55 protein-coding genes (2 of these 55 running past the window's edge) are annotated in these 57,671 nt (G+C 39.8%); 26 read left to right on the plus strand and 29 right to left on the minus strand.

Annotated features, from left to right (window positions below; all coding sequences use genetic code 11):
• The 4 genes from OQX61_RS12550 to OQX61_RS12565 form a co-directional block, all read right to left on the minus strand.
• Positions 1-324, minus strand: the 5' portion of a protein-coding gene (locus OQX61_RS12550) for a hypothetical protein (RefSeq protein WP_265842052.1). Its footprint begins 702 nt before the window's first position; only the first 324 of its 1,026 coding nucleotides appear in the window; its start codon is at positions 322-324; its stop codon lies beyond the left edge, outside the window.
• Positions 325-528: 204 nt separating this feature from the next.
• Positions 529-1,197, minus strand: a complete 669-nt coding sequence (locus tag OQX61_RS12555) for a response regulator (RefSeq protein ID WP_265842053.1) — start codon at positions 1,195-1,197, stop codon at positions 529-531.
• Between the two features lie 10 nt (positions 1,198-1,207).
• Positions 1,208-2,758 (minus strand): ATP-binding protein, encoded by a 1,551-nt coding sequence (locus tag OQX61_RS12560; RefSeq protein WP_265842054.1) that lies wholly within the window; start codon positions 2,756-2,758, stop codon positions 1,208-1,210.
• Between the two features lie 800 nt (positions 2,759-3,558).
• The gene (locus OQX61_RS12565) at positions 3,559-3,714 is read right to left on the minus strand and encodes a hypothetical protein (protein ID WP_265842055.1); all 156 of its coding nucleotides are present in this window, start codon (positions 3,712-3,714) and stop codon (positions 3,559-3,561) included.
• A 364-nt stretch (positions 3,715-4,078) separates the two neighbouring features.
• Between OQX61_RS12565 and OQX61_RS12570 the strand changes: the two genes are divergently transcribed.
• Positions 4,079-4,972 carry a hypothetical protein gene (locus tag OQX61_RS12570; protein WP_265842056.1) on the plus strand — a complete coding sequence of 298 codons (894 nt, stop codon included), beginning with the start codon at positions 4,079-4,081 and terminating at the stop codon, positions 4,970-4,972.
• Positions 4,973-5,060: 88 nt separating this feature from the next.
• Here OQX61_RS12570 and OQX61_RS12575 read toward each other — a convergent pair whose 3' ends face one another.
• From OQX61_RS12575 to OQX61_RS12625, 11 genes are all read right to left on the minus strand, one after another.
• Positions 5,061-5,468 carry a Dabb family protein gene (locus OQX61_RS12575; RefSeq protein WP_265842057.1) on the minus strand — a complete coding sequence of 136 codons (408 nt, stop codon included), beginning with the start codon at positions 5,466-5,468 and terminating at the stop codon, positions 5,061-5,063.
• Positions 5,469-5,513: 45 nt separating this feature from the next.
• On the minus strand, positions 5,514-6,404 hold the full coding sequence (locus OQX61_RS12580) for a hypothetical protein (RefSeq protein ID WP_265842058.1): 891 nt from the start codon (positions 6,402-6,404) through the stop codon (positions 5,514-5,516).
• Positions 6,405-6,488: 84 nt separating this feature from the next.
• On the minus strand, positions 6,489-7,055 hold the full coding sequence (locus OQX61_RS12585; protein ID WP_265842059.1) for a GrpB family protein: 567 nt from the start codon (positions 7,053-7,055) through the stop codon (positions 6,489-6,491).
• Positions 7,056-7,174: 119 nt separating this feature from the next.
• The gene (locus OQX61_RS12590) at positions 7,175-7,891 is read right to left on the minus strand and encodes a hypothetical protein (protein ID WP_265842060.1); all 717 of its coding nucleotides are present in this window, start codon (positions 7,889-7,891) and stop codon (positions 7,175-7,177) included.
• A gap of 122 nt (positions 7,892-8,013) precedes the next feature.
• The gene (locus OQX61_RS12595; protein WP_265842061.1) at positions 8,014-8,274 is read right to left on the minus strand and encodes a hypothetical protein; all 261 of its coding nucleotides are present in this window, start codon (positions 8,272-8,274) and stop codon (positions 8,014-8,016) included.
• 4 nt (positions 8,275-8,278) lie between these two features.
• A complete protein-coding gene (locus OQX61_RS12600; RefSeq protein WP_265842062.1) occupies positions 8,279-9,022 on the minus strand; it encodes a ParA family protein in 744 nt (247 codons plus the stop codon).
• 188 nt (positions 9,023-9,210) lie between these two features.
• Complete coding sequence (locus tag OQX61_RS12605; protein ID WP_265842063.1) at positions 9,211-10,740, minus strand: ATP-binding protein; 1,530 nt, start codon at positions 10,738-10,740, stop codon at positions 9,211-9,213.
• Positions 10,741-10,784: 44 nt separating this feature from the next.
• Entirely contained in the window at positions 10,785-11,225 is a 441-nt protein-coding gene (locus tag OQX61_RS12610) for a response regulator (RefSeq protein ID WP_265842064.1), read from the minus strand.
• Between the two features lie 11 nt (positions 11,226-11,236).
• The gene (locus OQX61_RS12615) at positions 11,237-12,418 is read right to left on the minus strand and encodes an ATP-binding protein (RefSeq protein WP_265842065.1); all 1,182 of its coding nucleotides are present in this window, start codon (positions 12,416-12,418) and stop codon (positions 11,237-11,239) included.
• A 188-nt stretch (positions 12,419-12,606) separates the two neighbouring features.
• Complete coding sequence (locus tag OQX61_RS12620) at positions 12,607-12,957, minus strand: tetratricopeptide repeat protein (RefSeq protein WP_265842066.1); 351 nt, start codon at positions 12,955-12,957, stop codon at positions 12,607-12,609.
• Positions 12,958-13,113: 156 nt separating this feature from the next.
• Positions 13,114-13,461, minus strand: coding sequence for a hypothetical protein (locus OQX61_RS12625; RefSeq protein WP_265842067.1), 348 nt, complete (start codon positions 13,459-13,461; stop codon positions 13,114-13,116).
• Between the two features lie 210 nt (positions 13,462-13,671).
• On the opposite strand from OQX61_RS12625, the gene OQX61_RS12630 reads away from it, so the two are divergent.
• The 7 genes from OQX61_RS12630 to OQX61_RS12660 all read left to right on the plus strand — a co-directional run bounded on the left by OQX61_RS12630 (position 13,672) and on the right by OQX61_RS12660 (position 22,317).
• Positions 13,672-14,760 carry a c-type cytochrome gene (locus tag OQX61_RS12630; protein WP_265842068.1) on the plus strand — a complete coding sequence of 363 codons (1,089 nt, stop codon included), beginning with the start codon at positions 13,672-13,674 and terminating at the stop codon, positions 14,758-14,760.
• Between the two features lie 70 nt (positions 14,761-14,830).
• The gene (locus OQX61_RS12635; protein WP_265842069.1) at positions 14,831-15,751 is read left to right on the plus strand and encodes a substrate-binding domain-containing protein; all 921 of its coding nucleotides are present in this window, start codon (positions 14,831-14,833) and stop codon (positions 15,749-15,751) included.
• Positions 15,752-15,944: 193 nt separating this feature from the next.
• Positions 15,945-17,003, plus strand: coding sequence for a TlpA disulfide reductase family protein (locus OQX61_RS12640; protein WP_265842070.1), 1,059 nt, complete (start codon positions 15,945-15,947; stop codon positions 17,001-17,003).
• Positions 17,004-17,197: 194 nt separating this feature from the next.
• A complete protein-coding gene (locus tag OQX61_RS12645; protein WP_265842071.1) occupies positions 17,198-17,641 on the plus strand; it encodes an META domain-containing protein in 444 nt (147 codons plus the stop codon).
• A 154-nt stretch (positions 17,642-17,795) separates the two neighbouring features.
• Positions 17,796-19,241, plus strand: coding sequence for an amino acid permease (locus tag OQX61_RS12650; protein WP_265842072.1), 1,446 nt, complete (start codon positions 17,796-17,798; stop codon positions 19,239-19,241).
• A gap of 62 nt (positions 19,242-19,303) precedes the next feature.
• Positions 19,304-20,308, plus strand: coding sequence for an alpha/beta hydrolase (locus OQX61_RS12655; RefSeq protein WP_265842073.1), 1,005 nt, complete (start codon positions 19,304-19,306; stop codon positions 20,306-20,308).
• Positions 20,309-20,421: 113 nt separating this feature from the next.
• Entirely contained in the window at positions 20,422-22,317 is a 1,896-nt protein-coding gene (locus OQX61_RS12660; RefSeq protein ID WP_265842074.1) for an ATP-binding protein, read from the plus strand.
• A 23-nt stretch (positions 22,318-22,340) separates the two neighbouring features.
• Here the strand turns inward: OQX61_RS12660 and OQX61_RS12665 are convergent, their stop codons facing one another.
• A complete protein-coding gene (locus OQX61_RS12665) occupies positions 22,341-23,585 on the minus strand; it encodes a glycosyltransferase family 4 protein (RefSeq protein ID WP_265842075.1) in 1,245 nt (414 codons plus the stop codon).
• An 89-nt stretch (positions 23,586-23,674) separates the two neighbouring features.
• Here OQX61_RS12665 and OQX61_RS12670 point away from each other — a divergent pair, with 89 nt between their 5' ends.
• A complete protein-coding gene (locus OQX61_RS12670) occupies positions 23,675-24,256 on the plus strand; it encodes a tRNA-(ms[2]io[6]A)-hydroxylase (RefSeq protein ID WP_265842158.1) in 582 nt (193 codons plus the stop codon).
• Positions 24,257-24,464: 208 nt separating this feature from the next.
• Here the strand turns inward: OQX61_RS12670 and OQX61_RS12675 are convergent, their stop codons facing one another.
• Positions 24,465-24,986, minus strand: coding sequence for a CHRD domain-containing protein (locus OQX61_RS12675; protein ID WP_265842076.1), 522 nt, complete (start codon positions 24,984-24,986; stop codon positions 24,465-24,467).
• A gap of 156 nt (positions 24,987-25,142) precedes the next feature.
• Here OQX61_RS12675 and OQX61_RS12680 point away from each other — a divergent pair, with 156 nt between their 5' ends.
• Positions 25,143-25,721 (plus strand): sigma-70 family RNA polymerase sigma factor, encoded by a 579-nt coding sequence (locus OQX61_RS12680; RefSeq protein ID WP_265842077.1) that lies wholly within the window; start codon positions 25,143-25,145, stop codon positions 25,719-25,721.
• 73 nt (positions 25,722-25,794) lie between these two features.
• On the opposite strand, the gene OQX61_RS12685 is transcribed toward OQX61_RS12680, so the two are convergent.
• Positions 25,795-26,793 (minus strand): hypothetical protein, encoded by a 999-nt coding sequence (locus OQX61_RS12685; protein WP_265842078.1) that lies wholly within the window; start codon positions 26,791-26,793, stop codon positions 25,795-25,797.
• A 280-nt stretch (positions 26,794-27,073) separates the two neighbouring features.
• On the opposite strand from OQX61_RS12685, the gene OQX61_RS12690 reads away from it, so the two are divergent.
• The gene (locus tag OQX61_RS12690) at positions 27,074-28,426 is read left to right on the plus strand and encodes a hypothetical protein (protein ID WP_265842079.1); all 1,353 of its coding nucleotides are present in this window, start codon (positions 27,074-27,076) and stop codon (positions 28,424-28,426) included.
• On the opposite strand, the gene OQX61_RS12695 is transcribed toward OQX61_RS12690, so the two are convergent.
• Positions 28,410-30,308: a TonB-dependent receptor gene (locus OQX61_RS12695; RefSeq protein WP_265842080.1), complete on the minus strand. Its 1,899-nt coding sequence runs from the start codon at positions 30,306-30,308 to the stop codon at positions 28,410-28,412. The genes OQX61_RS12690 and OQX61_RS12695 overlap by 17 nt on opposite strands.
• Before the next feature lie 157 nt (positions 30,309-30,465).
• On the opposite strand from OQX61_RS12695, the gene OQX61_RS12700 reads away from it, so the two are divergent.
• Both OQX61_RS12700 and OQX61_RS12705 read left to right on the plus strand, forming a co-directional pair.
• A complete protein-coding gene (locus tag OQX61_RS12700; protein WP_265842081.1) occupies positions 30,466-32,808 on the plus strand; it encodes a TonB-dependent receptor in 2,343 nt (780 codons plus the stop codon).
• On the plus strand, positions 32,805-33,650 hold the full coding sequence (locus OQX61_RS12705) for a DUF4249 domain-containing protein (protein ID WP_265842082.1): 846 nt from the start codon (positions 32,805-32,807) through the stop codon (positions 33,648-33,650). The genes OQX61_RS12700 and OQX61_RS12705 overlap by 4 nt, the downstream gene beginning before the upstream one ends.
• 89 nt (positions 33,651-33,739) lie before the next feature.
• Here OQX61_RS12705 and OQX61_RS12710 read toward each other — a convergent pair whose 3' ends face one another.
• The gene (locus OQX61_RS12710) at positions 33,740-34,981 is read right to left on the minus strand and encodes a hypothetical protein (protein ID WP_265842083.1); all 1,242 of its coding nucleotides are present in this window, start codon (positions 34,979-34,981) and stop codon (positions 33,740-33,742) included.
• A 298-nt stretch (positions 34,982-35,279) separates the two neighbouring features.
• Between OQX61_RS12710 and fabV the strand changes: the two genes are divergently transcribed.
• Positions 35,280-36,470: an enoyl-ACP reductase FabV gene (fabV, locus tag OQX61_RS12715; RefSeq protein WP_265842084.1), complete on the plus strand. Its 1,191-nt coding sequence runs from the start codon at positions 35,280-35,282 to the stop codon at positions 36,468-36,470.
• A gap of 54 nt (positions 36,471-36,524) precedes the next feature.
• On the opposite strand, the gene OQX61_RS12720 is transcribed toward fabV, so the two are convergent.
• The 5 genes from OQX61_RS12720 to OQX61_RS12740 are packed head-to-tail and all read right to left on the minus strand — an operon-like array spanning position 36,525 to position 43,198.
• On the minus strand, positions 36,525-36,929 hold the full coding sequence (locus OQX61_RS12720; protein WP_265842085.1) for a response regulator: 405 nt from the start codon (positions 36,927-36,929) through the stop codon (positions 36,525-36,527).
• Positions 36,919-37,998, minus strand: coding sequence for a hybrid sensor histidine kinase/response regulator (locus tag OQX61_RS12725; RefSeq protein WP_265842086.1), 1,080 nt, complete (start codon positions 37,996-37,998; stop codon positions 36,919-36,921). The genes OQX61_RS12720 and OQX61_RS12725 overlap by 11 nt, the downstream gene beginning before the upstream one ends.
• An 11-nt stretch (positions 37,999-38,009) precedes the next feature.
• Entirely contained in the window at positions 38,010-40,172 is a 2,163-nt protein-coding gene (locus OQX61_RS12730) for a 7TM diverse intracellular signaling domain-containing protein (RefSeq protein WP_265842087.1), read from the minus strand.
• On the minus strand, positions 40,172-40,861 hold the full coding sequence (locus tag OQX61_RS12735; protein WP_265842088.1) for a hypothetical protein: 690 nt from the start codon (positions 40,859-40,861) through the stop codon (positions 40,172-40,174). Before OQX61_RS12735 ends, OQX61_RS12730 begins: the two co-directional genes overlap by 1 nt.
• Complete coding sequence (locus OQX61_RS12740; RefSeq protein ID WP_265842090.1) at positions 40,862-43,198, minus strand: Rv1355c family protein; 2,337 nt, start codon at positions 43,196-43,198, stop codon at positions 40,862-40,864.
• 265 nt (positions 43,199-43,463) lie between these two features.
• On the opposite strand from OQX61_RS12740, the gene OQX61_RS12745 reads away from it, so the two are divergent.
• Both OQX61_RS12745 and OQX61_RS12750 read left to right on the plus strand, forming a co-directional pair.
• Positions 43,464-43,931: a response regulator gene (locus OQX61_RS12745; protein ID WP_062549753.1), complete on the plus strand. Its 468-nt coding sequence runs from the start codon at positions 43,464-43,466 to the stop codon at positions 43,929-43,931.
• Positions 43,932-44,159: 228 nt separating this feature from the next.
• Positions 44,160-44,627: a response regulator gene (locus OQX61_RS12750; protein WP_265842091.1), complete on the plus strand. Its 468-nt coding sequence runs from the start codon at positions 44,160-44,162 to the stop codon at positions 44,625-44,627.
• 14 nt (positions 44,628-44,641) lie between these two features.
• On the opposite strand, the gene rpoN is transcribed toward OQX61_RS12750, so the two are convergent.
• Complete coding sequence (gene rpoN, locus OQX61_RS12755) at positions 44,642-46,111, minus strand: RNA polymerase factor sigma-54 (RefSeq protein ID WP_265842092.1); 1,470 nt, start codon at positions 46,109-46,111, stop codon at positions 44,642-44,644.
• Positions 46,112-46,428: 317 nt separating this feature from the next.
• Between rpoN and mscL the strand changes: the two genes are divergently transcribed.
• Positions 46,429-46,872 carry a large conductance mechanosensitive channel protein MscL gene (gene mscL, locus OQX61_RS12760; protein WP_265842093.1) on the plus strand — a complete coding sequence of 148 codons (444 nt, stop codon included), beginning with the start codon at positions 46,429-46,431 and terminating at the stop codon, positions 46,870-46,872.
• Positions 46,873-47,022: 150 nt separating this feature from the next.
• Here the strand turns inward: mscL and OQX61_RS12765 are convergent, their stop codons facing one another.
• Entirely contained in the window at positions 47,023-47,892 is an 870-nt protein-coding gene (locus OQX61_RS12765; RefSeq protein WP_265842094.1) for a ChaN family lipoprotein, read from the minus strand.
• A 179-nt stretch (positions 47,893-48,071) separates the two neighbouring features.
• Here OQX61_RS12765 and OQX61_RS12770 point away from each other — a divergent pair, with 179 nt between their 5' ends.
• The 7 genes from OQX61_RS12770 to tsaB all read left to right on the plus strand — a co-directional run bounded on the left by OQX61_RS12770 (position 48,072) and on the right by tsaB (position 52,347).
• On the plus strand, positions 48,072-48,884 hold the full coding sequence (locus OQX61_RS12770) for a DUF5668 domain-containing protein (RefSeq protein WP_265842095.1): 813 nt from the start codon (positions 48,072-48,074) through the stop codon (positions 48,882-48,884).
• A gap of 36 nt (positions 48,885-48,920) precedes the next feature.
• Positions 48,921-49,961 (plus strand): histidine kinase, encoded by a 1,041-nt coding sequence (locus tag OQX61_RS12775; RefSeq protein ID WP_265842096.1) that lies wholly within the window; start codon positions 48,921-48,923, stop codon positions 49,959-49,961.
• Positions 49,961-50,698 (plus strand): LytTR family transcriptional regulator DNA-binding domain-containing protein, encoded by a 738-nt coding sequence (locus tag OQX61_RS12780; RefSeq protein ID WP_265842097.1) that lies wholly within the window; start codon positions 49,961-49,963, stop codon positions 50,696-50,698. The genes OQX61_RS12775 and OQX61_RS12780 overlap by 1 nt, the downstream gene beginning before the upstream one ends.
• A gap of 109 nt (positions 50,699-50,807) precedes the next feature.
• Complete coding sequence (rpmH, locus tag OQX61_RS24335; protein WP_073232865.1) at positions 50,808-50,966, plus strand: 50S ribosomal protein L34; 159 nt, start codon at positions 50,808-50,810, stop codon at positions 50,964-50,966.
• 63 nt (positions 50,967-51,029) lie between these two features.
• Positions 51,030-51,425: a ribonuclease P protein component gene (locus OQX61_RS12790; RefSeq protein WP_265842098.1), complete on the plus strand. Its 396-nt coding sequence runs from the start codon at positions 51,030-51,032 to the stop codon at positions 51,423-51,425.
• Positions 51,409-51,642: a membrane protein insertion efficiency factor YidD gene (gene yidD, locus OQX61_RS24340; protein WP_182961045.1), complete on the plus strand. Its 234-nt coding sequence runs from the start codon at positions 51,409-51,411 to the stop codon at positions 51,640-51,642. Before OQX61_RS12790 ends, yidD begins: the two co-directional genes overlap by 17 nt.
• A gap of 21 nt (positions 51,643-51,663) precedes the next feature.
• Positions 51,664-52,347 carry a tRNA (adenosine(37)-N6)-threonylcarbamoyltransferase complex dimerization subunit type 1 TsaB gene (gene tsaB, locus OQX61_RS12800; RefSeq protein ID WP_265842099.1) on the plus strand — a complete coding sequence of 228 codons (684 nt, stop codon included), beginning with the start codon at positions 51,664-51,666 and terminating at the stop codon, positions 52,345-52,347.
• A 5-nt stretch (positions 52,348-52,352) separates the two neighbouring features.
• Here tsaB and OQX61_RS12805 read toward each other — a convergent pair whose 3' ends face one another.
• Positions 52,353-53,762 carry a DUF5723 family protein gene (locus tag OQX61_RS12805; protein WP_265842100.1) on the minus strand — a complete coding sequence of 470 codons (1,410 nt, stop codon included), beginning with the start codon at positions 53,760-53,762 and terminating at the stop codon, positions 52,353-52,355.
• A gap of 52 nt (positions 53,763-53,814) precedes the next feature.
• A complete protein-coding gene (locus OQX61_RS12810) occupies positions 53,815-55,380 on the minus strand; it encodes a hypothetical protein (protein WP_265842101.1) in 1,566 nt (521 codons plus the stop codon).
• Between the two features lie 92 nt (positions 55,381-55,472).
• On the opposite strand from OQX61_RS12810, the gene OQX61_RS12815 reads away from it, so the two are divergent.
• Both OQX61_RS12815 and priA read left to right on the plus strand, forming a co-directional pair.
• The gene (locus tag OQX61_RS12815; RefSeq protein ID WP_265842102.1) at positions 55,473-55,862 is read left to right on the plus strand and encodes a DUF423 domain-containing protein; all 390 of its coding nucleotides are present in this window, start codon (positions 55,473-55,475) and stop codon (positions 55,860-55,862) included.
• A 2-nt stretch (positions 55,863-55,864) separates the two neighbouring features.
• Positions 55,865-57,671, plus strand: the 5' portion of a protein-coding gene (gene priA, locus OQX61_RS12820; RefSeq protein ID WP_265842103.1) for a primosomal protein N'. It continues 671 nt past the right edge of the window; 1,807 of the gene's 2,478 nt are visible here — the first part of the coding sequence; the start codon lies at positions 55,865-55,867; the stop codon falls past the right edge of the window.

Raw genomic sequence — 57,671 nt, forward strand, 5'->3', positions numbered from 1 at the left:
ATTGATATCTCTGAGTTCCTGAGTATAGATGTCTGTTCTCATGAATCTGGTATATAGTGCATTGAAGTTTGAAATGAAGCAAAATGAAGCTATGAAAATATAGATCCAGATTAAACTGGTGATAGAACGTCCGTCAATTTTAGCGGCTCTTAACATCCAGCATAGGAAAAGTAATAGCAGGGAAAGCACCAATGCAATTACAAAAGAAGCCGGCCCGAATATTTGTTCCAGGCCGATCCATGTTTGGTAAAAGCTTACGCTAATTAATAGAATGGCGAGGACTCCCAGAAATAGATCTGTCGCGGTAATAGATTTTTTACTCATTTTTATGGTGCTTGGTTTTTATGAAAATGTTGCGACACAAATCTATATACCCTGAACAGACTTGTTTTACGGGAAACCGTAACAAAGAAATTTTTTTGATGGATTTAATTGCTTCTTACCAATGGATTCAGACATGGATAAATAGGAGGAACCTTCCATCCGAATATAGGGATACCTTAAGTTCAGGAATGATTATTCCTGAACTTAAATGATACCAAAGTCTTTACAATAAGCAACTAATTGCTCATTCTTAGAGAACTCTAAAGCCTCTTTCATGAGGTTAAGACGCTTCTCTACACTGCTCAAACCAGAAGGTTTGATTTTATTCTGCTGTAGGTAAAGGGGAATGTCTTTTTGAAGCGTTCCTTGTAAAAGCAGGGAAATGATGGTGATGTCGAAATCCGTAAATTCGTATGCATTTTTCTGTTTTACCGTCTGTTTAAGGTCGGCAGAAAGGTAGGTTTTGTTCTTATAGATCGCATCCAGTGCCAATTTAAGGTCTTTGGCGTCATGACGGGCTTTACGTACATAGCCTTTAATGCCTAGTTCCTTAAAAAGCTCATCAATAAGGGCAGCCTTATTTTCGGCGGAGAACACCAATACCTTTAGGTCTGGCTGCATTAGTTTAACGGCGCGGACAAGCTCCAATCCTCCGGAGATTTTTTGTGGGCGGTGATCCTCTTCAAAAGATAGATCGGTAATCAGTAAATCATAGGGCTGGTCGTTCTGAAGGCCTTTTTTCAGGAGCATCAAAGCATCATCGCAATAATAGGTGTATTCGGTATTGGTTATTCCAAGATCTGCCAGTGTTTTTTGTACGGAAATATTGGCGCTTTCGTGGTCTTCGGCAATTAATACTCTTTTGAACATCATTATTAAATTATTAAACGGGGAAAGAGAGTTGAATTTTCAGTCCCTTTTCTATCCTCGTATCAAAGGTAATTTCTCCATGAATACCATCCATACGGTTTCCCGTATTCCTTAATCCATTTTTAAAAGCAGTTTCTTCTGACATACCGATTCCATTGTCCGTGTAATAGATATTGATCTGATTTTCTTTGTGTTCGAACTTAACCAGCACATTGCTGGCTTCACTATGTTTCCTCATGTTGACCATCAACTCCTGAAGAATATGCTCCACCTCATACTTCACACTAATATTTACTTTCTCCCAGAGTTCAGCAGTGTTTCCTACAATCAGGATTTTGGTGTTTTCTGTGGCAAAAGACGTCAGCAGGGCTGATATTTTTTCATGAAAATTTTGGCCAGCAAGTTCCGGCTTCTCATAGGAGATATCGCGTGACTTTTCATACAGATCGTCTATTTTATCCAGGATATGGTCTTTATCAATATCGTCACGGTTTTCAATTTCAGTCATGATTCGGTACAATCCATTCGCCACCACATCGTGTACCTTTTTTGAAGTTTTGAGTTGACTATCCTGAATGGCATTTTGAGCTGCCGACTCTATCTTTAATTTTCTTTTTTTATACCAGAGAAAAGCAATGAATGAAACGGAAAATAGAAATAGGAGGGCACCTAAAAGTAAAAGCTCTCTTATCGTAATCTGATGCCTTTTTTCAGCATTTTCTTTTTGAAGATTCAGGTTGTCGGCCTTGTTTTTATCGCTTTCATAGCGGATCAGCGCAAACTGATTTTTTGCAGCATTGCGTGCGCTTTGTAAACTGTCGGCAAGAGCCTCATATGTATTGAAATAATTTCTGATTTCTGCCTGTGGACTTAGTTTGATCAGCTTATGGAGTGCTTCCAGCCGGTCATTAGGACTTTTTATCTTAGTGGCCACCTGGTACATCTTCTTTGCATAATCTAAAGCAAGAGCTGGTTGTTTGCCCTTGTAATAATCTGACAGGTGTGAATAACTCGAATTCCTGCCCCAATCGCTGTTTTCTTTTTCACGAATATGCAACGCTTCCAGTAGTTCTGGTTCTGCATTATAGCCAGGGCTTTGTAGCCATTTGGTAAAAGCAAAATTCGTTAATTTACGTGCATACTCTATTTTATTCTTTGGGTTCTTATGGAGGATCTCCTTGTAAATTTTAAGGGCCTTTGGATAGTCTTCTTTGTTGCGGTAGACCAATGCCTCATTATTTGAGATCAGGAGTTTGAGGTTCTTGTTTGTAGAAAATTTGATGGCCGCATCATAATAGGTAATTGCATCATTATAATTTTTTAAATACGAGCTGCTTCGTCCCAATCCATTGTAATTTGAGGATAGACAATCAAAATGTTTAGAATTATTTGGGTTTAAAAACCTAAGAGAAGTCAGTAAGCTTTCCTGACTGCCAAAATAATCACCGGCGTCAAATTGCATGACGTATAAGTAGTTGTAGGATATGGCTATTTGTAAACTATCTTTAGAATTTGCGACTAGCTTGCTGAAATAATAGAATGCTGAATCGTTATTCTTATACATAAATGATTCCGCCTTGTCAAAATCAAAATGTGGAAGGGGATTAGGGAACTGCTGTTTTTTTTTACAGGAAAAAATAACAAAAGTAATCATTAGAAGGAGTAGCGTTTTTTTCAAGAGTTATTTTTTATGCTCAAATATAAAAAAAGTAAAGCAGTAAAAATGAGCGCCTTGAAAAAGCACCTTTTTAATGAGTGAATTTAAAGCAATCAGGTGAAAAAATATCTTTCCTTAATCAGTTTTTTTACTGATTCAAAAGTTGGAAATGAGAACTATTGAGATATAGGTAAGGAGCTTTGGTTAATGTAATTAAACAAAAATAATTACTCTGAAAGTCATAGAAGTTTACTTACTTTATTGCTCACTTAATTTTTTAAATGATGTTAGAGTTATTACTTGCTATCTTTTTAGGCTTTGCAAGCCCAGCCCAGCCCACACATAATAATAATTCAGTAGCAACAACTGCTACTACTCCTGGACCTGGAGACGCAGTCGGTGGAGATGGTGGACTGATTCCGCCTAGAAAACCCTAGTAAAAAAGTAGGGGAATTAAAAGCGATCAGGTAAAAGTCATCTTTTACCTGATCGCTTTTAATTATTGATTAAAAAGCTGGCCTATTGATGGATTATTATACTAGTATTCGGAAGTATGGTTTGTATAGATATTTTTTGCTGTTGCTTTAACATCTTAAAGCATTTTTAAGAAAAAAAAAGGGTAGAAAACAAACGTTTTCTACCCTTTTTTATAGCCTGTGTTTCTAAAGACACATTTTCAATGCCCTTGTAAAACTGCCTTACTCTTTTTACTGTGGTCTTCCCGGTGGAATATGACTACCATCTCCACCTGTCTCTGGGCCAGGTTCGTCAATAGAAGCAGTTGTTGCTGCTGAATCGTTGTTAGTTGTTGTATGTGACGGGCTTGCGAATCCTAAAAAGATTGCTAGTAATAATTCAAACATGATCTAAAAATTAAAGAATGAAATACGGTGTAGTCCCCTGCGAAACCGATCGCAGGGACTGCTACAATTGCATTTCAGAAGCGCTTCTGAAATTTTTGGGAAGTGTGAGAATCATTCGCGGGAGCTACTAACTGCTTCCCAAACCGGATGGCAACCACCGCGTTTTCCTCTCATTATGAAATCTGTTTTGTACATTTAACCCGATAGCTAATCGAAGTAGTAGCTGATTTCTGAAACAAATGTATGGGGCTTTAATTGATTGTATATCAAGTGATTCCGGTAATTCCGATGATTCCGTTGGAATTCCGGTAAGGCTTTAGAGATTCCGAAAATTCCGGTTATTTGCAATTATTAATCATTAGAAATGTTTGAAGAGTATAAAAACGAAGTAATTGAAGCACACAATCGGAAGAGCGCAGCAGGTGTTCTTTCCAGTCATTTAGTGCAAGCAAGTCCCGCAGAATTGAGAAAGGAATGTCTTAAAGTTTATCGGGAGAGATACTCGCAGAAGGATGAACGGATTTTAAGAGCTTTTTTTGGTCCGGAAACGGAAGAAAATAATTTCGCCAAACTTATTGGAAAGACCGAGCTTGATAAGTTTAAACCCCTGGGGAATATGATGAGAGGTAAAATACAGGAACCAAGGCTGAGTAGTATTGACCTCCTCGCCTGGTTAATAGATTTTAATCCCAGACCTCATGCCCTGTGGATAAATAATGCTGTTGTGCTGAATGAAGAACCTGTGGTGTTGAAGGAAGAACCTGTGGTGTTGAAGGAAGAAGCTATTGTACCGGAGAAAGAGACTGTCGTTATAAATCCAGCGCTTCCCGGAGAAATCCCGGTTTCAAAAGTGGGTAGATGGGCGAAATTCAAGAATAAAGAAACCTTGATTTCTTATATGATACTGTTGGTTTTGGGGATCGGCGTTTTTATGGCCTGGAGGGATAGTCCTTTGATTGGGGATTCTAAACAATGTATGTACTGGAATGTTGACCATTACGAGCCTGTTTCCTGTTCGGAAAAGAAAGATGATGCGGATGTGATCGCTTTAGATGAAGATAGAATAGCTCATTTTAAGAAAATCACCCAACCGGATACGCTGACGGTAAATTCATTGGGTAAGGTTTGGTATATTACTAACAGAGGTGAAACGGAATTCTTTACTGCTCCCGGAGAGTATCCTGTGGATCGTAATAAAAGGGTATTGCCAATGTCAAAAGGCATCTTGCAGAAATATGTCTTATATAAAGACCTTTAAAGATTAGACAAAGGACAAAAGCAATAACCAATGAACAACAACAGTATTCATGCAAGCTGTTCTAATATCAGTAGGTATTTATGGTGTTTTAAGCGTCAACTACATCATAAACGACCACTTTCTCCCATAAATGACTATGGTTCTTAATGAATTCCAGGTGTATCGGGTGTGTCTGATACGCTTCCTGTCCGGCAAGATCATTGAAGAACATCAGCTCTGATACGCCCCAGCTATTGTCTACCACATCGCGTTTTTCGGTGCTGGCTACAATACCGACATGTATTTCTTTTACCGTTGGTATTTTTGAAAGTGTTTTTACACCTGCAACCAACTGATCACGATCTGCTTTAGAGTTTGGGTTTTTCAGCCAGAAAAACACATGGTGTACCACCGGATAATTCTTGTTCATACTTGTTAATGGCATGGCACTGGCAACTGTCCCAACTGAAAGGACAGCTGCAGTTCCAATAAATTTTCTTCTGTTAGACTTATTCATAGTGCTTAAATCTAAGAAAAAATAAACAACCTTCGGCGCAATGGTCTATGAATCTGGGGCTAATACCGGAAGATGTGCTAATAAAGCCTGATAATAATTTTCCAAAGACTCCTCATGAGTATTCAGGAAAAGGTAGGGTTCAATAAGTTCCAGCTCCATCAGGTTTAACTTGCCGTTCACAACAAGTCCATCTACTCTGGCATAAAGACATCCTTCAGCAAACTGCTTCACATAGGCACTGGCCTCCTGAATATATTGATCAGCGGTTTCCCGGACATTGACGCTACCTCCATAATAATGTTGTACTCTAAATTCTCCATCTTTAGGGACCTTCAGCAGACAATGACTATAGACACCATTAAAGAATAAAAATGACCATTCCCCTTCAAAGATTTCCTTCATAAAAGGTTGAACAATAAAAGCGTTTTCTTTTAGTAATGCATTGATTTGTTCCTGATGAGCGGCAAAGTTTTCCGCAGTAAGGATATACGTATCCCTGGCACCTGCACTAATACAAGGCTTGATGATTAGTTTATCTACCTTAAAGGAAGTCATTAAGCTACCTAAATCAAGAACACTACCTTTTTCAAGGAATATAGAACTGATCACCGGTAACCCTGCATCAGCAATTTCCTGTAGATAATGCTTGTCCATATTCCATCTTACCTTGTCATAAGGATTCAGTAATTGAATACTTAAAGATTCCAGGTGATTCAGCCATTGCTTAAAATCGGCAAGGTGATCCGTGTAATCCCATGGTGATTTCAAAATGGCGAGGTTATAATTGCCCCAATCTACTAAAGGATCATTCCAAATCACACGTTCTATGGAAAGACCTTTATTTAAAAGGAAATTAAGGAGCGTTAATTCTTCGTCTTCTGTGGTTGATGTATATATTTCCTGAATATGGTAGGAAACGTAGGCGATTTTAATCATAATAATTAGTTTGATGGTAAACTTACCACTAAAAAGTAATGCAGTAATATAAGATGACTGAGAATATTAAGGAAGTAAAATTCATTACTTTTTTCGGTTTTGCTCAACAACCGCTTTAATCAGGTCTGAAGAAAGACCAGCTTTGTTCAGATCACCTGCGATAAAGGAACTTTTTGAACTGACGTAGGTATCTATGTCGCTGGTCTCTGTGGCAAGTCTCTTTTTTAACTGTCCATATTCGCGGGCCAGTTCCGGAGCATCTCTTAATGCATCCCGAAATAATAAGTGATTATTCAGGGCAAGACTTCCTGCTATACAACAATACAAATGATGTGCTGGCCACAAAGTCCCGGTCCTGTTGTCCGGATTAAGATTAGAAACCGCATTAAAGGCATATCTGTCTTTAATACCCATCTCACCGGCGAATTGATAACCCAGGGAGGTCATAACTGGAATGACTTTATGGAGCTGAGTCTCACCTTTGACTATAATATCAATATCCAAAATTGGTTTGGCCGCCAATCCGGGTACAGAGGTGCTGCCTACATGCTCAATAGCATCGGTTACATCCCCCAAAGCATTACTGAACACTGTTTTTAGTGCTTCAAATTCCTGTGGCCAGTTTGGATTGTAATCGACAACTTTGATCATAGCTGATTTTTTTTATAGGGAGGAGTAATTTATCCTAAAATTTAGGAATTCTCTTCAAATCTGTGAATAATGAAGCTCCCCGTATCCTGAAATCAGCATAGAGGAGCTTTTATAATCGCTTATCTGTTGTAATTGTCTACCGCTCTTTCAATATTTTTGGTTCCGGATAACTGTATCATATATCCGCTTACACTAAGACCGGTGCCAACTCCCATTAATATAGCACCAGTGGTGAAATTGGAACCCTTGGAGAAACTTGTACCTGAGCTAAGAATGGAAACAAAACCTGCAATGATGGATGCTCCTGCCGTAACGTACATGATTTTGCTGAGCGATGTGCTTTTCTTGTAATCGTTTAAGAATTGCATGCTCTCCGGGTGATCAGCCATGTCCTCTGCCAGGTTTTTGTATCGTACTCTTTTGAGATCACCATAACCTTTGTTGTAATACATGGACAGATTAGCCGGATATTGTCTGTTGGGCCCGTAGCTGCTGTAGCCCCTGCGGTACATGTATGGATCGTATGGCCGCTCCTGGTAAAGGTTGATTTTTCCCTCCAGAACCCTTTCTGAAAACGAAGTTTCCCCTATAAAAGATAGTTTTCGGGTATTCGCAAAGAACCCATCTTCATTATTGAAGAATTTTACCTGATCAACCGGGACACGTCTGGAATCGGCTTTAAACTGCCAGTAACCTGAGAAATCCGGTCGCAGCTGGATCTTTTTAGCATAGATCACAGAATCAGAAAAGAGGTACAAATAGTTTTTACTATCCTGCGCCCGGGCAGGAATAGTCAGCGCATAGCAAGCCATAGCGCTTAAGAGTAATTTTTTCATAACGGTTTACATTTGTGTGTGCCAGGACAACACAAATTATAACCCAAAAAATGCTTTGTAAGCAATAAAATACATTCAGCTCATTGTATCAGGATATCTTGATACAATGAGCTGAATAATCACTATAAATCATACTCTTTTTCAATCACCTTCATGATCAGGTCTTTAACAGTTACTCCTTGTTGTGCACCAAGAATTTTTAGCGCTTTTAAAGCACTCTTTTTAAGTCTCAATGGATAAGTAACAGTTTCGTCTTCCGATAACGGAGCTGATTTTTCTCCTTTTGTGGCCGTAGTTTCTTTTGAAGGAGAATTGAACAAAGCGGATACACCACCTAAGTTTTTATTGTTGTCCTCTATACCACCCAGATTTTTCTTTGCCATAATCTTATAATTTAACTAAAATTTCTTGTGTAAGGTTTTCGTAATCTACAGCACCATTAGATAATGGTGCATATTCGAATACATCAACACCTTTTAACTGCGCTTCGATCAAGGCAACGTTTACCCTGATGGAAGTGTCAAATAACTTGTCATTGAAATATTTCTTGATACTCTCTGTGATTTGCTCGGTAATCACCCTTCTAGGGTTAATTTTGGTGATAAACACCCCGCCAATGGTTAGGTTTTCATTGTAATGCGTCCTTACATCGGAGATGATAGAAACCAGACGGTCAATACCTCTGTAGGCAAAATACTCTGCTTCCAATGGGATTAATACCGTGTCTGCTGCAACCAATGCATTTACCGTAAGCATTCCTAAAGCAGGAGCGCAATCGATCAGAATGTAATCATATTTTCCATCCACGGCTTTCAACAATCTTTTCAAAATCGTCTCTCTGCCAAGTCTGGAAACCAGCTCGATTTCTGCACCTAATAAGTCCAGCGAAGAAGGGACAATGTCTAAATATTCTGAAATGTTTTCAATGGGAAGGGGCGAGTCATTTTTGATACTATCATAAATCGACACCTTAACATCTCTGAATCCTAAGCCTTCTGTTAAGTTAGATTGTGGGTCAATATCAATTAGTAATGTTCTTTTGTTCGCACGAGCTAAACCGGCGCCAATATTTAAGGTAGAAGTTGTTTTTCCTGTACCACCTTTATGATTTATAACAGCTATAATCTTCATGTCAATATATCCTTTATACGAGTACGCAATGATACTAAGATATATTGATGTGGAGATATCTTTAATTGGTTTTTAATCCTTTAACCGGTGTTTTTGAGGCTTAATTATTGATTTTGAGGGAGATAATATTTTTGAGAAAAGCCTGGTTGCTAGTGATATTAATGTATCTAGATATCTAATTTAGGAGGTTAATTTGCCATCGGTAAGGTAAACCAGAAACTACTGCCTTCCTCTAATATGCTTTCTACGCCGATTTGTCCATTGTGTTGTTTGATGATTTCTGCGCAAATATAAAGGCCAAGACCTAAGCCGGTATACTGGCTGCCGGAATTGTCTGCGCGGTAATAGCGGTCAAAAATATAGCGTAATTTCTCCGGTTGTATGCCCGGTCCACGGTCAATAACCGAGACTTTTGCCATGCCGTCTGCCTTTTCAATCCGGATGCGAATCTCTTTTGATTGGGCTGCATATTTTATCGCATTGTTGAGAAAGTTGACTACAATCTGTTCAATCCGCATGGCATCCGCATAAACGGCTAACTCCAGGTCACCTTCCGTTTCAATGGAGTAAATACCATCGGCGGTTAAATCGTGGTAACAATCTTTAATAATGTTGAACAATACAAAATTCGCCTGACTGATATGAAGCTGTCCCTGGTTCGCTCTGCTGGAATTTAATAAATCTTCAATCATTGCATTTACCTTTGCTAAGCTTTTATTGGCCTGTACCACTAGCTTAGACAACATACCGGTTGTTGGTGGGTTGTCCTTTATCCGGTCTAAGAGCTGTAAAGATGCTTTTAAGCTGGTGATAGGTGTTTTAAGCTCATGACTGGCAATGATGATAAAATCATCTTTTTGCTGTTGCAGCAAGCGAAGTTCCTGAATATCTGTTGCGGTACCTACCCAAAGCTCCAGTTTACCCTGTTGATTTTTAACCGGCATCAAACGGATCAGGTGCCAGCGGTAAAGCTCATCCACCCGTTTGATACGGATTTGAAACTCCCCACCTTCATTATTATTCAGGATAGACTGGAATTGCTCCAATCCGGCATCATGGTCTTCGGTATGTATTACCGTCCTAGCTCCGAATAGGCTGTTTTTTTCATTATCCAGGCCGGTATATTCATACCATCTCTGGTTGTAAAAATCAATTTCCCCGTTAAGCGAATTTGTCCAGGCAAGCTGTGGAATGGTTTCCATCATACTCCGGAAACGACTTTCACTTTCTGCCAATGCCCGGGTACGGTTAAGCACACGGTCTTCCAGTTCCTGATTCAGGGTCGAAAGTTCTTCATTAATCGTCTTTAATTTTTCATCGGCCAGCTTTTTTTCCTTACGGATCTGGGTATCATTTAAGGCCCTGTTGATTTTCGTAGATAAGGTAAAGAGCTTGTTTTTTGACACATAATCAGTAACGCCAGCCTTAATGAGCTTAACGGCATTTTCTTCCCCGATGATACCAGATACAATGATAAAAGGGATATCTGGCTGATACTCTTGTTTAATAAGAAAAGCACTCTCCGCATCAAATGAAGGAAGAGAATAATCTGATAAGATAAGATCCGGAAGGAAATTGCATAGCGCTTTCTCAAAATCTTTACGGGTTTGTACAACTTCCGTTGTAAAAGTCAATTCAGATTTTCTTAATTCCCTTTGCAGGAGATCAGCATCACTTTCATTGTCCTCAAGAATGAGTATTTTAAGATTTGTAGCCATTATTGGTACGACATAATTATAATATGGAGCAGTTAATCAGGATATTAATGTGCTGACTGGCTCAAGACCATCCAGTATAAACCAATTTCTTTTACAGCTTTGAAAAAGTTATCACTGTCTACTGGTTTTACTATGTAGCTGTTTGCGCCTAAAGAAAAGCACTTTTCAATATCCGGACCCTCATTAGATGAGGTCAACATCACCACTGGAATAGCTTTAAGATTCGGGTCAGATTTAATCTTTTCTAACACCTGTACGCCTGAAATCTTCGGCATTTTTAAATCCAACAGGATCAGTTTTGGAAATTCCTTATTACTTCTTGCCGCAAAATCCCCTTTGCAATATAGAAAGTCAAGTGCCTGAGCACCGTTGATCACGTGTTGAAGCTTATTGGTTACCCCACCTTTTTTAAGCGCACGGATGGTGAGTGCGGCATCGTCGGCACTATCTTCTACAAATAATATTTCAATGTTATGGTAGCTCATGTTTCTTAATATTAATGGTTTACGCGGAGTAAGCTAAAATAGAAGCAAGACCCTTCGTCTAATGTTGATTCGGCCCAAACTTTCCCCTGATGTCTCTGGACAATCCGGTGAACAATGGCGAGGCCGATACCGGTACCTTCAAATTCTTCCTGTGAATGTAAGCGCTGAAAAACTCCGAAAAGCTTGTCATAATATTCCATGTCAAATCCGGCACCGCCGTCTTTTACGTAATATACAATGTGTTGGTCTTCCTGGTAAGCGCCAATTTCAATCCTTGTTTTTTCTTTGTGACGGGAGTATTTAATCCCGTTGGAAATCAGGTTGATCCAGACCTGTTTGATCAATGATTTGTCTCCCTGAGCTCTTGGAAGCTCCCCTACGATAAATTCAGGGATTCTCTCATTTTCCTCGAATACGAACTCATTTTTAACCGTCCTAACCAGATCATTCATTTCGATTTCTGAAACGGTAACCTGTTTTCTTCCCAGTTTGGAGAAGGCCAGCAAGTCATCAATCAATTCGCCCATCTTTTTGGAATTGTTAATGATCGATTGCAGGATTTTTATCCCGTCAGCATCTAATAAATCTCCGTAATCCTCTACAATAATTTTGGTGTAGCCGTTGATAGCCCTGATTGGGGCACGTAAATCGTGGGACACAGAATAGGAGAAAGATTCTAATTCTTTATTAACGGACTCTAGTTGTGCGGTACGTTCAATTACCTTTTGCTCTAATTCATCATTCAGTTTACGAATGTCATCTTCTGCATTTTTAAGTTCTCTGTTTGCAATGCTTAACTCTTCTGCTCTTTTTTCTTTCTCTTCATTTTGAAAAGCAAGTTCTTTATTGGCGATGATCAGCTCTGCCGCACGGTTTTCCTTTTCTTCATTTTGAAAAGCAAGTTCCTTGTTCGCAATGATCAGTTCTGCCGCACGGTTTTCTTTCTCTTCATTTTGAAAAGCAAGCTCCTTATTGGCGATGATCAGTTCTGCAGCGCGGTTTTCTTTTTCCTCATTTTGAAAAGCAAGTTCCCTGTTGGCAATCGCTAACTCTGCTGCACGATGTTCTTTTTCTTCATTTTGAAAAGCAAGCTCTTTAATGGCAATGATCAGCTCTGCGGCAGTATTTTCTTCATTTTGAAGAACGATCTCTCCATTGGCAATAATCAATTCATCGGAATTGTTTTTTTTCATGTCCTTAGTAAAAGGGTAGTGGTTGAAAATAAAATGGGAATAAGATAAGAAGGGGAATTTTCTAAAGCTACCATAATAAAGTGGTACCTGCTTATATGCGGGGATAAATCGTACAAACAGTCGTACAAGGAATTTTGTTTATAGACCTGGAATTCTGCTATAGCTTAAAGAGAGATTGCGCTTGCAGGTTAAAGCCTTTTCTGGATGTCGGCGACTTCAATTTTCATTTGCCTGTTGGCAGGGGCAAGCGCCAGCCCCTCCTTATATTGACTCATTGCTTCCTTAAAAGCACCCAGTTGTGCCAGCACATAGCCAAATCCATGGTAACTTTCCGGATTTTTTTTGTCGAGTAACCAGGCTTGGTTTAAACGGTACATGGCCGTTTTTAGGTCTCCCTTTTGGGCGTATTCCATGCCCCACCTCGAATGAACATAAGAGGCGCGTTCTTTGGTGCCGAATTGTTGGGTAACCTCTTTAATAAACCGCTCGTCTATATCAATATACTGCTGCGATTTGACAACGCCACTATATTTAGGCAATAATCTTATGTCGGTTTTAGCATGCTCCTTCCATTGTTCATAAGGACCTATTGAAGTACAGGACAGGAAACAAATCGTGATAAACGAAATAAAGAGGGTCCTAAATATAGATGGGAATGATTTCATGGGTGGTTAAATTACTGGTGGTATTGTGATTTATGGTTTTACAACCAGTTCTTCCGCCGTCAGACAGAAATATAAATTCTGTAACTGATGTACATATAATAATTTATAGTCTAACATCGCAATTTCTCCGTCCATAGGTTGGAAATCATCACTTAACACAAACTGATGCCCGTTTTTCTTTTCCAGCACATACGTGATTTCAATACCTTCTTCATATTCAAAATCGAATTTCTCGAAACCAAATTTATTAAGCCAGTCTGCCGTTAGTTTAATAGGCTCCATTAATCCTGCCGAATCAATATCAGATCCATAAGGTATTTGTTCCGGGTGGCCGTGATCTAATGTATAATTCCCGATTCTTAATTCGCTTGATTCCATAATCCGTTCTTTGGCCGCAAAATTAAGATAATTAAACCTTAATCCATATTTTGATTTAGATGGGGGATATGACTGAAAATAAATCCCCTTGTAAGGGAAGGTTTTTACAAAAAAAAAGGAAAGAGTATCACTTCTGGTTATGACTTATAACTTAAATTAGGCTTGTGTTCTTCATAATTAATGCCATTTTTGAATACCAAACCAAATATTGTGAGCGAAGAACCTGAAATAGACCAAACCCGGAAAACCCTTATTTATACTGCGAAATCCATCGTATTAGTTTCTATGTTATTTATTTTAGGCACACTGATCGGAATGAGTGTCTTTTATTGGAAGGATAGCCCGGATTTGTTAAAGACAGCAGCTCAGTCTGCTGAGGAGACATCCACAGCTAAACCCCTGACTAAAGTAAACGCTATTCCTGCAGATGCCTGGAAATCACCGGAAGAAAGTACTATTCCTGATGATGAATATGGCCATATGATCCGCTATGGGCGGGAACTCGTAAAGAATACTGCTAAATATTTCGGACCAAATGGTTCTGTTGCCAGAATAAGCAATGGTATGAATTGTCAGAATTGTCATTTAGAAGCCGGAACGAAAACTTTTGGAAATAACTACTCAATATTTTTTGCCAGCTATCCTAAAAAGAGCGGACGCTCCGGTAAAATGGCCGAAGCTACCGAACGTATTGCAGATTGCTTTCAGCGGAGCTTAAATGGAAAAGTTCCGGACCTTAATGGAAAAGAAGTGCAGGCGATGCTGGCTTATATGAAGTGGGTAGGCTCAGAACAGGATAAAGGAAAGAAAGCATTTGGTTCAGGTACTGAAAAACTGAAATATATGGACCGTGCTGCCGATCCGCAAAAAGGATTGCTGGTGTACCAGAATAAATGTCAGTCTTGTCATGGACAGCAGGGCCAGGGTATCAAATCTGAAGATCAGCTGGCCTATGTTTATCCGCCACTATGGGGAGCGCACAGTTACAATGATGGTGCAGGCATGTACAGGCTAAATAATTTCGCAGGTTTTGTGAAAAACAATATGCCTTTTGGCGTAAGTTATCCGGATGCACAGCTGACCGACGAAGAATCCTGGGATGTAGCCGCATTTGTAAACTCCCAACCAAGGCCACATAAAGAACAAAAACAGGATTACCCGGATAGAACTAAAAAACCAATTGATGCCCCTTATGGTCCATATCTGGACGGATTTTCAGAACAACAGCATAAGTACGGCCCTTTTCAGCCAATTGTGTTAGCGCTGAAAGAACTGGAAAATGGCAGCGGGTTAAAATAAGGTGGCCTGAATCCTGACCAGGTACTCCCTTGAATTTTGTACGATGATTACGACCCTTTATCCCTTAAATATGAAAATTGTAAGACAACTATTTTGTGCGGCAATTGCCCTGATTCCTTTAAGTTCCAGCGTTTACGCCCAGGAACATCGCTTTGATCCACCATGGAACACGCCACCGGAAAGTAAAGTACAGTTTACTGTTCCCGGAATAGATAATGTTCCCGATCTTTTTGGTGATATCAATGACCCTCAATTGGTCGTGTTCTTCGCAGGAAATCAATTTATGGTGATCGATGAACTCATCGCAGCATTTAAGAAAAAACACCCTCAATACCAACGCGTATTTGCAGAAACACTTCCTCCGGGAATTTTGGCCAAACAAATTGCCGAAGGTAGTATTGTAATTGGCAACATGAGGATCACTTTGAAACCCGATGTTTATACCGCTGGAAAAAGCAGAATAGAGCAAACTCCGGAATGGTTTAGCAAAACTCAGGTCTACGCTAAAAACAGACTCGCCATTATGGTGCAAAAAGACAATCCTAAAAAAGTGAAGGGTTTAAAAGACCTTGGTCGCAAGGACCTGAGAGTAGCCATGCCTAATCCGGACTTTGAAGGGATTGGAAAAAGAATTGAAGAAGCTTATGTGAAAGCAGGAGGTGAACAATTAAAAGAGACGGTGATGAAAACCAAAGTGAAAGATAAAAGCACTTACCTGACTCAGATTCACCACAGACAATCGCCGATGCGCATTCTATATGATCAAAGTGATGCTGCTCCGGTCTGGTATACGGAAGCTTATTATCAAAAGATGTTGGGCCATCCGGTAGAAATGATTGAAGTTCCGGAAACAGAAAATATCCGCTCTCAATATCTCGCTGGTCAGCTGAAAAATGCACCACATCCGGAAGCAGCAAAAGATTTCATGGATTTTCTTGTCACCGCAGAAGCCAGTGCTATTTATAAAAAGTTTGGCTTTGATTTACCTTAATTTTTTCTGAATAAATAGTTTTACCACAAAACCTGATTAGAGATAATTCGGGTTTTGCTTTATGTTATAATTTTATAAAAATAGTTAACCTGTGGTATAATAAGTTTAATATCTTTATGATATGCGTATATTATTATGGAGTGTTTGTTTTTTGCTATCGTTTTGTTTAAATGTGGCGGCTCAACAGCCAAAAATGATTTCATTTGAATTGAATGGGAAAATTAATGTGGATACAGGTACCATCAAATTGGTTTTTAATAGTCCTTCTGATTATTATCCCGAAAAAAAAACGGAGCAAACGGCCAAAATAATCAATGGTGAGTTCTGGATTGAAGGGAAATTACCTTCCCCCGAATCCTTTTATCTTATTCTTGGAAATCAATATCGATCTGCAAGATTTGTATTGGAACCCGGTAATCAGTGGATCAATATTAACATAGATTCCAATAGGAAGATGCCTGAGCTAGATAATCAGGTCATGAAGGAGCAGGTGAACATTAATAACTTCTTCAAAGTATTCAGGCAGGAGTCTGCTTTACTTGAAGAGAAACATAATAAACTATTGGCCATTCATAAGAACGGTTTACCACCCGCGATTAAATTAGAGATGGAAAAAGATATGCGTGAGGAGTATCATAAGAGTGATCAGCTTTTATTAGCGTATGTGACAAAAAATCCCAATTCCTATATCTCATTCTGGACTTTAACACATTTGATGAGCTTTGGCTACCAGGATATTTTTGAATCCATCTACCCTAAATTTTCTGATAGCCTGAGAAATACTTACGCAGGGAAAGTTCTCGCCGAAAAAATACAATCAGCAAAAGTCTTAGGAACTGGTAAACAGTTTCCAATTATTAATGTGAAGAATAATAAAGGGGTAAATTTTACTGCTGACAATATTTCAAAAAACCAATATACTTTGATTGATTTCTGGTACAGTGGCTGTATCCCTTGTATCGAAACTTTTCCAGGCTTAATTGAGGTGCGTAAAAAATACCAGCAGAAAGGGTTTGAAATCATTGGTATTTCTGTGGATAAAGAAAAAGATAAGGCCAAATGGTTAGCGGCGATTAAGAAGTATGAAATCGCCTGGCCGCATTTCCTGGATAAAGAGGGAGTAGAGAGTGCGAAATTATCAATTTGGGCTTTCCCGCAAAACTACTTGCTAAACCAAAAAGGAGAAATTGTTGGACAGAATTTGAAGGCTGCTGAAATAGATGATTACCTGATGCATAACATGAGCAAGTAATCGTCTTTTCTTAACAGAGGACATATCGTAGCCCAAAATCTACGATTTCAACCCTTAAATGGCCGGATCTTTGCTTATTTTTGCAGGTAAAGTATAAACACGTTTTATTGGCCGATCTGGAAATTCTTAACCCGGCAATATAAAACGTTGGTACTTAATGGAAATTAGGTTCTTTACTTAAAAAAACAAAAATTATGAAAAAGGCAATCTTCGCTATCTTGATCTCTTTATCTGCTTTAACGTCTTGTAAAATGATGAATAAAGGTCAACAAAACACATCTGAAAATGCTGCTGCAGCAAAATTAAGCGGCAACTGGGAATTAAATTACATTACAGGTGTAAGAATCGCCTTCAATGGTTTATACCCGGAAACAAAACCGAGTATCAACATTAATGCAGTGGCTGATGCACTAAACGGAAATACAAGCTGTAATTCTTTTGGCGCTAAATTAAACGTAAAAGGTAGCGCATTTAAAGTTGATTTATCAGCATCTCCGATGACCATGAAACATTGCGAAGGTGAAGGTGAAATGAGATTCCTTGAAATGCTTAAAAAAGTAGATGCATACACTGTAGACGGTAACACATTAACCTTAATGATGGGTGATGTTCCTGCAATGAAGTTCACAAAAAAATAAGATTTCCTTTATTGCCATTCCGGCAATAACAGCTGATCGAAAGCTTTTTACCGCTTTAGGGTAAATTTTTTAAGCTTTTAATCGTTCAAATGAATATAAGTTCACACTTTTGTGCAACTTATATTCATTTATCATTAGCGCAATACCACAAAGATTGAAGCAAGTAGAAGAAAAACCTGAAGAGCAAAAGCTTCAAAGGGGGTTACAAAACAGACATATCCAACTCATCGCCCTTGGCGGTGCTATAGGAACCGGTTTATTTCTAGGTATCGGTTCTGCTGCGGTTTTAGCAGGTCCTTCCGTAATTTTAGGTTATGCCCTGGCAGGGATTATCGCCTTCTTTATCATGCGCCAGCTTGGCGAAATGGTAGTAGAAGAACCTGTTTCCGGAAGTTTCAGCCACTTTGCTTTTAAGTATTGGGGTTCCTTCGCAGGTTTTGCCTCCGGTTGGAATTACTGGGCATTGTACATTCTGGTGAGCATGTCTGAATTGACGGCAATCGGGATCTATGTACATTTCTGGTGGCCGGAAATCCCTTTGTGGACTTCCAGTCTTTTCTTTTTCATCGTTATTAATGCCTTAAACCTGACTTCTGTAAAAGTTTACGGAGAAGTAGAGTTTTGGTTTTCCATCATAAAAGTAGTGGCCATTATCGCCATGATCGCTTTTGGTGCCTATTTATTGGTAAGTGGCACAGGAGGGGAGCAAGCCAGTGTACAAAACTTATGGAATGATGGTGGTTTCTTTGCTAAAGGATGGTTTAGTGCAGATGGAAAAGGGGGCTTTCAAGGCTTATTTGCTGCGATTGCCTTAATCATGTTCTCTTTCGGCGGACTGGAACTCATCGGAATTACTGCTGCGGAGGCAGAAAATCCGGAGAAAACTATCCCCAAAGCAACCAATCAGGTGATCTACCGGATCTTGATTTTCTATGTAGGTGCATTGATCATTTTGTTCTCTTTGTCGCCATGGAAAAATATTACCACCGATAGTAGTCCCTTTGTGATGGTATTTCAAAGCTTAAAAGGTTTTGAAATCAATGCTTTTGGGAAAACGATATACTTTACCAGTATCATTGCCAATGTGTTGAATGTTATTGTGTTAACTGCTGCGCTTTCCGTGTATAATAGTTGTGTATACAGCAATAGCCGCATGCTTTTCGGCCTTGCCGAACAAGGAAATGCACCGAAGTTCTTATCGAAACTTAACAAAAGCCATGTGCCGATTAAAGCGATTCTGGTATCCAGTCTTTTCGCCGCAATATGTATCATCATCAATAAACTGATTCCTGAAAAAGCATTGGAAATACTGATGTCACTGGTGGTATCGTCTTTAATTATCAATTGGTTGATGATCACTATCACGCATTTGAAATTCAGAAAAGCTAAAGATGCAGAACAGGTAAAGACTAAATTTCCTTCTTTTATCTATCCCTTATCAAATTATATCTGCCTGATCTTTCTGCTGGGTATTTTAGTGATCATGTGGATCACCGGAATGAAACTCTCCGTAGAGTTGATTCCTGCATGGATCTTTCTTTTGTATATCTGCTACTTATTAGTCAATAGAAGAAAACAGAAATTAGCTAAAGGACAATAGCAGATTATTTCTGTACATTTAGGTGTCTTCCTCAATTGTCAGGGAGGATCTAACCTGCGCTGATGAAGCTTAAAAAGACGCTTATTGTAATCGGAAGTACGCTTGTGTTTTTAATACTGGCAACTTTTATTGCGTTTAAAGTCAGCCCATGGCCCTATTCGATGCTGATCAGGTACGCTTTCAATAAAGAAGGCATAAAGGTAAACGAACACCTCGAAAAGCGGGTATCTAAGGACGTTTCAGCCATAGTTGACCAGCAATATATCCCTCAGGAAAAAGCAGCTAAACTGGATGTTTATTACCCTTCATCGGTCACAGGAACGGCACAGTTGCTACCGGTAATCGTATGGATTCATGGCGGTGGATGGGTAGCAGGGAGCAAAGACCAAATGGCTAATTACTGCAAAATTCTGGCAGCTCAGGGATATACAGTTGTAGCTATCGATTATACTTTAGCTCCCGAAGGGATTTATCCATTACCTTTAAGACAAACACAAAGATCACTGCAATATCTGCTGGAGAATGCGAAACGTTTTCATATTGATACCAATCGTTTCATTCTTGCGGGTGATTCCGGTGGGGCACACATTGCCGCCCAATCGGCAAATATTATTTACAACAGTGATTATGCTACATTAACAGGGATTCAGCCGGCAATTCCTCCAGGGAAACTGTCTGGATTGATACTGTATTGTGGGCCGTATGATACTAGTTTAGTAGATCTTAGCGGAAATTTCAGTGGCTTTTTAAAAACCATATTATGGGCCTATAGTGGTAAAAAAGACCTGGATTCAGAGGTTTTTAAAACAGCTTCGGTGATCAATTATATCACCAAGGAGTACCCTCCAACCTTTGTTTCCGTTGGAAATGCAGATCCTTTAGCTCAGCAATCTCTTGCTTTGGCGAGGAAATTGACTGCCGTAGGTGTTCCGGTAGATTCTCTGTTTTTTAGCGCCACATATCAACCTCCATTGCCTCATGAGTACCAGTTTAACCTGGATACTGAGGCGGGTGAAATGGCGCTACATTCTTCTCTGGAATTTCTTAAAAAGGTTACTGAGCGCTAATATCAGCCCTTTTTCTGGTTGCACATTCTAATGTGAAACAAGCCTTTCTCTGTTAAACCCATTGGTTTTAATACTTTTGAGAACATTTACAGCTATCCTTACCTCAACCTCCATTGAAACCGAATATTAACTTCGATGCTTTTTATAAAGCGGGACCTCCAATATTAGTATTGAGGCCGGATCCGCCATATTTTACGATCATAGAGGCTAACGATGCTTATCTGAACGTAACTTCTACTACGATCAAAGATCTGGTGGGACGTCCCATCCTGACTGCATTTCCGGAAAACCCAAATGATCCTGCTGCCAGAAATACAGAGGTGTTTTACAACAGCCTGCTGACCGTTCTGGAAACCAAAGAACAACACCTGCTGAACATGCTGAAATACGACATCCCGATTCGGGGAACGGATCAGTATGAAGTGAAATATTGGATGGCTACTAATTTTCCGGTGCTCGATGATCAGGGAAATGTCGCCTATATCGTACATACTACTGTTGATGTGACCTCAACCTATGATCTGGTGCGAAAAGAAAGGATTGAAGTGGAGGTGGAAGACTGGACAAATAAACACCTCAGAGAGTTTTTTGCCCATGCACCAGTGGCCATAGGGATGCTTAAAGGCAGGGAGCTAAAGGTGGAACTGGCCAATGCAATGATGTTGGAGATATGGGGTAAAGCTCCCGAAATTATCGGTAAAAAGATGTCAGAGGTGCTGCCTAAAGCGATTAGACTGGAAGTTCTCAGTTTGATTAGTCAGACTTACTGTACCGGCCGCTCTCATTATAACGAGGATATCAAAATGTTGCTTGCGAGGGAGGGTTCCTTACAGGAAGCCTATTTTAATATGGTCTATCATCCGCTCAGAGATAGCTCCGGCTGCGTTTGTGGGGTTGTTATTATGGCTGCAGAAGTGACGGAACAAATCAAAGGCAGGGCGGAATTGTTGCAGGAACAGCAAAGAAGCAGACTCGCTATTGAAGCCGCCGACCTTGGTGTTTTCGATATGGATGTAGAAAATGGGGTGCTGAAATGCGATCTGCGTTGCAAGGAAATCTTTGGTATAAGTGAGGGCGATGTCTATGATCAGGCCAGAGAATTTATGAATGTCCTTCATGATGAAGATAGAAACAGACTCATCAAACTGATGCGGAATGCCTTTAAAAGGCCGTTGAAAAATGGAGATTATGACGTTGAATTTCGCACTGTTAGCACCATTAACCAGCAAATGCGCTGGGTGAGGGCCAAGGGTAAGTTGTTTTTCAATGAACAGGGAATGCCAGGCCGGTTTATTGGAACTGTATTGGATAATACGCGGCAAAAAAGAGAAGAACAGCTTAAAAATGATTTCATTGCCATGGTAAGTCATGAGCTAAAAACACCACTAACCTCCCTGAAAGCCTATGTTCAACTCATGAAAAGGAGGGGCAGAAATGAGGAAGATACGATGACTACTGAAACTTTAGAAAAGGCAGATACCCAGGTGAATAAAATGGTCAGTATGATCAATAGTTTTCTGAACATTTCCAGATTGGAAGCGGGAGGGATTGTGATTGAAAAATCAGTGTTTGAATTTAATACCTTAATTCTGGAGGTGATCGAAGAGGTTAAAGCCATCGTGGAACCTCATGTGATTATTTTTAACGTTGGTGAGGACTTATGGCTGACTGGCGACCGGAATAAAATTGGTCAGGTCCTGACCAATTTGCTGAGTAACGCGGCTAAATACTCCCTTCACAACAGAGATATCAGACTGGATTGTTGTAGAAAGGATGACAGAGCACAGGTTTCTGTGACGGATAGAGGGATGGGGATCAGGGAAACGGACCTTCCTTATCTGTTTGCCAGATTTCAGCGCTTTGAAAGTGCCGAGACTAAACACATCACTGGTTTTGGAATCGGATTGTATTTATGCGCCGAAATTGTGAAAAGTCATCATGGAGAAATCTGGGCAGAGAGCGAATTTGGTCGGGGAACAACCATGATTTTTGAACTGCCTGTCAGCTAAAATAGTAGCTTGTCAGAAGGTTACTATGGGCGATGGCGTTTTTTCTCTGTGATCCATAAGGACATATATTTGGTGCTGTTGGCATTGTGGTACTGTAAAATCTGGCCAAAGAAATTGCGTTGGCGATGAGTTTTCAGATTCTGGCTTAAATTTTTCAATGTTTCTTCAAAAGTAGTTAAAAAGGATGCGCTGTTGTATCTGGTATGGAGGATCCTGATGCCGTTCTGCTGCGCTTGCAGCCATTTATCTTTCATTTGATACAGGGTAACTGCTGCGGCTATGAAAAGCTCAGGATCATCAACGATTGCGCCGTTCCAGTCGAGCCCCCCGCTCATGGCCTCTGCACCAATGGTAGTCGTGACATTGGGAGTGCCGGTTAACATGGTATCAATAAATTTCCCTTTCAAACCTGCACCAAACTGGATTGGTGCAAGCAATACCCTATGCTGCGATATCGCGGCTTTAGCATCTGCCGCACGACCATGCACCAGAAACCTTTCCTTTTCATTGTGGAGTTGCATCACCTTCTGGTTGCTGTATGCCCCATAAATATGAAGCTGTACCCCCGGTAGTTTTTTTCGGAGTACCGGCCATATTTTGGTTTTTAAAGTTTGCAGGGTATGCCAGTTGGGTTCATGCAGGTAGTTTCCAATAAACATAAAACCGGCTCGTTCTTCATAAGATTTCCAGTTTTGAAGGTCTGTTTCTTCCAGGTTTTCTTCTAAAAAAGGCAGATAGTAGATTAAAGAAGGGTCCAAATGAAAAGTTTCTGTTAATATTTTCATTTCCACCTCAGAAATGATCAACGATAGGTCGCATCGAAGGATGGCCGCGATTTCTCTTTTTGCCATATCCGTAAACAAATCACTGGTTTGAAAAGCTTGTCCCGTTTTAACGGCCATTTGTCGCGCATGACGCAAACAATGCAGGTCTTCCGTATCCAGAATTCTTAGCGCATCCGGACATTCCTGTTGCACGCGCCAACCGTACTGCTCTTCCATCACAAACCTGTCGAAAAGAACCATATCCGGAGCGATCTCCTGTAGGAAAATATTGAATCCATCGTCATTTAACTCGATTTCCCGCTCTGTTACGCCCTTTTGTCGTAGATCAAAGCTGTATTCGGTTTTAGAAGCCGCACAAGCGAATATCACCTGATCACCTTCAGCAATAAAGAAATCAATCAGTTGAAGCATTCTTGTACCTGCTGCGGAAGAGCAGGGCTCCGGCCATACTAAACCTATGATCAATATTTTCTTTTCAGTCATTTCTTTAAAATTGTCGCAAAATAGATGTTTTTAATGCAAAGCCTATGATTATTCCTAATTTTGAGGCGGAGAATTTTATTTATACCCTCATGCTTGGATTAAAACTATTAACAGACCCCCGTTGGGCGAATATTGCAGAATCAAATTTAGAAGAGATATTAACGGATCATGCCTGGTGCGAACAAAAAGCCGCAACAAATGCAATTACCCTGATCACAAATAATTCTGAGCATATGGATTTAGTGGAAGAACTAACTGCCATTGCGATTGAGGAAATGCAACATTTTCAAATGGTGATTGAGATCATCAATAAACGCGGATATACACTTGGTAGGGAGCGTAAGGATGATTATGTAGGTAGATTAGTGAAGTTTAGCCGTAGAGATGGAAGTAGAAATAATGCCTTTATCGACCGTCTTTTATTTGCTGCAATGATTGAAGCAAGGAGTTGTGAGCGTTTCCGCGTATTGTCGCAAAACATCAAAGATCCGGAACTGGCGAAGTTTTACCACGAACTCATGGTATCGGAAGCGGGTCATTATACCACCTTTTTGAACTTTGCGCGTAAATACACGATTGATGTAGATGTAGATGCACGCTGGAAAGAATGGTTGGATTTTGAAGGTGAACTGATCCAGAGTTACGGCAATAAGGAAGCCATACACGGCTAATTTTTGCGCATATTATTCCCATTATTTAGGTTTATAGATAAAGAGACCATAGAAATGATTTGATGCATTAACTTGTCGACATTTCAGGTATCCGGGGCTTTTGTAGCTTGTAACCCCCGGATACCTGAACATGCCTTGTCCATATAGCTGAAACGATAAAATTTAAAAAAAAACACGGATCTAAGCTCCAGACGTATGGTTTAAAACACTAATAGGGATTTGAAGTTGGATTGTTAAACAGAATGTTTCCTCTTATTTCTCCAGTTGGGAAAGCAGAGCTATGGATATTTAAATACCATTTAGCTGCTAATAACTGGCCAACTTCAATATCTGTCAGCATACGTGTTGAACCACTTAAACTACCAGTGTAATTCGTTGTAAATCCAACAATCGGAATGACTACAGGTGAGCTGATTGTGGCACTTCCATTGTCCGCACCATGAAAATGCATATCTGTAGTAGTTGATTGAACGTTGCCCAGTGTCCAGTTAATTTGATAAGTAATTACCCTTGTTTCAGGGTCATAGGAAAGCGTTGCTGTTCCGCTTCCATTTGTTGTGACAGCCGGGACTTCAGTTGCCCCATTCAGAACAACATTAGCCGTTCTAACTGGATTTTGAACAACTGGTTTGCTTTTGTATTTTTTGCAGGAAACTAAAAACAATAAACCGATAAAAAACATCAGTAATAATTGTTGACATGCCGTTTGGCTAAAATGAAACTTTTTCATAATGATAGATGTTTATAATTATTGACACTAATGAATCCCAACCTACCTATTCTTTCACGCTGAGTGTATCAATTTAAAATTCAATCCAATAATTAGATTACCCAATTAAAAATCGGTTACATTTTTTTTTGATGTTTTAGTTTTTAGAGTTTGAATATGAATACTACACCATTATTTCATTCCCGGCAGCCGCTTTCAGAGGTAGAGCTGATCAGTCTTATAATTAGCGGACAAAAGAGGCTTTTCAAATTTATTATGGGAGCTTTCCATCTGCGTCTTTATAAAATTGGGATGTCTATTCTTCATGATGACATAGACGTGGAGGATACCTTACAGAACACTTACATTAAAGCTTATGAACACCTGAATAGGTTTAAACAAAAATGTTCATTGGCCACCTGGATTTCAAGAATCATGATCAATGAATGTTTATTGCAAAAAAAAAGAAATCAACTTCTAAAAGCAAAAACCAAGGAAAGCAGTTTATTTAAAACCATTAAACTGCAAAGTCCCGAAGAAATATTAATTAATAAGGAGCTACATATCCACCTTGAAAATGCCATGAAAAAGCTGCCGGAGCGATATCGCCAGGTATTTGTATCACGTGAGGTGGAAAATTTATCTGTAAAGGAAACCAGTAAAGCCCTGAATATTAAAGAGCCAAATGTGAAAATAGCCCTCTATCGCGCTAAAACAATGCTCCGTAAAGATTTAACCATCAAGTTTTATCTGTAACAGTATTGAAATGATTAGCAGTTAAGACCCTGAGCAACCTGGTTAAAGGCTGCTCAGGGTTCCCGGGGAAATATTAAATGGACAACAAGAATCCAATCGTGAAATTCGAATCCCAGTCGAACACAAAAGTATCGCAATTGGTGGCATCTTTGATCGCCTGATAGATATTTACCCCACTTCTGATTTTGATTTTATCGGTTTTATATTTTGTCGGATCTTTTAATACCGTATATCTTTCCTGCCCTTTACGCCCTTGATTGGCCAGTTCGAAAGGTACTCCGCCAATGATAAAGCATACTTTCCGTCGGGTATCAGGTATTTTTGTCGCCGCATTTTTCACTTTTTTATACACTGCCGGATCCTGCATGTCCTTCTCGTAATATTTTGAACCTGGTGCTTCTTCAAATTTAACGGATTTGTCGATCCAGCAGATTTTGGTGTTTCCGGAGCCAATATCAACCACAAATGAGCTGTCGGCATAAGCATCTGGTAATGCACATTTCAATGCTAATTTTCCTTCTTCTTCTGGTGTCACCAGATTCACGATATAGCCCATCTTCTTCAATTCAGAAGAGATCAAAGCAGTTTTAGGTGCTTTTTGTGCGCCTGAACTGATCACAAAGTGAATATTTTTAGATTTAACCCCCTTATCAAGCATGCCGCCTATATAATCTTTTAAGCCCATTCTGATGTCTGTGGTGCTGGCCATCCCTTCATAAACGAAGGATTTGCCAAAGTCTTTAGAAACGATTTCCCATCGTTTTTCTTTGTCCATATTAACAATGAAAGCGTTGAATCCTGAGGCACCAACTTCTACAACACCTCTATATTCACCATTGACTGGTTTTTCTGGCATAAAGCTGAAATCACGATGATCCTCCGCGCTGTGCCCACTGGCTCCGGTATTGCCTTTACCCTCGTTAGTTTGGCTGCTAACGGAAGTCAGGTTGACGGCTTCCGCATCAAGCCTGCCGCTTTTGTAACTCCAGTAAACGATTCCAAAGATAAAAACAGCAATTATTATTGCTTTTATCGGCCATGATATTTTGGCCCGGCTAGACTTTTTTTCCATATTGTTTTATAGTGGTGGTTTTTTGTCGGTTTGTTTAATGTCCCGGATTTAAAAGGAGGTGATTAAGCTACTTCAGGAATCTGATAACGAATATAAGATATCAATTTATTTCTTCGTGCTTCTGTCGGTTATTTAATTAAATGATTATGTTAAAGGCTTGAACTAAACATTGTTGCTATATTGAAAGAGAATCTCTGGCTAGATTAGGATGGGGAAAGCAAGAGGAGGTTTTTAAGAGAAAATCCACGATTAAACCATAAATGATTAAAATGAAGCAGAGATGATGATGACGAATTTTAAGATGGACCGTCAAACCTATAAAGACCTGAATATATTTTCGGATGCGCGAGGAGCTGAGGCGATCTTTAGCCTGTTTAAATCCACGAGAACAGTAGGAGGGAAAGAGAAAATCCAGGATATGATGGAACAACCATCTTCCGATATTCGTTTACTGAATGGCCGTAAATCTGCCATCAAATACTTTCATGACCATCAGCTGCATTTACAGATTAAAAGTGAACAGCTAGACCTGATCAGCTATTACCTGAAATTCAATAAAGTGCTTTCCAGAAATAATATGCTGGACTCTCTGGTGGATTTCATCAGTAAGAAAACGTCCAACGACTATTATATTGTGACTAAAGGATTGGAATTCCTGATTAGTCTTTTAAAATATCTTTCCCGTTTTATAGCAGAACAGGACTCTGCTAAGGTTCCCGAATATCTGAAAAATAAGCTGGAAGAAGTGGAAAGAATCCTGAATCTGGACAGCCTGAAAACCGCCAGAGGTTTTCAGGAGAAAAAAATGAAATTTTATCAGGTGAGTAAGCTGGACCACTGTTTTCGTGGAAAGGACAAAGAAGAATTGCTTAGCCTGGTCTCCCTGGTTTATGAGTTTGATGCCTTCGAAACTATTGCCGCGCTGGTCGGAAAAAGGGAGTTTTGCTTTCCGGAATATTCGGAAAACGAAGATATGGAAGTGGAATTGCTGGGTTTTGCCCATCCTTTTATTGATCATCCGGTTAAAAATGACATCTTTTTGAACCAACAGGAAAATATGGTTTTGTTGACAGGGTCAAATATGGCGGGTAAATCCTCCCTGTTAAAATCACTTGGGCTGGCGGTTTATTTATCCCATTTGGGGTTTCCTGTTCCGGCAACCGCCATGAAAACCAGTATTTTTAATGGGCTGTTAACCACAATTAATTTGCCTGATCAAATTGAGGAAGGCCTTAGTCATTATTATGCTGAAGTTAAACGGGTAAAGGCAGCGGCAAGCTCGCTCCTGGAAAACGACCGCATGTTCATCATTTTTGATGAACTTTTTAGAGGAACGAATGTAAAAGACGCCTACGATGCTTCATTACTCATCGTTTCTGAACTCGCAGCCATTCGTAATTCTGCATTTTTCATTTCTACACACCTTGTCGAACTTGCCAGCCCTTTGAAGCAATTGGGCCATATCTCTTTCAGGTATCTGGATACTTTCTTTGAAGGGGAAAAGCCGGTATTTACCTACCGGCTGAAAGAAGGTGTCTCTGAGGAACGTTTGGGGATGTACTTCATTCATAAAGAAGGAATTGTAGACATCATCCGCGCCGTTCCCCGTCAAAAGGTTAGTAGTTCAGTTTAAAGCCTAAAGTATACCAGGAACCGGGCATTGGAATGGCCTCCGCCTCGATAAATTGGGTGTTAAATATATTGGCAGCATCTGCGTAAATACTATAATGAGCTTGTTTAAAGGCTAGTTTTGCGTCTATTACCGTGTAATCTTTGTAAGTTATGCGGTCCTGATAACGGGCAGCAAGGGTTAAATCCATGACCTTACAGAACGTGGTATTTAAGGTTCCGCTCAATTGATTTTTCAGACTTCTCAAGGCATATCTGGAATAGTTCACATTGGGAATGGTAGTTTTAATCTCCGGATCCAGATAAGTATAGGAAGCTCCCAGTCTGAAAGCATTGATGATACCAGTGGCCGAAGGATTTGCCCAGCGATAATCTCCGCTTAAAGTCAGCCCGTTTGTGCTCACCCGACTGTAATTTTGTGGCTGATAGGGATCTTCTATATTCGCTTTTACCCAATCAATAAACTCGTCGATTCTTCGCGTAAAATAGCTCGCATTTCCAGAGAAATGAGCGTTGTTGAATTTGATTCCGGCCTCCGCGTATTTAGATCTTTCCGGACGCAACTGGTCGTTGCCGATATTGGCTTTTCCGGTATAATAAAGATCTGTATAGGTAGGCATGCGCTGTCCGGTCCCTAAATTCCCGTATAATCTCCAGTTGCCGTAAATGTCGTAACCAATGTCCAGACCTGGAAAGGCCTGCCATCCATAATCCGTATTGTAATTGGTATAAGCACCGACATTAACGGATAATTTTTTCAAAGGTTCAAATTTATACTCTCCAAAAATGCCGGTATTGCTGCGGTATCTTTTCCCAAGGCTGGTGCTTTTGATGTTTTCCGTTCTGGCTTCCAGTCCGAACCCAAATGTTCCTATGGAGGTTTGAATGGTGTTGTTTACCTCTGCGTCCAAAACATTTGTGGCGTGGTGGTTATGGGAAAGTTCTGGTATTTGTTTGTTGTAAATGTAATCATCCACATTGTTGCGGTAATTGACCCTTCGTACCATCGTCCAGTTTTCGGTGATTTTTTTGGTATAAGCAATGGAAGCCAGTGTTGTTTTTACCGTTTCTTCGGCTTCTTTATCACCAGGCGCTGCATAAAACCCATTTGCACCGAATTTATTGTAGATATAGCCGGCCATGATGTCCAGCTGACCTGACTTTCCAATGTTAATCTTTCCCTGATAATACAGTTTTTGGTTGTTGAATGCGGTATTGTAACGGTACCCATTGCCGGTTTCCTGTCCGATGGAAAGTAAATGACTCGATGCTTTTAAATCGAGTGTACCGCTGGCATATTGGCCAGAATTCAGGTAAATACCGCCATCACCTACTTGCTGTTTGAAACTGCTTCCGGCAAATACATTGGCCGAAATGCCGGTTTTTTGCACTTTTCGGGTCACAATATTGATCGCTCCGGTAAGGGCATTGATGCCATAAACTCTGGATGCAGATCCGCGCAGGACTTCAATATGGTCAATATCATCCATGGAGATGGGTAAATTCATCATATTGTGACCGGTTTGGGGATCAGAAACTTTAACTCCGTTCAGGAGCACCAGTGTTTCATCAAAAGTGCCACCGTCTATACTGATGTCGGCCTGACTACCACCAGGACCACGCTGACGAACATCAACGCCAGATACGTAACTGAGCAGTTCAGAAATTGATCTTGCCGGTAAGCTTTTGATCTTTTCCCTGTCAATAATCCAGATGTTTCTATTTTGTTTCGAAAATGGAAGTTGAATGCGGTTTTCCTGCACCATAACTTCATTCAATTTTCTTGTGGTATCAGCCTGTGATTTGGAGGGATTGGTAGTTTGCGCATTTATAGTCAGGCTACAAGCCATTAAACCCATAAAATAAGCGGAATTTTTAAAAAGCATTATTGTTTATTTTGAAGGCCAAAGATATGTTGTTTTCCTACTTTGGACCACTATAAAATTTCTACTGTATCTTGATTTATTTTCTTTTAATGGGGCTATTTTGTTTTATAATGCCGTTATTTACAGGTAATACCGCATTACCCCATTTTTATTATCTATGCTCAGATCGCTTCTCATTCTGCTCTGCCTGTTGTTTAGTTTTTCTTCCGGTGCCCAAAAAGTGTTTATATCAGGTTTTGTAAAAGAAGAAGGTAGTAAAAGGCCTGTTTCCGGCGCGCTTCTGCATTTTCAAGCGATTGAAAAGGAGGAGCTAACTGATAAAAACGGGTATTTTAAGGTCGCCTTAGACAAAGGATCGTATCAGGTATTAATCAGTTATCCCGGGTATCATAAACTTGGTGTTACCATTACGCTTCAGCAAGATCAGCAACATACTTTTTATTTAACACCAGATGCAGCGCAACTCAAGGAGGTTTCCATTAGTGGAAATAAAGCCTCCGTGTTACAAAGTAACCTGAATAATTTCTCTTTGTTGAAGCAGGCAGATTTGGAAAAAGCACCGGGTTTTCTGGGGGTACATGACGTGATTAAAACCATTCAGACCCTGCCAGGTACAGGGAATGGTGGCGAAGGAAATGCCGGCTTGTTTATTCGTGGTGGTGGATCCGGACAAAATCTGGTGCTATTTAATCACGCTGTGATCTATAATCCATCGCATTTATTAGGCTTTTTCTCAGTGTTCAACAGCGATGCGGTAGGAGAAGTAAAGTTTTATAAATCCGGTATTCCTGCCGAATATGGCGGGCGCTTATCATCAGTAGTAGATATACAGAGTGACCAGCAGATTGCAGATTCATTACTTATAGATGGTGAATTGAGTGTGTTGGCAGCAAAAATAAACCTCAAAATTCCGATTACCAGTAAGTGGTCTGTGGCCACTACGATGCGAAAAACCTTTATGAACTATTCCGCATGGCCGATTGTCAACAAGTTTACCGTGGATGAGGATTCCGGAAATAAGCTCAATTATGATTTCTACGACCTGAATTTTTCTACCGCCCTGGCCTTAACTGAAAAAGACAAGTTGTTTGCTGCGTTTTATGTGGGTGGAGATGATTTTGGCCTTGATATCATCAGATTTGATATCTCTAACGGTATGAAATGGCAAAATAGTGCTGCTTCTTTGAAATGGAACAGGATGATTTCTAATAAATTGAATCTGGAGACGGTGGCGGGTTATAGTGGTTACCGTTTTAATTTTGGAATGCAGCAGGAGGGCCTGGAGGTCGGCGTTCATTCGGCTATCACCGACTTTAATTATAGCTCCACTTTAAAAGCATATTTTGGAGCCCATCAACTGAAGGCTGGATTAAGCAGGGTTCAGCATAAGTTTGTACCCAATACACCTTTCTCTAAAAACCAGTACACGGATTTTGATTATGGAAAACCAAATACCTATATGGCTGATGAAATGGCGGCTTTTCTAAGTGATGATTTTAAGTTTTCTGATCGTTTGAGCGTGTATGCGGGCTTAAGAATGACCTGGTATCGCCACAAAGGTCCTTATAGTGCTACTGGTCCTAATGGTGCCCTAACCGATTATGCTAAAGGGAAAACAGTAAGCGAGATGTTTTTTATGGAGCCGGGGCTAACGGTTAAGTATCATTTGAATAGAAGTACAGCCTTGAAATTTGCGTATTCCAGGAATGTACAAACGATACACCTGATCCCAATTTCGGCTTCTAACTTCCCCAGCGACTTTTGGATTCCTTCTATTTCGGAAATTCCACCGGAAAAAGGAAATCAATATAGCTTAGGGATTTTTAAGGAATGGGCCGACGCAGGTTATGAGGGGTATGTGGATGTTTACCTCAGGGACATGAAAAATATAGTGGAGTTTTCCGGCGGATTGATGAATTTATCGAATAGCGTGAAGATTGAAGACCATGTTTCTCTTGGCAAAGGGAGTAGCTATGGTTCGGAATTTCATTTTAAGAAGACGAAAGGGAAGTTTACCGGACACATTAGTTATACGATATCTAAATCCGACCGGACTTTTGAGGAGCTGAATGAAGGTTATACCTTTCCTTTTAAATACGACAGGACACATGACCTGACCGCAGTTGCCAATTATAAGTTGCAAGTAAACTGGTCTTTGTCTGCCTTGTTTACGCTGGCAACAGGTAATGCCTATACGAAACCTATCAGCCGGTATTTAATTGCGGGCAATGTGATCAATGAATATGGGGCATACAATGGGGCCCGGATGCCTACTTATCACCGCATGGATTTATCAGCTACGCATAAATTCCCGGTTAAAGGGAAATACCAAAGCTTCCTGTCTTTCTCTATCTATAACGTGTACAACCGTAGTAACCCGATATTCAATTATTATATCGCCAGAGGTAGTTTAAATACGGGTAAAGTCTCCGTACAGGAGAAGTCTATCGCTTTGCTGCCGATACTGCCTTCTATTAATTATAAAATAGTTTTCAAATGATAAGTTTCCGAAATACACTGTTATTTATAGGGCTGATGTCCTTGATTTATGCTTGTAAAAAGGAAGGAAATCCCGGGCTTTACAAACCGCGTTTTGTGGTAGAAGGCTGGATTGAACAGGATGATTTTCCTTATGTAATTGTGACGCATAACCTTCCTTTTTTTACGGCAGTAGATTCTGCGCAACTGGCAGAAGTCATTATTCGTTACGCGAAAGTTACCGTGAGCGACGGTACGGAAACGGAAGTACTGACCGCAACAACAGATAAACGCTATTTTCCTTATTTCGTTTACCGTGGAACGAGTTTAAAAGGTAAGGTTGGGGGTAAATACAGTCTGAAAGTAGAATATGCGGGAAATACGCTGACTTCAGAAACGGAAATCCCCAATCCGGTAAATTTAGATAGCATCTGGTTTACCGAAAAACAAGTAAACAATAGACAATTGAATGTGCAGATTGTGGATGCCGCAAATGAAAAGAATTATTATCGGCTTTACACTAAATTGGAAAAGGAAGTCATTTTTACCCCGACGTTATTGGCCAATCAGGATGACTTGTTCTTTAATGGGAAAAAGCTTGTCATGCAGGTGAACAGGGGTATGGCCAATAATCTGACCACTAAACATGATCCTTATTTTAATATTGGTGATACGGTATTGGTGAAATTGTCGGCAATTCCTGCCAGTGGTTATGCGTTTTGGAACAGTTTACAAGATGAAATTTTGAATGGCTCTAATCCTTTGATCAGTAGTTCGAAAGCATTGAAAACGAATATTAAAGGGCCGGGAGTAGGGGTGTGGTGCGGCTATTCTTCAAAGATTTATCGCGTAATCGCGAAGTGAAACCTGAAAAAACAATAAGGCCGGTTCTCCATAGAAAACCGGCCTTATTGTGGTTGGTATGACCTTAAAGATCATGGTATTTATTCGTTCTAGAATTTGTTGGTAAAGATTTCAAATTCGTCAACGAACCTGGTAAATCCGCTGCCAAAGAATGTTTTTAAGGTCATTTTTGACTCGTCATTAAATACCAGGCGTGGTTCTAATTCAAAGTAAGCGTAGGTTGTTGGCTCATATCTGTTCGATATAGGATTGTAGTTCCAATCAGTCCTGGTACTTTCAATTCTCACAAATTCATTCTTTGCGAAAACTTCATTTTTATCTTTATACACCGCGAATAAAGAAGTGTTTTTATTCAATGTCGCGATTTCTTTAGTTCTGCGATCTTTTTGAGAAAGCCCCTTATTGGCTTCATATTCATCCTGAATCGCTTTGATATTTGCCTGGCCAGTAATTTTAATGTTCATCACTTCAAAAGTCATGTTGGCAGATTTAACGATCTCATCTATTTGCTCTAAATCTTCTAAAGCTGGATACTTTTCATTAAGATTTACGTTAGTAGTTGCGCTAAATATTGGGCTTTTATCTTTAGTTAAGGCTACACTAGTTGCCAATATTTTTGAATCATTATTTGCAAGTACTACCAGCTGGAAGGTGCCAAGGTTTAGTTTGACATCTACTTTTGTTGGTGTAGCATCTGTTTTGTATTCATATACACCGGTTAGCTTCAATTCTTCTTTTTCGCCAACAGTTAAGGTGATATTTGTAGCCGCAGGCAATTCATACTCCTCTTCATCAACAGTAAGTTTTGCTTTAGAGGCCGTATAGCTTACTGTTAATAGTGCATCATTGGTTTTGCTTGCTACAGTACTAGGGTAATGTACTTCAAATTTGCTGGTAGAGGCAGTTTTATCCCAATTCTCGTTTTTACTATTCCAGTTATAAATTCCGTAGAAATTACTTAGATCTGTTGTGTTTTTAACATCGTTAGTGGTAACGGCAGAAAAGATTCCTGCTACTTGTTTACTTTTAGCCGATCTGGCGATAGATTCTAATTCACGACCTACAATGGTATTGGATAAGGCTTCAAGGTCTAAATCACCCAGACGCTCAATTAAAGAGATAAATTTCTCTTCCGGTAAAGTATTGATTTTTTTAATAAAATCAAGCCCGTTTTGCTCTAATGCTTGTTTGTTTTGTTCAGTGGTCAATTTTGAATAACCCAATTCAATTGGAGGAAGGGTAGGAGGAATTGGTTCTTCTGTAAAGCTTTTTTTCTTACAGGATAAAAGTGCCCCAAATAATAAGGCGGCAAATAAGATGTTTTTCTTCATTTCAAGTGTTAATTTAAATTAAACGAAGATAAAATTATATTTCTTTCTTTTTACACAAACTGCGTATAAACGTAATTTACAACCTTTGATATTAGGTTTTTTGCGTTTATTTACGTTTAGAGGGCGTTTTTTGTTGGTATTCCGGCATTAATTTAGGTGCTTGTTCAGGGGGGGGGGGGTTCTAACCAATTTTCTTTAGAACTGGCATACTTATTTTGTTTTAATTATGTTTGCTGAATAATTCAACAAGAACCGCTTCGCGGAAAGTTTACAGAAAAAAAGTATAAAGAGAATAAATATGATTATTGCACCTAAAATTCGTGGGTTTATCTGCCTGACTGCTCATCCTGATGGTTGCGCACAAAACGTGTTAAACCAGATCAATTACGTGAAATCTAAAGGCCCTATTGACGGACCTAAAAAAGTCCTGGTAATTGGCGCATCAACCGGTTTTGGTTTATCGTCAAGAATTACTAGTGCTTTTGGATCTAATGCATCTACTATAGGTGTATATTTCGAGAAACCACCAGCACCAGGTAAAACTGCTTCTGCGGGTTGGTACAATACTGCTGCATTTGAAACACAGGCTCATGAGGCTGGTTTATATGCTAAAAGTATCAATGGTGATGCATTCTCAAATGAGATCAAAGAAAAAACTTTGGAACTGATCAAAGCTGACCTTGGACAAATTGACCTGGTTATTTACAGTTTAGCTTCTCCAAAAAGAGTTCATCCGGTAACTGGTGTAGTACACAGTTCTGTGTTGAAGCCAATCGGTGAAGTATATACCAACAAAACAGTAGATTTTCACACTGGTATAGTTTCTGATATCTCTATTCAGCCAGCTGCTGGTGATGATATTGAAAATACGATTGCCGTGATGGGTGGTGAAGACTGGGCAATGTGGATCGATGAATTGAAAGCAGCTAACTTACTTGCACCTGGTGCAACTACAGTTGCTTATTCTTATATCGGCCCTTCATTAACAGAAGCAGTTTACCGTAAAGGTACAATCGGTCGCGCTAAAGACCATTTAGAGGCTACAGCGTTCGAAATTGCTGATAAACTAAAAGACATCAACGGAAAAGCTTATGTTTCGGTAAACAAAGCCTTAGTAACTCAGGCGAGCTCTGCAATTCCGGTTATTCCATTGTACATCTCTTTATTGTACAAAATTATGAAAGCCGAAGGTATTCATGAAGGATGTATCGAGCAGATTCAACGTTTATTCAAAGATCGTTTGTATACAGGTGCTGAAGTATTAACTGATGATAAAGGACGAATCCGTGTTGACGATTTAGAGATGCGTGATGACGTTCAGGCACAAATTGCTGCATTGTGGACAGAAGCAACAACTGAATCTCTTCCTGAAATCGGCGATTTAGCTGGTTACAAAAAGGATTTCTTAAACCTGTTTGGTTTTGACGTAGCGGGTGTTGATTACGAAGCTGACGTGAATGAAATGGTAGAAATTTCAGGATTGGTGTAAACCATTCTTAGCTTATAAAAAGAAAGCGCTTCCGGATTGGATGCGCTTTCTTTTTTATAAGTGTTTTTTTAATTCTTCTTCCAGTTCTTTTGGAAACAATGGCTTCCGGAATAAGCGGACCACATGCGGATTCGCTTCCGCCCTTTTGATATCGCCAAAGTCAAGTGTAGACGATAAGATAGCCACCACACATTTGTCAGTGATAGATTTTGGTAATCCTTTGTAGATTTCAAGGAATTCAAAGCCATCCATTTCCGGCATCTGAATGTCCAGCAAAATGAAATCCGGAATCTTGTCATCCTCATTCTTGTTCCTGCTGAGGTAATTCAGCGCCTCTTCGCCCGAATGACAAAGGATGATTTTATCAAATAAATTAGTGATGGTGATGATCTTGGAGTTGATTTTTAAGTCAACCTCATTGTCATCAATTAACATGACTGTTCTGAGTTTATTTAACATTGGGGATCGTGATTTTAAAGGTGGTACCTTCTATAGCATTCGAACTCACAGTAATCTTTCCGTTGATTTTATTTAATGCTTCTTTCACTATGAAAAGGCCCAGGCCACTTCCATGGTTAATTTTGCTTTTAAAGAATTGTAAAAATATCTTTTCTAAATGCTCATTCAGAATGCCCATACCGTTATCATTAATCGATATATGGACCTGAGTAGGCTGAACCTCTACTGAAATGTTGACAATCTTATTCGGTTCTGTTTCTTTTTGATACTTGATCGCATTGGAAATCAGGTTTCCTAAGATCACTTCAATCCGGAAGGCGTCCCCATAAAACTGCTCATCCTGAATGATGCTGACATTAAACTTCGTGTCCTTATCAGTATAGGCATAAAGCTCGATCAGGTCGGCAACCAGCTTCTTGAAATCGATTTCTGTATGCTCCGAAACCGTCTTGTTATTCTTATAATATTGCAGCGTTTTCTGGATGTAATAATCCAGCCTGTTCGAACAGGTTTCAATCAGTCCCCAGTATTCTCCGCTCGAGTTAAAAAGCCCTTCCATTTTTACCAGGTTTACAATCCCCATGGTCGAAACCAGGGGTGCCCTTAACTCATGAGAAATACTATAAATAAAGCGGTTTAGTTCATCATTGGTTTTTTCCAGTTCTGCCACTTTATTTCTAAGGTCTATTTTTGCTTTATAAGCATCATACGCATTTTTGATAGAGTTGTGTAGCTCCAGATCATTCCATGGTTTGGTAATATACCGGTAAATATCGCCATGGTTGATTGCATCTGCCAGGGCTTCAATATCGGTATATCCCGTTAACAGGATCCTGGTAGGGTCTGGGAACGTATTTTTGATGCTCTTGAAAAACTCTACACCCGTAATATTCGGCATCTTCTGATCCGCAATAATCACTTGTACTGCAACGTTTTCAAGGATTTTTAATCCTTCGTCAGCAGACAGGGCCGTGTAAATTTCATACTGCCGTCTAAAACTTGCTTTAAAAGCATGCAAGTTATTTTCTTCATCATCAATATACAGAACACGTATAGTTGTGGCATTCATAATAAAGTTTATTATCGTGAGATTACGGGTAAGGTAATAATAAATTCTGTACCTTGATTTACTTTTGTCACAACATCGATATGTCCGCGGTGATTTTCAATGATCCTAAACACGATCGATAAACCTAAACCGGTACCTTCTCCAACGTCTTTAGTAGTGAAAAAAGGTTCGAAGATCTTCTGTTTTACTTCTTCAGACATTCCTGATCCTGAATCTTTAATGCTGATTTTTACCTCTTCTCCTTCTTGCCAGGTGGTAATGCTCAGCTGCTCTTCCGAAGCCGGTGATTCTTTTCCTTTGATCGCCTGAATGGCATTGCTAATTAAGTTCATGAAAACCTGATTTATTTTACCAGGCATACACTCCACCTTTGGTAAGCTGCCATAATTCTTTACAATCTGAAGATTGCCAGGGAAAGTGCTTCTCAGTAAAACCAACGTAGAATCCAGGCCTTCGTTCAGGTCTACAGGTTTGGTGTCATTCTCGTCCAGCCTGCTGAAATTTTTCAGGCTTCTGATGATTTCCGCTGTTCGTTTTGCTCCTTCTCCGATTCCTGATAGCAAGGATTTGATCTCTTCTCTGACGAAATCAAGATCAATAGATCTTTTGAACGATTCAATGTCGCTGAGCTGTGGATCGAGCTCCTGTGCAGGGTCAATTTTCTCATACATATCAATCAGCTGATTCAGATCGTCGATATCCATTTGAAGCGGCTTAATATTAGAGGTTACAAAGTTGATCGGATTGTTGATCTCATGCGCAATACCTGCGGTCAGCTGACCTAAAGAAGCCATCTTTTCAGAATCCACCAATTGAGATTGCGTCTCTTTAAGGTTCGATAATGCATCGTTTAAACTGGTGTTAATGTTCTCTAAAGCCTCTGTTCTTTCCTTTACTTTGATTTCCAACAGGACGTTTTGCTCACGTACCAGTTTTTCATTTTCAGTCAGGATTCTCAAAGCTTCTGATTGTGATTCTTCTTTCTCTTTCTTAAAGATATTGATCTTGTCGGCCAATGCAAAAGAAAGCAATACGGCTTCTAATCCAGAGCCAATTAAGATGGCATTATTTGTTAAAAAAGTATAAGAAAGTATGCCAACATCCTTGAGGATAAATATGATTACCCCGATCAGGAAGCAAGACCATGAAATAGTGAAATATAACGCCGGACGGTATTTCTTCCTGTAAGTGATTATACCTGTAACGATTACTGAGATGGAAGCCACAATGGTGAGTAATTGCAAGGCCATTTGTGCAGGTACCGGATGCCCGGCTATACTGATACCGAAACAGATCAGGTAAAGTGCGATCAGTACATTCAGGTAAATATTTATATTCGGGTAGAAATTTTTAACATGGAGGAACTCTTTAGTAAAGAGAATAGAAGTTATCCCTACGAAAACAATGGAAAAGACCAGTCCCTGGTTATTTAAGTAAAGGTTATCGCCCCAAAGTAGGGAGAAAGCATAACCTTGTAAACACAGCTGAGTAAAGCCTACACTGAAAATATAGACCACATAAAACAGGTAACTCCTGTCTCTAACCGTAGAATATATAAAGATGTTGTATAAAAACATGGTGATAATTAACCCCATGTACAGGCTGAAAACGTTACTTTCCATAGAAAGCCCCTGCATAACTATCGAGTAAGAGCCTATAAAAAGGGGTAAAGTAATTGGACTGGAGGCAGAAACTTTCAGGTAGTAAGTACTGGTATCTGAAGTGGTCCTGAGCTTGAAAATCGGGTCCTGATGGACAATGTCCCGACGGTCTATCGCAACTTCATTTCCGGATTTAATCGCTTTATAAGCTCCCTGATCAGGATAATAAAAGACCACCTTATCCAGGTTCGGACTTTTCAATTGAAGGTAATAATCACTTGCCATTTTGGGATCTGCAATTTTAATCCTGATCCATATATTGGATTTTGTGAGTCCGAAATTGGCAATCTTGTTGTAATTAGGTCTGAATGCTCCCTTTTGAATGACATCCGATAGCGAAAGCGTTGCGGAAGGGTCTTCAAAAGTAGAAATCTTGTCGCTGATGTTGAGCTGGGTGTTGTCCGTGTTGTTCAGCTGAATTATTTGTGCTTCTGTCTGAATGCTCATCACCAGGAAAAGCAGCATCAAATAAAAAAACGGGGCAATCTTTTTTAAGCTATTGAGCTGGGGCATTATTTGTCATATTTTAAATCGTACATGATATCTACATCTCCCTTAGGGCCGGTTTCCGAGCGTACCTGTATCGGGTTTTCAATAAGGTCAAAAACAAGCTCTCTAATCGTGGGCTCTGCTTTCTCTAAGGTTCTAACGTTGTCAATAATTACGGCTGTGGCAATCAAATCAAGTTTTGGGTAATAAAACTGTCCGTTGTTGCCAACGGCTATATTCACATCAAATCCTGTTCTTTTTCCTCCTCTAACGGTTGCAGGAGCACATAAGGCGAATAAACTATGGAGCCCAAGGGTATAAGCCAGGGCTACAGAAGCACGGATTAAAAAGATACTGCCAATTCCAAATCCCGCAATCTCTCTGGAATTCCAAAGACCGCAAAGCTCGCCGGTTTTCAACAGCTTTCTTTCTATGAGCTGATCAAAGATCTTAGGATCCAGCTTTCCAATCGCGTCTTCAATAGGAAGGGGCAATTCATCATCAGCAATCTGAATACGTGCACCACCTAATGCCCGTCCATCTTCAGTAGACTCTACCAGGATGACATAGGTATTTTCATGCTGCATCCAGGCGTGTTTTGCCGATGTGATCATGGTGATGCCATAGATTTCCAACACCTTTCTGTGGCCATCTATGAACTTTTGACATAAAGCTTCGTTGTCTGTTGCTTTAAATGCGGTGAACTTTACCATTTATTGGGTTAAATTAGACATGAATATTTTATCTATTGGCAAACGTTTTGAAGGTATTGCTTCTGCTTCAGCGTAGAATAATCTACATAGAAAAACGCTCACTTCCTGCTGATCGACTTCCGAAAAGCAATTATAGAAAATCTCATTTAATTCAGAAAACTTGTCTTTAAGATAAAGGTCCTGATTTAGTCCGTCCCCATATTTTAAAATGTTAAAGTGTAATATGCTGGCAGTCATAGGATGAAGAGATATGCCGGCACGGTTGGCGGTTAGCCACATGCGTTCTACCGCTTTTCCTCCTTTGATGAAGTCATTTGAAGTATAAGCTGGCATGGTGATCAGGGCAATAGCCGAGGAAGCCAGACCTGACTTTTTAGAAAGACGTTCCAGTCCGGTTCCCATTTTCCAGGTTTTCAATAACTCCAATACCTTTGGGTCTTTTGCAATACGCATTCCAATGGCTTCTCCCGCCGTTAAACCAAAAGATTCCAGGTCTAATCCATCACAGGTTCTTTCCGCTTCTTCTTTAGTAAACCTCAATTCCAGATTGAAGAGTTCATGATGACCGGTAGGGGTGTAGAGGCGCAGTTTATCGGCTTCTCCCATGATGTTTGCCACCTGTTGGATGTCAGTTTTATCTTCAATGAAATAGATTTTAGCACCATCAATCTGTTCAGTTTCGGCTTTGATCGCTGCTAATGTTTCGGCAGGGATGGGCTTGATCACTTTAGGTTGGTTTCTGTTGGTATTTCTAATGCCGGTAAAGTCTGCCAGCTCATCTTTTTGATGTTGCGCTGTTACATTGGAGAATTGTAAAACTGCAATCAGTTCAGGGATCTGCGGATCTGGAAACAGTTGCTCATGAACCTCAAGGTTCAGTGAATCTGCTTTCAGGCGGATGCTTTCCAGGGTAAGTCCGAAGCCTACATAAGCCACAATATTCTTGTGGTTTGCAAAGGAGAAAGAGCGTTCTTTATCGTGGAAAAGTAATAATGCACCATCTTTGTACAGCCATTTCCAGGGTTGATTGTTACCCGCTGAGCTTCCTCTTTGCGCGGTTAGCATCAGTTCGTCCAGCTGCTCGCCATCTAACAGAATTGCATTTTCTGGTTTTGTAACTTTCAATTCCTCGCTTAGCACTTCCATCTTCGGAAAGGAGATTCCTTTTTCAGGTTGTGGGATTGCTACGGTATCGTCTGTTTTAACCGGATCAGCAATGATCTCTTCAATGTCGACAAAGAACCTGCCTGAAACAGACAGTTCTCGTAACAGGATTCTTCTGGATAGGTCGGCAGTAATCCCTCCGCCATAAGTAACGGCGCTGGCCAGCTGCGGCCATGAAGTGATGGTTTGCTGAATCTCAATCATAGAGGCTTTCATCCTGGTGGATAAAGTTTCTACGCCTGCAATCGGTAATATATAAGGTATCTTTTCTTCGTTTGTTTTAAGGTGTTTTACTTTTGAGATGTCCAGGTGCTCAATGTATCCATGTAGAATAGGACGGTTTGGCTCCAGGTCAAATCGCTCAATGTCGATGGTGCCTCTATCGCTGGCCTCCATCAATACCGGAATCTGATGCGCTTTAGCTTTTACCCTGCAAAGAATTTTGATGTCAATTCCATCACATTCATCAATCAAAAGGTCGAGGTTTCCGTTTTCAGTTAAGAAACTCTCGATATTTCCCTCTGTAATGCCTTCATGGAAACAGGTTACCTTTAAAAAGGGGTCTATTTCTGCAATTTCTCTGGCAACAATAACGGTTTTTCTTAAATCTACATTTTGTACGCCACTGCGGATGCGGTTAAGGTTAGTGAGGTCCAAATGGTCGAAATCTGCAATTCGCAATTCGCCACAGCCACGCTCAATAGCCAGGGTAAGAGAGACAGACTGGCCAACAGACAGCCCGATTACGCCAATTTTTTTCTCCATCAGCAAGTCTTGTTCCTGCTGCGTGATTTTATGTTTATTCCTGTTGGTACGAACCAGTATGAATTCGTCCTTGTCCAGTATATGTACTAATTTTTCTAACCATGGATAATAGACCCATACCCCATAAGTATCAGCTTCCAATCCATTTAAACGTTTTACTATGAGTTCGTCGATTTGTTCTTTACTCAGGACTAAGGTTGGATTTAATCCTTTAACCAGGTCAGTTAGTTGATTTGTAATGCTGTCAAAAACCTGGATATGCGGTTTTTCTTTTAGCAAATTCAACAGCGAAGATTGATCTTCCGGATTTAGAATTCTAAAGAATGTTGGCGTATAGATTTCACTATACTTTTTTGTTTGTGCAGCTAACTCTTTTTTAAGTTGACGTAATTCTTTATCTAATTGCATTTGTTCTATGAGGTATACTCTTTAATCATTACAAAAATTCTATTAAAATTATACTTTTCAGGGTTATAATGAAAGTATAATTTTTATTATTATGAAGAGGTTAATTTTAATTAGCGCGTTACCTGCTAATAATGAGCATCCTTCCCTGTATTATTATTACATAAAACAGGATTGAAATATTTTATTATTATAAATTTTCAACCAAATTACTTCATTGAAGCTTATAAAAGCAATATATTTAAAAAAATTATATTAAATTCATAAGATGAATTCTAACGCATCCATAAATGTCCTGTACATAGACGATGAAGCTCACAATCTAAACTCTTTTAAAGCAGGATTTAGAAGAATGTTTAATGTCTTTACTGCGGAGTCAGCAGAGGAGGGGAGGAAGGTTTTGGAAAAGCAATTAATCCATGTGATCATTACCGATCAGCGGATGCCCGTCATGACGGGGATTGAATTTCTGGAGTCCATTATTCCTGATTTTCCTGAACCTATCAGAATCCTGCTTACCGGATACGCAGATATTAACGCCGTGATTGACGCGATCAATAAAGGACAGGTTTATAAATACATTCAGAAGCCCTGGATGGCTGAAGATCTCCGGATCAATATTGAAAAAGCTTTCGAAATCTATTCTTTGAGGAAAGAAAACAGAGAGCTGACTGAAAAATTATTGATTGTGAATCAACAGCTGGAATTTTTATTCCGTCAAAGCCTCTTATCTTAAAGATCAGGACCAGAATTTCGGGTCAATATCGGTTTGAGATTGATATTGTCCCGAAAAAGAAACGTACGATTAATTTGATGATTTCTTTAATGCACAGCCCTCTACTGATATTTTAATGCCTATTTGTGTAATTATTTAAGAATAAAACCGAAAATAATATTTATCATTAAATAGTTTTTTTGTTCATAATAATTGAAATATATTTAACAAAAAAAAGGCAAAAATTCTATGAATTCTGACACTTCCGTAAACGTTCTCTATGTTGATGATGAAGTCCACAATCTCAACGCTTTTAAAGCAAGCTTCCGACGTAAATTCAATATTTTTATTGCAAATTCGGCAGTAGAGGGTAGAAAGGTTTTAGAATCTGAGGATATCCATGTGATTGTAACAGATCAAAGGATGCCGGTGACTACCGGAATTGAATTCCTGGAGTCTATCATCCCTGATTTTCCGGATCCGATTAGAATCCTGTTAACAGGTTATGCAGATATTAACGCTGTAATTGATGCGATTAATAAGGGGCAGGTGTACCGTTACATTCAAAAACCATGGATGGAAGACGACCTGCGTATTAATATCGAGAAGGCTTTTGAGCTTTATACTTTGAGAAAAGACAACAGGGAACTTACTGCCAGCTTGATCGTGGCGAATGAGAAACTGGAAAACTTATTAAGAATGGGGACTGATTTATAGTCCCCATCTATATTTTACAGCTCTTTTCTTAAACGTGCCACCGGGATATTCATTTGCTCCCTGTATTTCGCAACCGTTCTTCTTGCAATATTGTATCCTTGTTCTTTCAGGATTTCCGTTAGCTTTTCATCCGCTAATGGTTTGCGCTTATCCTCATTTCCAATACAATCTTCCAGAATTTTCTTTACTTCTTTGTTGGATACCTCTTCACCGCTTTCCGTTTGGATGGCCTCAGAGAAGAACGATTTCAATAGAAAAGTTCCGAATTCTGTTTGTACGTATTTTGAGTTGGCTACCCTGGAAACTGTAGAAATGTCCATGTCAATTTTATCGGCAATGTCTTTTAAGATCATTGGGCGCATTTTACGCTCATCACCGGTCAACAGGTACTCATATTGGTATTGCATGATGGCGTTCATCGTTTTTAACAAAGTCTGTTGTCTTTGCTTAATGGCATCAATAAACCATTTTGCAGAATCCAGCTTCTGTTTTACAAATTGAACGGCCTCTTTTAATTTCTTATCTTTTTGTGCTGCTTTATCATAATGATCAAACATGTCGATATAAGAACGGCTCACTCTTAACTCAGGCGCATTTTTTGAATTTAGCGTCAGGATTAAAGTGCCGTCATTATTGCTCACATGAAAATCAGGGATAACTTGTAACTGTTTGGTTGTTACCTGATTTGAATCTCCCGGCTTAGGATTTAAGCGTAGGATCTCTGCAATAATTTCTTTCAGGTCTTCGCTGTTCAGTCCCAGTGCTTTTTCCAGTTTATCATAATGCTTTCTGGTAAATTCATCCAGATAGTTTTCTACAATGATAATGGCTTTCTGAATGATGGGATTGGAAAGGTCTTTGCGTCTTAACTGTAAAGTCAGACATTCCTGTAAGTCTCTGGCAGCAATTCCCGGAGGGTCAAAGCTTTGGATTACTTTCAGCATCTCTAAAACATCCTCTTCTTCTACCATTGCGTTTTGTGAAAAGGCAAGGTCGTCGATCATAGAAGTAATAGGTCTGCGCAAATAACCATCGTCATCTAAACTGCCTATGATTTGCTTTCCAATGATGAAATCCTGATCGGATAATGGAACCAGGTCTAACTGTTCCTGTAAACTTTCGAAAAAAGTACTCTCAATTGCAATCGGAGTTTCTTTCTTTTCTTCATCATCCTCATTGTTATAAGAGGTGCTGTAGTCGTTTACATTGTCGTCCTGTAAATAATCATCTACATTAAACTCATCCGTATTTTCTTCCTTCGCGCTGGCATCAAAATCTTCGGGAGCATCATTAAGGTCATCATATTCGCTTTTCGGCTCCTCAGCGATCATTAAGCTGGGATCTTCAAGCGCTGGATTCTCCTCCAACTCTTCTTTTATCCGGGTATCTAATGCAACGGTAGGTACTTGCAGCAATTTAATAAATTGGATTTGCTGAGGGGAGAGCTTTTGAAGAAGTTTTTGTTGTAGATGTTGTTTAAGCATGTTTTTATCAAAGCGGTATTTAAGTACCCGTTCCAAAAATACGAATTTGGTTTACATATAAACTATCAAGACAAAGTATTATTGTGTGTTTAGCAGGAATAAAGGGATTTAGAAATCAGGTTTTCTTAAAACATTTTCCATTATTCTCTTTTCGATCTCTATAATCCAGGTTAAAAAGAGGTTTCTTTTGCCCTCAGTACATGGGGTTTATTCCGATCAGCTGTAAATGGAGTAGGGAATAGCAGCAATAGATGCAGTTTTTGAAATTAATTAACTACTTTTATTAGGACGTTTAACATCTAAAATTAATACTACTTATGAGCTTTGTAAAAGAATTTAAGGAATTTGCAGTCAAAGGCAATGTGATTGACCTGGCTGTCGGTGTAATTATTGGAGGCGCTTTCGGCAAGATTGTGACTTCCCTGGTCAATGACTTGATTATGCCTCCGATCAGTTTACTGATTGGTGATAAGGGGTTTGTCAACTTCTACATCCCGCTAAGTGCGAAGGTTAGAGATTTTGTGGCCAGCAATCCTACCGCTTCTCTGGAAGATGCCAGGAAAATGGGCCCTGTGTTTGCATGGGGAAACTTTGCAACAGAAGTGATCAATTTCCTTATTCTGGCATTCATCATTTTCCTAATGGTAAAAGCCATCAATAAAATGAAAAGAAAACAAGAAGAAGTTCCTGCGCCAGCTCCTGCACCAACACAAGAACAAGTATTACTTACTGAGATCCGCGATTTACTGAAAAATAAGTAAGCCGGGATTTATAATTATTAAACCACCTGATTGGGACTTGATTCATTACCTATGAAGCAGTCTATCCTGATCAGGTGGTTTTTTTATGTGCTATTGATTTTTTTTGCTTTAGGTTTCCCTGTTAGCTCTGGATTTTAGACTTGAAGCAGCTTAAAAGGTTCTTTTAACCGTAGGGTCTGTCAGGATGATATAATCGCCAAGTTTGCTGTATTTCGCCCAGTCCGGCGTTGTAAAATCTTCGCCTGAAAAACAGGAGATATTGGCTATTTTTAATTTAGGGAGCAGGGTTTTCAATTTGGCTAAAGTGCCCAGTTGCTCATCACTATGAAAACGGCCATTCAGCTGGAAAACCTTAGCCCCTTTATGGCTTTTCAGGTATTTGGCAATGGAGGAGGACATGGTGGCATCCCAAAGGTTTTGCGTCTGGTAGATTTTCATGCCACCCATACCATGACCGCCGAGCATGTCTATAAACTTGTCATAATATTTTCCGCTAGCCGTATCTACAGGCAGGGGAGGAAGAAAAGAACGGGAGCTTTCCGGAAACTGATCCAATATGGATAAACCTGATTTACTGACGGCATTGCTATAGCGTGTGGCCGCATTGGCCGCAATAACCGGCAAATGATTCGTTTTTGCGTATTCAATCATCGGCTTATAGTCTTCATAGTTTTTCCATACTCTGGCTTCTTTCAGGAAGTTTTTCTCAGAAATCAGTCCCGATAAGTATTCATCCATCACCGGCTGAATGTCAGTATGGAACATCTCTAAGCTTAAAACGGTTTTTGGATAACTGCTGCTGAGGTTTTTGTAGAGTTCAAATTCCAGGAGGTGGCCAATGGAATCGTTGTGCTCTTCTCCGAAAAATAATACATCAATTTCTTTCATATCATGTAGCAAATCGTTCAGCTGAATGACTTTTTGCTGTTTTACATCATATACTTTATACTGTGCAGTTGGCGTCTGTGCAATTGAAAAGAGTGGAAGGCTGCAAAGCAATGCAATTATTAATTTTCTCATATTTCAGTAGTGTTCTTTTGTTAATTAGAATTATTCCAAATTAACGAATAATTTTTACCGATAAAAAATGGGGCTTTACCGACTATACTGCGCATCCTGGGTCATTGCCGTTTGTAAATGATAGTTGATCTGTTACATTTGAGTAGAAAACACATAAATAAACGAATAAATTGATAACCATGGAAAAGTGGAACGAGGGTAAAAAAAACAATAGCACATGGGCAGGCTTGGTTCTTTTGGGGATTGGACTGGTGTTCCTGTTAAGGAACATGGGCTTAGGTTTGCCACATTGGGTGCTAAGCTGGCATACGCTTTTAATCATCATCGGCTTGCTGGTTGGGTACAAAAGAAATTTTGAAGGCAAGGGTTGGCTGGCCATGGTGTTGGTGGGTGGATATTTCACTTTACGGGATATAGTAGATGGCGATGTGACAAAATATTATTTTGCAGTCGCCCTTATTGTAATGGGGCTGTATTTGATCTTTAAACCGAAATCCAGTCGCATCAACGGGGCGAAATGGAAAAAGAAACAGGCCAATTTTACGGAAGGTGCTTTTACAGATACTTCTTTTACCGAAAGTACTTTTACGGAGGCCGGAGCAGGGGATGCTCCTGCTGAAGAGCAGCCTAAAGCTGCAGACTGGGTGGATGAAAACGATGTGATCGATGCCGTATGCGTGTTTGGCGGTACAGATCAGCATGTATATTCTAAGAATTTTAAAGGGGGAGATATGGTAGCGGTTTTTGGAGGCTGCAATGTAAACCTGACCCAGGCAGATTTTGAAGGGGCAATTGTGCTGGAAGTAGTGGCCGTTTTTGGAGGGGTTAAAATTATTATTCCTTCCAGCTGGATTGTGAAATCGGAAGTGACTGCGATTTTTGGTGGGATAGAGGATAAGAGGGGGCCGGTGATGATTTCCGATGGAGGAACTAAGATCATTAAAATTACCGGACTGGCCTTGTTTGGAGGGGTTGAGATTCGCAATTTTTAATTAGAAATACAATTTTCACCACCTAATTCAAGTGTTTTGACCAACAGACCTCTGGCTAATAAGAACATTAAACGATATGCACTGGCAATTTTTTTAGCCTGGACCTCGGTATTTGTCTTGCTTTTCTATTTTACATTAAATTTTAACTGGTATATATCGGTTGCGGATAGCCTCGTTACCAATGGGCTTCTGGCCCTGGCCTGCATGATTTTAAGCAATATGCTGGGCTATTATCAACCGAAAAATGAAACAATTCTGTTTGTGCTGGTGATCACCCTGATGCTGGCTGGCGTCATTACTTTTGTCAGCAATGTAGCGCTTTCTTATTTGTTTGCCGATGAGCAGACTTACCAGAGTTTTTTGCAGCTGTCGCTGATTTTAAGGTTTATTATCGTGTTTGTTTTCCTCGCCTGGTGTGCGGTGGCTAATATTTTATGGTATCGCCTGGAAGAACAATCAGCCACTCAGGAGCGCTTACTGATCGCCCAAAACCTGAGCAAAGAAGCAGAATTGAATAAATTACGCCACCAGTTACAGCCCCATTTTCTTTTCAATAGTCTCAATTCTGTTTACGCATTAACCATCATGAATCCCACAGAAGCAGGGAATATGATCATGAAGCTGGCTTCTTTTTTAAGAGGAAACCTGAAAAGAGACGATGAAATTTGGGTGAAGGTAGAAGAGGAAATGGAGTATATTCAACTCTACCTCGATATTGAAAAAGTACGCTTTAGTCATCGTTTAAATATTGAAGTAAAAGTTGCAGAAGAAACCTTAGATTTATGCCTGCCAGGCACTCTCTTACAGCCTATTGTGGAGAATGCGATTAAATTTGGTTTGTACAACACTGCTGCCGCGATTACGATTTCCATTTTTGTGAAAGTAGAAAACAACAGGCTGGTGATTACGGTGCAAAACCCTTTTGATCCGGAAATGAGGGCGACAGGCGGGACGGGATTCGGATTATCGGCCATTAAACGCAGGTTATACCTGCTGTTTGGTGATGAACAATTGCTCCAGACCAGGGCTACAGAAGAGAATATATATATAACAACGCTAAAAATACCTCAGAAATAATGATGAGAACCATTTTGATTGATGATGAATCCCTGGCCAGGGATGTCGTAAAACATTATCTGAGCAGCTTTCCCGATATTGAGGTGGTTGCGGAATGCAGCGATGGCTTCGAAGGAATTAAAGCCATTACACAGCACCAGCCGGACTTTATTTTCCTGGACATCCAAATGCCTAAGATCAATGGCTTTGAAATGCTGGAACTGGTAGAACAGCATCCTGCGGTGATCTTTACCACAGCCTTCGATGAGTTTGCCATTAAAGCTTTTGAAGTAAATGCCGTAGATTATTTATTGAAACCGATAGAAAAAAGCAGATTCGACCAGGCGATACAAAAATTACCAGCGCGCTTAAATCAGACAGAACAGTACAGTCGTGAGCTGTTAGATTCGGCTTCACTGAACCCTGCCCAGCAGAATAGAGTGGTTGTTAAGAAGAATGGGGTCATAAAAATCATCCCTGTAGCAGATATTCATTACCTCGAAGCAGACGACGATTATGTGAAGCTAAGTACCACTGAAGGCGCTTTTCATAAGAATAAGACGATGAGCTTTTTTGAACAAACGTTAGAATCTTCACAATTTATTCGTATTCATCGATCATATATCATAAATTTGGCCCAGGTGACAAAGATAGAACTGAAAGAAAAGGACAGTTATATTGTTCTTTTAAAATCTGATATATGGCTTCCGGTAAGTAAAACGGGCTATATTAAGCTTAAAGCAGCGCTTGGCTTGTAAGATTTTAAGGAAAAATGCAAACTACCTTGAATTCTATTTGCAATTAAAATAAAATCAAGCTATATTTGCACCTCTTATTTAAAAAAATAGTCTAAGATATAATACAGTTATGAAAAGAACATTCCAACCTTCGCAAAGAAAGAGAAGAAACAAACACGGCTTCCGCGAAAGAATGGCTACAGCAAACGGTAGAAGAGTATTAGCTTCTCGTCGTGCAAAAGGAAGAAGTAAGCTATCAGTTTCTGACGAACGTCGTCACAAAGCATAATTTTTGATTGCAGCACAATAAGTGTTAGCAGATCACAATATCTGCAAATTTGCGATCAAAAACATGAACACATTTAATAAAGAAGAACGGTTATGTAGTAGAAAACTTTTAGATCTGCTATTTAAAGACGGTTCTTCTTTTTTATTATACCCATTCCGCATTTCCTGGCACTTTGTAGATGTTCCGCATAGTTTCCCTGCTCAGGTAGTGATCAACGCGCCCAAGAAACGCTTTAAAAGAGCGGTCGACAGGAACCTGATCAAGAGGAGGATTCGTGAGGTGTATCGTTTACAAAAACAAACAGAGCTGTATCCATCTTTGGAAGGATCAGAAAAGCTCCTGATTTTTTCTATCCAATATGTGGGTAAGAAGATTTATGAGTTCTCTTTTTTGGAGAAGAAAATGGAGGGTGCTTTGAAAAGGTTAATCGGCAACATTAAAAATGATCAGGGCAGTTAAACTGGTAATCGGTTGGTTCTTTTTAGGACTAATTAAGCTATATCAATGGTTTATATCGCCGTTATTGGGAGCTAATTGCCGTTTTACGCCTACCTGTTCCCAATATGGAATAGAAGCGATAAAAAAGCATGGCCCTTTTAAAGGAGGATGGTTAACTTTGAAGCGGATTGGACGTTGTCACCCCTGGGGGGCACATGGCCATGATCCTGTTCCTTAATCCTGAATATTTACATAACCGATGATCACCATACTTCAAATCGAAACCGCTACACAAGTTTGTTCTGCCGCAATCTCTCAGGATGGGAAAACCATTGCCCTGAAAGAAGAAATGGCCAGTAATATTCATGCGGGAAGCCTTACTTTATTCATTCAATCTGTAATGGATAGCGCCGGACTAAAGTTCTCTGAACTGGATGCGATTGCCGTAAGTAAAGGACCGGGCTCTTATACCGGATTGAGAATTGGGGTGTCAACCGCTAAAGGTCTTTGTTTTGCATTAGACAAGCCATTAATCGCAATTGATACTTTACAAATGATGGCTGGAGGTTTTTTGAAAGCCGAATCGCTTCAGGAAGGACTGGTTTGCCCGATGATTGATGCCCGAAGAATGGAAGTGTTCACTGCAGTTTTTGATGCGCAACTGGATTACGTATCCCCTGTAGAAGCGAAAATTATTGATGAACAAAGCTTTGAAAGCTTGTTAACGGCGCAAAAAGTTGTATTTATCGGAGACGGTGCCGCAAAATGCGCAGAGACATTACAACATGAAAATGCGCATTTTTCTACTGCCAATTTTAACTCCGCCGGCAACATGAGCGCGTTGGCCATGGCCGCTTACACACGAGGTAAGTTCGAAGATGTGGCCTATTTTGAGCCTTTTTACTTAAAAGATTTCGTTTTTACAACGCCAAAGAAGAAGTAAGGTGATTATTTCTTTTTAGAGAAGATGCTGAACAGGCGTTTGAATAAACCTGGTGATTCTTCTCCTATACCCGGCATGGTACTGCTGTTTTGCGGGTGTTCCACATAGTTGCCGAACTTTATCCCAATTCCAAAATAGACGGAAGCACCGTTATACCCTTTACCTATAGTTGCATCTTTATTGATGATTCCCTGAGCCTGACTGGTGGTTTTTAAGACATCATCCGAACCAAGAAATACTTCGAAATTAGGGGTTTGATACATGGTTTGAAGTCCCAGGTAAAATAGCTGGTGGAAATTGTAAGTAGGGCTGGCTGATACAGAAAAGCCATTATACCTGAATTTATTGACCATCACCGCATCCCCACCTGTAAAGAACAGGTTTTTAGAGACAATCATGGATGGAGTCCAGAGGCCGAAGCTTTTTGATAACATAACATCTATTTTTGCATTGGTAGCAGAGAAAAAACCACGTCTTTCGGAATCTTTAAGCAATGCATCGCTAAGGCGGTTTTGAAATTGCTTTTTGCTGTCGGTAGTTCCTTCTATTTCAATAATTTCATTGACATTTTTGGTATAAGATTCACTATTCCATCTGATGAAACCAAGGTCTTTAAGGTTGGCCATCAGGAAATAACCGCTTTTACTCTGATAAGAAGTCCCTAAACTGATCGATGCGCCTGGATTTTTAAACGTAGGCATAAAGGTGTTGGTATTTAGCTCATTGACATCTTTAAAGGTACTGCGGTAATTTCCGACAAATTTTGCACTTAAACGACCAGTACTTTGGTCAATGTCCAGGTCGGAGTCGGTGATGTTGAGCTGGTTGTAGCTGGTTCCGCTCAACAGACTCAGTTTGGCACCGAAAGCCAGTCTCTTCGAGTAATTTTCTCTGTAAGTGACGCTGAATTGGTGGTAGGTCTGCGCATAGCCTTTGTCATTAAAGGCACCGCTTTTAGGCATCTCATTTTCCAGTCTGGAATAGTTATCGAGGAGCACCAGTGTTTCATTGGTGTATTTTGCCAGCCCATCTGTTCTGAGCTGCCAGGAGAAACCTAACTCTTTCTGGTATTTGTAACTGTTAAATATTTTAAGTGTCAAGAGGTAGGCATTGGTATGCTGATAAAGGGTATTGAAGCCTTTCTTTCCCAGGGGGATATCTGCTGAATCGTAAATCTGCTCGTTGAACAATTTACGAACAAAATCAGAATTACCCTTACTTGCTGCATTTATCCCCAGATAAGGCAGTAAAAAATTAGAAGCATATTGTCTGGAAGAATCCAGGGTGAATACTTTTTGAGCTGGATTTTCAAAACCATCAAACAGTGTTTTGGTATTGAAAAGGCCATATTGTTGCGCCTTAAGTTGTTGGGCGAATAAGATTAAAAGGAAAACAGGGAGCGCTTTTTTTAACATATTTTGTTATTTGCTTAACAAAGCTGATGATTATTAATTATTTGAAGTGAGGTTATTGAAAATCTTTTCCTGAATTAATATACTTGTTTATCAGCAGATTTGTTTGAAATTTCCCATGATCTCCTGACAATTGATAAACGAAAGACTCATAGTTTTTCAATGCTTTTTCGTTATTGAATTGGTTGAAAAAGGGAAGGTTTACATTTTTGGCGAATAGATTTCGGGAATTCCGGTGGTCTATGTAGAAATTAAGGTTGGAATTATTCGGTAGTTGATTGCTCATATTGATGAATCCGGTAGTATTGATCAACAATTTATTCGCTCTGTAATCATTTAAAAAGGATTCTAAAGTGGAGGCAGTATTGGCGAAAACCAGAAAATTGTCAAGAATCGTGTAATAAGGTTTTTTGAAAGATTGAAAAGGCAAGCCAAAATAAGTGTACAAAAGCTCCGGTTCTTTAAATAATTTCAGGTCATCTGAGTAATCTTCGCTTAAATCAATCAGCAGCTGATCCAGTTTATCCCCATTGCTCAGGTTAATGGCACCCAGTTTTTCGCCTGTACTCAATTGAAAAGTCATCATCTGATTTTGAAAGTATTTTGGAAACAGCAATTCCAGGTTTAGGTGATACTTCTGGTTGATAGCTTCGGCAAGCTTTGCTCTTTTCTGAGCTTCTTTATGCTGTGTAAACCATTGCTCCAGTTTTTTGCTCCAGGGCTCATATTTATCTATAGCATAAATGCTGTAATTGGCCGTGCGTTCCGGCAGAATGTTCTGAATATTCATCTTCTGGGGGCTTTCTTCCGCAAACAACAGGTAATAACTGTTGGGGTTCTTGAAATAGGTTGTTCCCGTGAAGAGCACCTTTTCTCTGCTGAAATTATACGTTAACAGAGCATAGGCATCCTGTTGATTCAGGATGGCAAGCTCGCCGTTTAACTTTCCGGGGATCATAGGTTTAAGTAATGCCGGGATGCGGTTGAAATTAACGTACAGTTGGGCCAGACTGTTTTTCGACAATTTACTGCCGGATTTGATATAATCTACAAACTGGTCGTCATTTTTATCGGTAGGTTTTGACAATATGTTTTTGATGGGCTCCGGACGATTGGATAAGAGGATCAAATGATCTTTGATACCCAGGTAAAAAATACTGCTGTCTGCTAAGGTTAATTTTGTCTGCCCCGCGGTGCTGTCTACCTGTATGGCTGCGGTTTTTAACGCATGAAACAGCTGTGTTCTGCTGATGTCTTTATCGCTCTGCGTACTGATGATGAAATCCAGTGCTTTTCCCTTGCCGGGAAGAATACCCAGGTATACCGTTTGTTTTTGACTAAGCCGGTTTAATGCAGGCGAGGCAAGGACATGTTCTTTTAAGGACTGTAAGGATTTGAATTTCTCCGCGCCCATGATTTCCTCAAAGTTATCTTGTCCCTTTAATAGATCCAGCACGCTTTTATCCTGCTCAAAAGAGAAGATAAAACCTGATTCACTGACCGCGGCATAGAGGCTGAGGTCGGACTCTGCATGAGCCGTATTTAGTTTAGAAAAGTATAAATAGGCCATGGTTACAATGGCCGTCAGGAGGGTGATGATGCTAAGTAGGATCTTTTTCATTGCTGTCCTTACAAATTTAATTTAATAAGTTGGGATTACTAAGAAAATGCAACCAGGTTTCTTAATTTTGGAAGATTAAAAAAGCCGATTTTATGAGCAACAGACCTATTATTTTAACCGCCTCTCTATTTGGATTAACAGCAGTCATATTAGGTGCCTTTGGTGCCCATGGTTTAAAAAGTCAGGTCAGCCCTGAAGCATTGGAAATATGGAGTAAAGGAGTGGAATATCAGTTTTATCATACTTTTGCTTTATTGTTTCTTTCGCAGCTGAGTATGAATCAACCTAAGCTACTCAAACTGGCTTACATTTTCTTCACTTTTGGAATTATCCTGTTTTCAGGATCGCTATATTTATTGGCCACCAGAGAGATTACCCATATTGGGTTTGGAGCTGTTTTAGGGCCGGTTACACCGATTGGTGGATTACTGTTTATTCTTGGATGGGGAAGTTTGTTCTTTGCCGCTTCAAATAATAAGTAAGGATGAGTTCTGGTCAACTGGAATTCGAAGAAAGGGAAACCCTGTTTATTGAGGTGATCCTACCCCTTTCTCTGGCGAAAAACTATATATACAGGGTACCTTATGAATTGAATGATCAGGTAGCGATAGGGAAGCGTGTGGTGGTTCAATTCGGAAAAAGCAAGATTTATACGGCACTGATTAAAAGTATCAGTCAGCAGGCACCTGAAATTTATCAGGCGAAATATATCATTGATGTGGTAGATGAACATCCGGTCATTACTACTTCACAGTTGGAGTTCTGGGACTGGATGACGAGCTATTACCTTTGTAATGAGGGTGAGGTGATGTCGGCTGCTTTGCCCGCAGGACTGAAACTGGCCAGTGAAACGATCATCGTTCTGAAAGAGGAATTTCCTCAGGATGGAGAGGTACTCAATCTGAAGCAGGAGACACTGATCAATGCCTTAAAAGTGCATGGTCGTCTTACGATAGATCAGGTATCGGCTTTATTAGGGCAGAAAACCGTATACCCCATCATCAATACTTTACTGGATAAAGAAATGGTTTATATCGCCGAAGAGGTGATTGAAAAGTATAAACCGTTGTTAAAGTCATTCGTTACGCTGCATTCTTTTTATCAGGAAGAGGAAAATTTGAAACAATTGTTCTCTGTACTGGAAAGGGCTCCGAAACAAATGAATGCACTGCTGACTTTTTTAAAGCTATCCAGGCAACAAGGAGTAATTCCGAAGGCACAACTGCTGGAAGAGAGTGATTGTGGGCCAGCGGCGCTGAAAACGTTGATGGATAAGGAAGTTTTTGTGATTGAGAAGAAACCGGTGAGCAGGCTCAAAGACCAGGACGAGGATTTCGTGCTGAACTTTGAACTGAGTGAAAACCAGCAGTTGGCTTTGACACAAATTGAAACTGAATTTGAAAAGAAAGATGTGGTGTTATTACATGGAGTAACTGCTTCAGGTAAAACACAGGTATATATCAGATTGATTGAAAAAGCAATTGAAAACGGTGGACAGGTTTTGTTCCTTTTGCCCGAAATTGCCCTGACTACTCAGATTGTAGAACGTATCCAACGTTATTTCGGGGATGCCATTGGCGTGTATCACTCTAAATTTAACAATAATGAACGGGTAGAAATCTGGAATAAGGTGCTAAATGGTAAGTATCGTATCGTATTAGGTGCCCGATCTGCTGTGTTTTTGCCTTTCCAGAATTTAAAACTGATTGTAATTGATGAAGAGCATGAATCTTCTTACAAGCAGCAGGAACCTGCTCCACGTTATCAGGCGAGGGATGCAGCAGTGTATCTGGCCTGGTTGCATAAGGCAAAGGTCGTGTTAGGGTCGGCAACGCCATCAATTGAAAGTTACTTCAATGCCCTGCATCAGAAATATGGACTGGTCACCATGTCCGAAAGATTTGGCGGTGTAGCATTACCAGTTCAGGAAGTGATCAGTATTTCAGAAGAGACTAAAAAGAAAAAGATGATTTCCTATTTTTCGACCAAACTGGTGGAAGAAATTGAAGAAACATTGAAGTTAAAAGAACAGGTTATCCTGTTTCAAAACAGACGTGGTTATGCGACGATTCTGATCTGTGCAACTTGTGGTTATGCCCCAAAATGTGTGAGCTGTGATGTGAGCCTGACTTACCATAAAACCAGCGGGAAATTACATTGCCATTATTGCGGATACCATCAAAATAGTATCAATGTTTGTCCGGCTTGTGGTTCTGTACATATTGAGCAAAAAGGTTTCGGAACCGAAAGGGTGGAAGAGGAGCTGTCGCTGATCTTCCCTGAGGCGAAAA

This window comes from Pedobacter sp. PLR (assembly GCF_026239675.1).
Lineage (GTDB): Bacteria > Bacteroidota > Bacteroidia > Sphingobacteriales > Sphingobacteriaceae > Pedobacter.

Coding starts and splice junctions, on each gene's coding strand:
- OQX61_RS12610 (WP_265842064.1), bottom strand. CDS start 11,225: ATGAGCTACCATAACATTGAAATATTATTTGTAGAAGATAGTGCCGAC.
- OQX61_RS12700 (WP_265842081.1), top strand. CDS start 30,466: ATGCTCAGATCGCTTCTCATTCTGCTCTGCCTGTTGTTTAGTTTTTCT.
- OQX61_RS12565 (WP_265842055.1), bottom strand. CDS start 3,714: ATGTTTGAATTATTACTAGCAATCTTTTTAGGATTCGCAAGCCCGTCA.
- OQX61_RS12670 (WP_265842158.1), top strand. CDS start 23,675: ATGCTTGGATTAAAACTATTAACAGACCCCCGTTGGGCGAATATTGCA.
- OQX61_RS12695 (WP_265842080.1), bottom strand. CDS start 30,308: ATGCTTTTTAAAAATTCCGCTTATTTTATGGGTTTAATGGCTTGTAGC.
- OQX61_RS12595 (WP_265842061.1), bottom strand. CDS start 8,274: ATGGCAAAGAAAAATCTGGGTGGTATAGAGGACAACAATAAAAACTTA.
- OQX61_RS12640 (WP_265842070.1), top strand. CDS start 15,945: ATGATTTCATTTGAATTGAATGGGAAAATTAATGTGGATACAGGTACC.
- OQX61_RS12805 (WP_265842100.1), bottom strand. CDS start 53,762: ATGTTAAAAAAAGCGCTCCCTGTTTTCCTTTTAATCTTATTCGCCCAA.
- rpoN (WP_265842092.1), bottom strand. CDS start 46,111: ATGCTTAAACAACATCTACAACAAAAACTTCTTCAAAAGCTCTCCCCT.
- OQX61_RS12615 (WP_265842065.1), bottom strand. CDS start 12,418: ATGAAAAAAAACAATTCCGATGAATTGATTATTGCCAATGGAGAGATC.
- OQX61_RS12705 (WP_265842082.1), top strand. CDS start 32,805: ATGATAAGTTTCCGAAATACACTGTTATTTATAGGGCTGATGTCCTTG.
- OQX61_RS12740 (WP_265842090.1), bottom strand. CDS start 43,198: ATGCAATTAGATAAAGAATTACGTCAACTTAAAAAAGAGTTAGCTGCA.
- mscL (WP_265842093.1), top strand. CDS start 46,429: ATGAGCTTTGTAAAAGAATTTAAGGAATTTGCAGTCAAAGGCAATGTG.
- OQX61_RS12555 (WP_265842053.1), bottom strand. CDS start 1,197: ATGATGTTCAAAAGAGTATTAATTGCCGAAGACCACGAAAGCGCCAAT.
- OQX61_RS12690 (WP_265842079.1), top strand. CDS start 27,074: ATGATGATGACGAATTTTAAGATGGACCGTCAAACCTATAAAGACCTG.
- tsaB (WP_265842099.1), top strand. CDS start 51,664: ATGATCACCATACTTCAAATCGAAACCGCTACACAAGTTTGTTCTGCC.
- OQX61_RS12600 (WP_265842062.1), bottom strand. CDS start 9,022: ATGAAGATTATAGCTGTTATAAATCATAAAGGTGGTACAGGAAAAACA.
- OQX61_RS12685 (WP_265842078.1), bottom strand. CDS start 26,793: ATGGAAAAAAAGTCTAGCCGGGCCAAAATATCATGGCCGATAAAAGCA.
- OQX61_RS12745 (WP_062549753.1), top strand. CDS start 43,464: ATGAATTCTAACGCATCCATAAATGTCCTGTACATAGACGATGAAGCT.
- OQX61_RS12720 (WP_265842085.1), bottom strand. CDS start 36,929: ATGTTAAATAAACTCAGAACAGTCATGTTAATTGATGACAATGAGGTT.
- OQX61_RS12770 (WP_265842095.1), top strand. CDS start 48,072: ATGGAAAAGTGGAACGAGGGTAAAAAAAACAATAGCACATGGGCAGGC.
- OQX61_RS12675 (WP_265842076.1), bottom strand. CDS start 24,986: ATGAAAAAGTTTCATTTTAGCCAAACGGCATGTCAACAATTATTACTG.
- OQX61_RS12730 (WP_265842087.1), bottom strand. CDS start 40,172: ATGCCCCAGCTCAATAGCTTAAAAAAGATTGCCCCGTTTTTTTATTTG.
- OQX61_RS12680 (WP_265842077.1), top strand. CDS start 25,143: ATGAATACTACACCATTATTTCATTCCCGGCAGCCGCTTTCAGAGGTA.
- OQX61_RS12570 (WP_265842056.1), top strand. CDS start 4,079: ATGTTTGAAGAGTATAAAAACGAAGTAATTGAAGCACACAATCGGAAG.
- OQX61_RS12575 (WP_265842057.1), bottom strand. CDS start 5,468: ATGAATAAGTCTAACAGAAGAAAATTTATTGGAACTGCAGCTGTCCTT.
- fabV (WP_265842084.1), top strand. CDS start 35,280: ATGATTATTGCACCTAAAATTCGTGGGTTTATCTGCCTGACTGCTCAT.
- OQX61_RS12815 (WP_265842102.1), top strand. CDS start 55,473: ATGAGCAACAGACCTATTATTTTAACCGCCTCTCTATTTGGATTAACA.
- OQX61_RS12625 (WP_265842067.1), bottom strand. CDS start 13,461: ATGGAATCAAGCGAATTAAGAATCGGGAATTATACATTAGATCACGGC.
- rpmH (WP_073232865.1), top strand. CDS start 50,808: ATGAAAAGAACATTCCAACCTTCGCAAAGAAAGAGAAGAAACAAACAC.
- OQX61_RS12725 (WP_265842086.1), bottom strand. CDS start 37,998: ATGAATGCCACAACTATACGTGTTCTGTATATTGATGATGAAGAAAAT.
- OQX61_RS12810 (WP_265842101.1), bottom strand. CDS start 55,380: ATGAAAAAGATCCTACTTAGCATCATCACCCTCCTGACGGCCATTGTA.
- OQX61_RS12635 (WP_265842069.1), top strand. CDS start 14,831: ATGAAAATTGTAAGACAACTATTTTGTGCGGCAATTGCCCTGATTCCT.
- OQX61_RS12780 (WP_265842097.1), top strand. CDS start 49,961: ATGATGAGAACCATTTTGATTGATGATGAATCCCTGGCCAGGGATGTC.
- OQX61_RS12605 (WP_265842063.1), bottom strand. CDS start 10,740: ATGGCTACAAATCTTAAAATACTCATTCTTGAGGACAATGAAAGTGAT.
- OQX61_RS12765 (WP_265842094.1), bottom strand. CDS start 47,892: ATGAGAAAATTAATAATTGCATTGCTTTGCAGCCTTCCACTCTTTTCA.
- OQX61_RS12750 (WP_265842091.1), top strand. CDS start 44,160: ATGAATTCTGACACTTCCGTAAACGTTCTCTATGTTGATGATGAAGTC.
- OQX61_RS12735 (WP_265842088.1), bottom strand. CDS start 40,861: ATGGTAAAGTTCACCGCATTTAAAGCAACAGACAACGAAGCTTTATGT.
- OQX61_RS12710 (WP_265842083.1), bottom strand. CDS start 34,981: ATGAAGAAAAACATCTTATTTGCCGCCTTATTATTTGGGGCACTTTTA.
- OQX61_RS12580 (WP_265842058.1), bottom strand. CDS start 6,404: ATGATTAAAATCGCCTACGTTTCCTACCATATTCAGGAAATATATACA.
- OQX61_RS12790 (WP_265842098.1), top strand. CDS start 51,030: ATGAACACATTTAATAAAGAAGAACGGTTATGTAGTAGAAAACTTTTA.
- OQX61_RS12645 (WP_265842071.1), top strand. CDS start 17,198: ATGAAAAAGGCAATCTTCGCTATCTTGATCTCTTTATCTGCTTTAACG.
- OQX61_RS12585 (WP_265842059.1), bottom strand. CDS start 7,055: ATGATCAAAGTTGTCGATTACAATCCAAACTGGCCACAGGAATTTGAA.
- OQX61_RS12590 (WP_265842060.1), bottom strand. CDS start 7,891: ATGAAAAAATTACTCTTAAGCGCTATGGCTTGCTATGCGCTGACTATT.
- OQX61_RS12560 (WP_265842054.1), bottom strand. CDS start 2,758: ATGTATAAGAATAACGATTCAGCATTCTATTATTTCAGCAAGCTAGTC.
- yidD (WP_182961045.1), top strand. CDS start 51,409: ATGATCAGGGCAGTTAAACTGGTAATCGGTTGGTTCTTTTTAGGACTA.
- OQX61_RS12655 (WP_265842073.1), top strand. CDS start 19,304: ATGAAGCTTAAAAAGACGCTTATTGTAATCGGAAGTACGCTTGTGTTT.
- OQX61_RS12665 (WP_265842075.1), bottom strand. CDS start 23,585: ATGACTGAAAAGAAAATATTGATCATAGGTTTAGTATGGCCGGAGCCC.